The sequence below is a fragment of the Halobacillus litoralis genome (assembly GCF_009856415.1).
GTDB lineage: Bacteria > Bacillota > Bacilli > Bacillales > Halobacillaceae > Halobacillus > Halobacillus litoralis_C.
In genome coordinates this window covers 519,045-575,997 of record NZ_WMEZ01000001.1, presented here as the reverse complement: position 1 = coordinate 575,997, position 56,953 = coordinate 519,045, and the positions used below count along the sequence as shown (strand labels likewise).

The following is a 56,953-nucleotide window of genomic DNA, read 5'->3' as shown; positions in this document are numbered from 1 at the left end:
CCACACCCACAAGATCAGGAGATGTGTACACGCGGAATTGCCGGTTAATGAAGAGGTCTTGCACTTTTTCCGCGACTTCTAGTTCCTCTGAAGAAACGGTTACGGTTGTTGGCTGCCTGAGACTCACTTCTTCCGCATGACTAGGACCGGAGAGAACTACGATATCTTCATACTTTTCTTTAGGGATCTCTTCGGAAATCACTTCCGAAACACGCTTATAAGTACCAGGCTCTATCCCCTTTGAAGCGTGAGTAATGATCACTTTCTCGGTAAGGACTTGCTTTAACTGCCCACAGACTTCTCGCATAGCCTTCGTAGGAACGACTAAGATGACATGTTTGGCATTCTCAACAGTGGCTCCCAGATCATGGCTTGCGGTAATCGAGTGAGGCAGATCAATATCTTTCAAGTATTTTTCATTCCGATGCGTTTGGTTGATTTTTTCAGCAAGGCTCTCCCTATGTGTCCAGAGATGAACCTCATGCCCATTATCAGCAAGAACGAGGGCAAGAGCTGTGCCCCAGCTCCCCGCACCAAGTACAGCTACTTTCTCCATTCTACCTACTCCCTTTCTGAATGAATCAGCTACGTCTTCTCGCAAAAATCTTGATTGGCGTTCCTTCAAAACCGAAGGCTTCACGAATTCTATTTTCTAAAAATCGCTCATAGGTGAAGTGCATCAATTCAGGTTCATTGACGAATACAACAAAACTTGGCGGCTTCACAGAAACTTGAGTGGCATAAAAGATCTTCAGCTTCTGCCCCTTGATGGATGGAGAAGGATTCATAGCAAGGGCGTCCATGATGACTTCATTAAGAAGATTCGTCTGCACACGCTTTGCATGATTCTCACTTGCTTCCAGAACTTTAGGAATCAACGTGTGGATCCTTTTTTTCGTTTTGGCAGATAGAAAGACAATGGGAGCATAATCAAGGAAGCGGAATTGATCCCGGACCTTATCTTCAAACTCTTTCATTGTTTTTTCTTCTGTTTCTATGGTATCCCATTTGTTGACAACGATAATGACAGCTTTTCCAGCTTCATGGGCATAGCCCGCAATCTTTTTATCTTGTTCTTGAATGCCTGCATCTGCATCAATTAGTGTCAGGACTACATCTGAGCGTTCAATTGCCTTCAGTGCTCTCATGATGCTGTACTTTTCAGTCGTCTCATAAACTTTGCCTCGTTTTCTCATTCCAGCTGTATCAATGATCACATAATCCCGATCGTCTTTCGTGAAAGGAGAATCTATGGCATCCCTTGTCGTACCTGCGATATCACTGACAATGACGCGTTCCTGACCAAGGAGACTGTTTACGAGCGATGATTTCCCTACATTCGGTCGGCCGATTAAGCTGAAACGAATGGTATCATCATCAATCTCTTCCTGTATTTTTTCAGGGAAATGCTTCACAACTTCATCAAGCATGTCTCCAAGTCCCAGTCCGTGTGTCCCCGAGATCGGGAAAGGTTCGCCAAAACCGAGAGAGTAAAATTCATAAATGTTTTCTCTCATTTCAGGATTATCTACCTTGTTCACTGCAAGAACGACCGGTTTATTTGATTTAAATAGAAGTTTGGCGACTTCTTCGTCAGCCCCTGTAATTCCATCACGGCCGTTCACCATAAAAACGATGACATCCGCTTCATCAATAGCTACTTGAGCCTGGGCTCTCATTTGCACGAGCAACGGCTCGTCCCCAAGTTCAATTCCACCGGTATCGATGACATTGAATCGTGTGGTCAACCACTCGGCTTCTGCATAAATCCGGTCTCTCGTGACACCGGGCGTATCTTCTACAATAGAGATTCTTTCTCCGACCAGTCGGTTGAATATCGTTGATTTCCCAACATTCGGCCGTCCTACAATAGCAATTACTGATTTTCTCATGAAAGGATCATCCTTTCTTTATTTCTAATTTCATTATTCCATGTTTCCTCAGTAGTGAAAAGCATAAAAATACTGCTCTCCCCCGGGCGATGGTTTAACAGCCCATCTTCCGAAGAACAGCAGGAAGCCATTAACTTTCTTATCTTAGCAAACTTTAGAAAAAGAAACAATTCTTTCTCAATGCTTGACGATAATATAGAGTTGATCACTTAATGCATGAGCAATTCCATCTAAAATGGCTTCTAAGTTTGCTGCCACAGCTTCCATCTCTTCCTTTGTATCACATTTAAACACAGCAGCACTGCCGTGGACTCGATTTTCTTCCGTAGTCACAGATGCCAATATGGCCTTCTCCATTTTCATGAAAGATTCCTCCTACCTTTTTTCGAAGGCATTTGAATTGCGTTTTCAAGGACAGGTACGTGTTCAATAATCTCTTTCGCTCGTTTTGAATCCTTCTCTTGAGGAAGAATGAATACCCCAATTCTCCCATCATTCAAGTCTCTTTTAATCAATGGCACAAGAGCGGGAGTACCTGAATCCCTGAAAACCCCCAGGGTGACAGATACATCGTGCAAGATGGCCTGCCTTTGCCCAAGGTTTGCAATAGTTGAACGGACGCTGAATTCTTTAGGAGTCAACACAAAGCCCATTCCATATTTCATAATCTCTTCCTGACGCTCAGGTAAACCGATGTTCATAATATAAATATTATCGACATACAATCCTGCTCCATCGAAGGAAATGGATTTCTCCTCTACTGTTACAATATCCGAAAGCTTCGAACCACTCATCAACATTCCAGATAGAAGAAAGCATACAACAGCCGCTCCTAATGCCACCCAAATATTGAGCGCTAAATAACAAAGGGTGACGACAAAAGAAGTGAAAATAACGAGGTAATTTCTGCTCTCGAAAGCAACCGCTATTCCTTCAATATACGTATTACCACGCGGGACCAGCTCATAAGAATCCATTTCCGTCAATGTATTTCTCTCCATGTTGCGTACTTCCCGGAATTGAGAAGCAGCTAAGGTCAAGAAAGTGACGGCGGTGAATTCCTTTTCCATAATAGAAGGAATCGCGATCGTACCAAGCGCAGCTGCAATAAACCCTAAGGATAAGTGGATAATCTTCCCATGAAGGTAAGTCGGATACTGCCTGTAATCGGTACGCAGCATAAATACACGAAGAGCTGTACCAACAAGGATTCCTAAAATGATTGGATAGGTGTATTCATTCACACAAAAGCAGCTCCTTTAGATATGGATTTTCTTTTTTTACGTATCAATCTCTTCAATTGATCCACTCCATGAAAAAGGAGCAGTACAAACACCCCTTTAATTGCGAGGGAAAGCATGACATGAGTATCAATCAGCGCTTCGTTTTGGTAAAGGGCGAAGATCAGAAAAGAAAATAGGGAGCCACCGGCATTTGTTAACATCCACAGCCCCATCTGGCCGCCTACATCCTTAATGAACATTCGAAGGAGACCTACGATTACAGGAAGGACCAAAGAAATTCCCGGGAAGTTCACCCAAACAGGATGGACAATGAGAAACATCCAGACAGCCGCATAACCCACGCTGAGAATGAAAGGCCAGAAATAATCAAACATAGACTTTTTCACCGATATAAAAAGATAAGTCCCTAAGATGAGGAGGATAAGTACGTGAAAGTAAAATTGTCCTTCCTGACTCCAAGAAAGCATGTCATATGTACACATGAAAACACCCAAAATGAATAACAAATCGCGTTTCAGTTTCCGACGTTGAATGAAAAAAACGGCGATGACTGTTAATGACCAAGCAAACCAATAAAACGTTGCCTCCAAGACCCCACACCTCCCAAGCTTCACCATTTATTATGTGTGGTTCAGGAAAGCTTTAAACATTTTCTATTAAGAAATGGTCTGTAAGCAGCGGTTGGAATGATTAGTTATTGAAGAATATGGCAGGATTGTGTAAGACTTGATTTCGAGATGTTTGATGAGTGAATGGGGCTGCGGGGAATGACTCGCTTTCCGCGGAAGCGCGGTAAGCCTCCTCAGGCTACGCCTTGCGGGGTCTCACCAAGCACTTTTTTCCCGCAGGAGTCTCGCCATTCCACTTCGCCCCTTTGCCATGTGAGTGTCTCGAAACCACCTCGTGAAACAGTTGATTACCAACTTAATGGAAGTGGGTAGATTAAGCCGCCGGTTCAGGTATTTGGATTAAAAAATTTGATATTGAAAACTTTCCAGATATAACCAAAGCGATAGAGGAAGACAGTCCTTCTGACAGAAGGGGTTCGTTGCTCCATTTATAAAAGGGGTCGTTGGGAAGCTGCGAGAGTCCCGTGGGAGAAAGGAGATAGGTGAGATCCCGCAGGACGCAGTCCGAGGAAGCTCGCCACTCCCCCACAGGAAAGCGATTTGCTTCCCGATCACCCCTAACGCCCAACACGGCAACGAACCAAGAAAACACCTCAAAACTAAGTCTTCCACAATAGGGAGCTTATGTTTAATAAGTATCGTAGAAAAATAAAAAAACCTATGACCAGTTGGTCATAGGTTTAATTTAATCGTTGGTCGTACCATTCTTTCGTATAACCGAACATAACGTGTGGTTTCCCAATTAACTCCTTAGGATGGCTCGCATTCAGAAGCATCATCGCTATTTTGAATTCATGTAAAATATGATGAATTTCCGCGATTAATGCTTCTATTCCTTCATTTACTAGTATCTTTAACAGGGATCCGGCCATTCCGAAGCCCTCTGCTCCAAGTACCATAGCCTTTGCTCCATCAAGTCCGTTACGAACACCTCCTGATGCGAAAACATGCAAATCATCTGAAATAGATGACTCAAGTACAGATACCGGAGTGGGAATGCCCCAATTATTAAAAGAAGCGTATGCCCGCTCCCGCCTCATGTTTTCCACTTTAGAGAAATTGGTGCCACCTCTTCCACCCACATCAAGGTGACGAACCCCCATTTGGTAGAGTGTATCAGCGGTTTCTCTAGACATCCCATAGCCCACTTCCTTCACGATCACTGGAACGTCGAGGTAATCGATGATGTCCTGAATCCGATGCATCCGATGTGAAAAATCACGATCTCCTTCAGGCATAATCATTTCCTGGAGAGTGTTGATGTGAATTTGCAGAGCATCGGCATGGAGCATACGAACTGCTTCCCTTGCCTGCTCTAAAGTAGCCTCACTTCCAACATTGGCAAAGATGATCCCTTCTGGATTCATTTCTCGAACTATTTCATACGTTCTTCGCTCTTCGGTATTTTTCAAGGCTGACATTTGAGAACCGACAGCCATTCCAATGCCCGTCTCTTTTGCAGCTATAGCCAAATTTCGGTTGATTGCCATGGTCTCTTCTCCGCCACCGCCAGTCATCGCATTAACAAAAAGAGGGGAACTTAAATAAAGTTCCCCTACTTGTATATTCATCTGTATATCTTCGAAATTAAGACGGGCAAGACTTTGATGAACAATTTCGATATCATCAAAATGATTATGAATTTCCCGTTCGTGACTGATGGCATGGCGGATATGGTCAATCTTCCTTTCAGATCTGCTCATATCCATCCCTGCTTTTTTAACTCTTTTCCAACAAGCCTGGTTCAAGGAACAGCCTATTGTTCTAGAGCTTATTTTTTGTATTTATCAAGTTTGTCGCCGATCATATCACTCAAAGAGAAACCGGAATTGTCATCTTCTTTTTCATACTGTTGAATTTCAGCACGAGTTTCGTCACGCTCTAGCTCTTTCATGCTTAATGAAAGACGCTTGGCATCCTCGTCAACATCGAGAACTTTCACTTCAACCGTTTGCCCTTCTTCTAACACTTCATCAGGTGTACCGATGTGGCGGTTGGAAATTTGAGAAATGTGGACAAGACCTTCCACTCCCGGGAACACTTCAACGAAAGCCCCGAAACTTACGAGACGGCGGACGGTCCCTTCAAGAGTTTCCCCAGGATTCACTTTTGAAGTAATGTCATGCCATGGTCCTGGCTGCGTAGCCTTCAGTGAAAGAGAGATTCTTTCATTGTCACGATCGACAGAAAGCACTTTGACTTTGACTTCTTGGCCTTCTTCCACAACATCAGATGCTTTTTCCACATGCTGATGAGATAGCTGGGAGATATGTACAAGTCCGTCAATACCTCCAAGATTTACGAAAGCACCAAAGTCTGTCAAACGCTGTACAGTACCCTCGATGACTTGTCCTTCTTCTAGAGATTGTAGCACTTCATGCTTCTTCGCTGATTCTTCTTGCTCAACGACTGCACGGTGGGAAAGGATTACACGGTTTTGCTCACGATCCAATTCCACGACTTTAAGGGAAAGTGTTTTTCCTTTGTAGTCTTCAAAATCTTCAACGTAATACGTTTCAACCAAAGAAGCTGGAATGAATCCACGTAGGCCGATATCAACAACGAGCCCACCTTTTACAACATCTTTAACTTCAGCTTCAAAGATTTCTCCACTTTCGAACTTAGCTTCTAGGTCTTCCCATGCCTGATCAGCATCTACGGCACGCTTAGAAAGTACGATTTCATCATCTTCTACTTTTTTCACCTGCAAAGTGAGCTCGTCTCCTTCACTCACTGCATCTGAAGCTTTTTCTACATGAAGGCTGGATAATTCACTGATAGGTACAATACCTTCGACTTTATATCCAACATCTACGAGGACTTGTTTTTCTTCAATCTTCACGACTTTACCAGTCACGATGTCCCCTGCAGAGAATTCTTTCATTCCAGATACTTCTTGATTCATTTCATCCATACCAAGCTACCTCCTTCAAATTCCGACACAACCTAATAATACAGAAATGCCCTTTTGTCTAACTTCTAATATTTAGAGCATTTTGTCAAGTGATTACGCCTCATCATTGATGAATTTTATGCAATTGTCTGATTTCTTCCATGATCCGATCTGTCACAACCTGGGCAGAAGCCTTCTGTTCTCGATATTCCGTCATATCAATCGGTTCTCCATAAACCACTTTCAATGTCTTGAATTTCTTGTATGGACCGATGATTGCGCAAGGGACAATCGCAGCTTCAGACCTCAATGCAAAGAAGCCAGCTCCGGCAAGACCTTTGCCGATTTCCCCGCTTTTCTGCCTTGTTCCTTCGGGAAATAGTCCAAGTGCATGACCTTCTTTTAATATATCCAGACCTTTTCTCAAGGCGTTCCTATCCCTCATGCCGCGTTTGATCGGAAAAGCATGGACTTTTTTCAATATACCCCCGATGACAGGGTTTTTAAACAACTCTTCTTTCGCAAGGAAGTAAATATTTCGACTGCTTGTTATACCTACAACCGGTGGGTCCACATTGGAGATATGATTGGAACAAATAATGACTGGACCTTTTGCAGGAATGTTCTTTTTTCCGACAACTTTAATTCTGTACATCGGATATAAGATGATGCTGCACAAGGCTTTTCCTAATTTATATAGAGTCATCCCTGCTCCCCCTTCTCCCATTTCTCATTCACGATATTTAGAATCCCCTCGACTACTTCGTCGATATTCATGGATGTTGTATCGATCTCGATCGCATCTTCTGCTTTCACCAATGGTGCAATCTCTCGATTGGAGTCGATTTCATCACGTTTACGAATTTCTTCTTTCAATTGCTTCAGGTCGGACGGAAAACCTTTATCGAGATTTTCTTTATGACGCCTTTCTGCTCTTTCTTCGACAGAAGCGATCATAAAGATCTTCACTTCGGCGTCTGGAAGCACGTGGGTTCCGATGTCACGGCCATCCATGACCACACCCTTGTCTTTGACGAGTTCTTGTTGTCTTTGCACCATTTCTTCGCGAACGTTTTTGTGCTTTGCAACGATCGACACTTGATTAGTGACCTCCGCTGTCCTGATTTCCTCAGAGACATCGCGTTGGTCGAGGATGACCCTTTGTCCTTCTTCACTTTGTACGAGGTTCAAATCAGATTGACTCAAAAGCCGAGCCAGACCAGCTTCATCTTCAAGCGAAACGCCATGTTTCAAAGCCTTCCATGTCAATGCTCGGTACATAGCACCTGTATCCACATAAATAAAAGAGAGCTTTTCTGCGACTTTTTTTGCTACAGTACTTTTTCCGGCTGCCGCTGGGCCGTCAATGGCAATTGTCATTGTGTTCATACGATCCGTATCCTCCATCTGTCTTATCAAAGAAAAAACGCACTGGCACAGCGCGTTTTCTCTGAAATTTTTGCTTAATGATCAAAGTCAAGAATAACACAATTCGACTATGAAAATCCATTTTATTTGAGTGCTCTCACCCGTGATAGCATTTGCTGTTCAAAACAATATTTGATAATTAACTGTCTGTCCTTTTCATGAATATCGATAAATTCAATAGAAACCCTTTCAGGCTGGGAATCTTTCGACGGTATGACTCGGATTACCTGGCCTTTGGCAAACACATAATGGGTCTCTCCTCCATTCATAGGAAGGACAAGAGTCATATCGATCTTCTCCTCTTCCGCTAATTTTTCAGAGCGGGTTTGTACGACCATTACGCCTCCTCCACTAATATCATTCGTGATGGTAGAAAAAGAACGGTCATCCTTTTCAACAGCTACATCCACAGATGCATCGACACGGACATATTGGCGTCTTTGGACCCTATTCAATTCTTCCAAACCCGGGAAAAATAAGCCGATGACGGGAATATTCCTTTTTTCCCTTGATATCACTTCTGTCTTAAACCAATAGACGGACTGGTCTTGACCGACGAAGCTTGCTTGGAATTGGGTGCCATCCAGAAAAAAGCCTGTCCGGCCCGTTTTTGTATGTACAGGATAATCAATGTAAATTTTACTATCTTCAAAGTCCACCAATTTACACTTGTAATGATCGACTTCATCCACTTCTGATTTTTTCAACTCCAGTGTCAGAGGCGTCCCCACCTTCAAATTCTCCATCATGCTCCTCCTCTATAAACATGATGATATTATCTCATGTCTCTCTAAAAAAAGGAAGATTGTAGGTCTAAAGATATAAAAAAAAGAACCCTATTCAAAGGGTTCTTTTTTAGACCTCCTGGTTGAACTTCATCTCCGCCTTCTTCAATGTTTCCACTTTTTCTTCTTGTCCATTGGTGGCATTGATAAAGATACGGTAGGTTGTATTTTCCATGGTCGCCAGGAATTCATAACAAAGCACTTGTTCGTTGATATCATTTTCAATCACAGAGAGATGATTCTCCTGAATTTCAACATTTGGATTCACTTTTTCCCTCGCTTCATCCAATGAGATTTCAGGTTCATTGAGTTCTCGCTCGCTATGGTAGTTGTAATAATCACGTGAACTCATACCCAGCACTTCCCCGTTATCAAGCGCAACTTTTACCACTACGGAATCAGGGAAGAACCTGACATCATTTTGCGTGTAGAGGAAACGGAATACACCCATGTTGTCATATTGATTGCTTTCGACGAGCTCCAAATTCGATATTTCCAGGCCCTTCGCATATTCTTTCGCTTTTTCAGAAGCTTCGTATAGCGAGACTTTAGGCTCTCCCACTTCACGGCTGATCATAATCGTCAAAGGATGTCCGCCTTTTTCCGTCAAATCGATGTAGCCGTTCTTATCACCGTTTTGGAAGGAAGCGGTGTACATAGGTACATCGGCGCCTTTTCCTGATTTCGTAATCGTCAGCTTATCTGTGGATACTTTTTCCAGCCATTGACTGGCAATTTTCTTCGCTTGTTTTTCATCGATTTTTTCACCTTTGAGGTGTCGGAAGCTTTTCTCCGGGCCTGAGGAACCAAGACTGGTATTCGTCACGAATCCTTCGAAGCCATCCACGGATTTTTCTACTGTCTTGAATCCATTGACTATGGTATTATCTCCGACCTCATCGTTTGTAGCTAACGCAAGTTCAACGTCCATCCACCTTAGATTATCCTTCATTACGACATTTTGTACTTTTCTAAGTTCCCCTTCAATTTCACCCGACTTTTTGTGGAGCTCCTCAAGCATCTGAATCTCCTCTTCACTGAGAGGTTTCTTTTCCAGGTCTCGAACAGCTGTCCGATAAGTAAACTCACCGATGTCGTGTAAGAATTCTTCCGTTTTATTAAAAGGAAGAAGTGTCAGTGGCAGTTGGCCTACATCTGAACTTGCATCAGAAGAAATCTTCCATATTTCAGCGAGTTGGGGGGATAACCGGTTTCGAGAATTCATCGCTAAGCTTGAACCGATTTTGTCATGGAGAAGATCGACATTGTAAGTCAGTTCATGAAATGCCCTTTGATAACTGTTTTCAGCTTGGATCAAGATAGCATTTTTGTCCTGATTTTCTTTGTAGCCCCAAATGCCTGCACCGACCGTAGTAATACTTAGTAATATGATGGCGATCCATTTACCCATACGCCCACCTCCTATTTACAGAAAATATGTTTACCGATTTTTTTGATTTGCGGTCTTGTCCAGATCCAGTCCGATGTAGCCGTATTCGGATTGAAATAATACAAAGCTTGACCGGAAGGATCCCATCCATTAATTGCATCCATAACCGCTTCTTTTGCCTGTTCATTCGGCTCCAGCCAAATTTGACCATCCGCTACGGCTGTAAAAGCACGAGGTTCAAAAATGACCCCAGAAGCATTGTTAGGGAAGGAAGCACTTTGGATCCTGTTTAGTATGACAGCCGCAACTGCCACTTGACCTACATAAGGTTCTCCGCGAGATTCTCCATAAACAGCATTCGCCATCAACTGAATGTCATTTTGTGAATAGCCACTTGGAACATTGACGGCTGTCGGTTCCTCAGGCTGTTGCTGCTGTTGGTTTTGTTGTTGTTGCTGATTTTGTTGTTGATTTTGTTGCTGCTGTTGGTTTCCTTGATCTGTTTGTTGAGCTTTCGGAGTACCTCCATAATGCGTGAAATCATTTCCTTTTCGAATCTGTTCTTTCACGTAGCCCTCATCATAGTTACTGGCTTTATTCAGCTTATTTTTTACTTCCTGTCCCACGAGTCCATCAATTTCCAGACCAAATTCATACTGAAAATTACGAACCGCCCAGTAGGTCCCCCAACCGAAAACTCCATCGATTTCCCCGTTGTAAAAACCTAAATATTGCAACCTGGATTGAAGTTCAATGACATCATCACCCGTGGCCCCTTGCTGAATGACCTGATTTGAAAAACCTAGGACAGGCTTGACATAGGTCAACTCTGATAAAGGGAAAAGCAACAAGGCTAAACCCAAAAAAACGACCATCGTCTTCTTCCATACCATCCAATATCCACCCCTGACCCAATAGTTTAGTTATAGGGGTAGTTTTTAACAGAACCAAAAGATTATGCATACTTTCATTACTGCACTCAACTAACAAAAAAAGTACATCATTATTCGTATATTCTACATAAGCTCCCGATTGTGAAAGACTCAGTTTCGAGACTTCTGGTGAGTGAATGGGGGCTACAGGGAATGGCTCGCTTTCCGCGGTAGCGCGCCATTCCCCCCACTAGAAGGCGAGTTGCTTCCCAGCCACCCCACAGGCTCAACTTAGCAACGAACCCCGAAACATCTCGAGATCGAGTCTTCCACAATCCTGCCATATTGTACAAATACATTTTTGTATAAGAATTATTATTTGATAAATAAAAAAGAACAGCTCGATGGCTGTTCTTCATGGTTTTAATAATTTCTCATGATGCTGATTCGCTATCTTGATCTTACGCAGCCCGATCAGCCACAAAATAATCATAAAAGGTGTAATCCAATACATCCATGTCATTTCTTTCACGGTAATAATATAATCATAAATGACGTGAAGCCCTACAGGAATGACCAACCCAAACGCTAAACACAAATTCGAACGATTCGTCCTGAACTTTGCTTTTCCCATATAGTACCCCATAATGATGCCGAACAGAGCGTGGGAGGAAACAGGGAAAACTGCACGTAAGAAGGCTATTTCAATTCCGTTTTGAAAGATATAGATGATGTTCTCGATCGTTGCAAACCCTAAACTGACAGCCACCCCGTATATGATCCCATCATAATGGTGATCAAAATCAGAGTGGCGATACGCCACAAATAACAAAAAGAACCATTTGAAGAATTCTTCAAGTAATCCAGCTAGGAAAAAAGATTTCATGAATGACGAATGAAATACGTTTTCAGTTTCGAAAGCATACTGAATGAACATGATAGGAAAAACCATGATTACGCCTATGATGAACATACGGATAATTAAAGGAAGGGGCTCTAATTCGATCCGTTTACTTAAGTATATAAATGTCATGATGGCCACGGCAGGAGATATAGCGACAGTCAATATGGCCATATTTCTCAACCCTCTCTCTTTCTTTCACCTACGTTTCATCGTATCATGAAGGTATGAGAAAAGGAACATTTAAATGGAAGATGGTGTAAGTATGAAGCGTATACTAGTCATTCACACAGGCGGCACAATATCGATGAAGGAAAACAAAGAAACAGGTGAAGTCAATACGTCGTCCAAACATCCTTTGGATGAGATCTCGACTATGCTTAAAGGGAACACAGTCATTGAAGACGAAATTTTGTTTTACCTCCCTTCCCCGCATATCCGACCGGATCACATGCTCAAACTGGGGCGAGCCATCCATGAGAAAATGTCTAAGAAAAATTATGATGGCATCGTGATCACTCATGGTACAGATACATTAGAAGAAACCGCATATTTTCTAGATCTGTTTTTGCAGACAAGAAAACCTGTGGTCGTTACAGGGGCCATGCGTTCAAGTAATGAAATTGGATCAGATGGCCTGTATAACTTATTAAGTGCAATCAGGGTAGCCAATTGTGACGAGGCGCAGGACAAAGGTGTGCTTGTTGTCATGAACGATGAAATTCACACAGCTAAAAACGTGACCAAAACCAGTACGAGTAATGTAGCGACTTTCCAAAGCCCTCAATATGGTCCGATCGGAATTACTACAAAGACGGAAGTGTTTTTCCACCATAAAATGACTCGCCGGGATTCCTATCCGATTCAAAAGATAGGAAAACAAGTGGCCCTCATTAAAGCTTACGCAGGTATGGATGGGACTCTGATCGACGCTGTACGGGAAAGTAAGGTGGATGGCCTTGTCATTGAGGCTTTAGGGCAAGGAAATTTACCACCAGAAACAGTAGATGCTTTAAAGCGTACATTGGATGATGAGATTCCCATTGTTCTAGTCTCACGATGCTATCAAGGAATTGTCCAGGATACATACGGTTATCCAGGTGGTGGACGTCAACTGAAGGACATGGGTATTATTTTTGCTAACGGTGTTACTGGACCAAAAGCCCGCATTAAACTGATGGTCGCCCTCGAATTGACCACAAATATGACTGAACTTGAACATATGTTCAGTTGAGGCCTGTGCCTATACAAAAGCCTGGAGTCTATGGACCCCAGGCTTTTATAATATTTATTTATTTTTAAGAGCTTTTGCTATTTTCCCACCATGATGACGGCCATTCTCAATGAAAATTTCATTGTTATTATACCCAGCTGCGATGACACCTGCAATATAGATTCCGTCGACATTCGTCTCCATCGTATCCTCATCAAACGTAGGCCTTCCTGTTTCTTCATCCATTTCTACTCCCATTTTTGTGAGGAAGGCATGGTCAGGGCGGTATCCCGTCATAGCAAACACGAAATCATTTTCAATCCGTTTTTCCTCACCATGACATTCATAGACCACTTCATCCTTGGTGATTTCTTTAACATTCGCACAGAACTCCATGTCTATGATGCCTTTGTTGACCAATGCTTCAAATTGAGGGAGAATCCATGGCTTAATACTTTTCGAATAATCTTCACCACGGTAAAGAACAGTAATGTGTGCCCCTGATTTTTCTAATTCCAGCGCAGCATCGGCTGCAGAGTTTTTCCCACCGATGATTGCGACGTTCTTTTTATAATACGGATGTCCCTCTTTAAAATAGTGCATCACTTTTGATAGATCTTCACCTTTAACATTCATGTAGTTCGGTTGATCGTAATATCCAGTAGCGATGACGATTTGATTCGCACGGTAACTTTTCCCTCCACCGTCTTCTTTATCTGAATGGATGACGAATCCGTGGTCATTTCGTTCCACTTGCGTTACTTTTTCGTATGTGTTCACTCGGAGATCTTCTCTTCCTGCGACGGCTCTGTAATACGCCAGTGCTTCATTTCGGACTGGCTTTTGACGCTCGGTTATGAAGGGGATATTCCCAATTTCGAGTTTTTCACTGGAACTGAAAAATGTCTGATGGGTAGGGTAATGATAAATGGAATTGACGATGTTCCCTTTTTCTATAATGAGTGGTTCTATTCCTTCTTTTTGCAATTCGATGGCTGCGCTCATTCCGCATGGCCCACCACCGATGATGATGACTTTTTCTTCTTGCACGACCAACACTCCTCTTTCCCGATACAGGTCAATCCATGGCTATATAGATCTGATCTGGTATGGTTTCCATAATCCGATTTTTAATAGGCTCCGGCTACTTTTCATTCAGAAGTTTCCGATTCCCGGTATGCTTTTACTTTCGTGTACGAACCGTTTATAGTGGATGATTGCTTTCATAAAAAATGAATCTCCTATCATAACCATGATAGGAGATTGCATTCTTAGAATCAAGTTAGATCCATCCACGGAACCTCGACGCTTCCGCCATTTTTCTAACCCCGACCATATAAGCGGCGAGTCGCATATCTACACGACGCGTCTCAGCCGTCCGATAGACATTATCAAAGCCTTTGACAATAACTTTGTGGAGCTTTTCATCCACTTCTTCTTCCGTCCAATAATAACCCTGATTGTTCTGGACCCATTCGAAGTAGGAAACGGTCACACCACCGGAGGAAGCTAAAACATCAGGTACAAGGAGAATTCCACGTTCGGATAGGATTCTTGTAGCATCCAATGTCGTCGGACCATTAGCTGCTTCTACAACGATGGTTGCTTTTATGTTATGGGCATTATCTTCAGTAATTTGATTCTCGATCGCAGCGGGTACGAGAATGTCACAATCAAGCTCCAAGAGCTGCTCATTTGTAATGGTATTCTTAAACAAATTAGTGACTGTACCAAAACTGTCACGGCGATCTAGTAAGTAGTCAATATCAAGTCCATCCGGATCGTGAAGTCCACCGTAGGCGTCTGAGATTCCAATCACTTTCGCCCCGCGATCATGCATGAATTTCGCTAGGAAACTCCCTGCATTACCGAAGCCCTGAACCACGACTCTTGCCCCTTCTACGTTGATTCCTTTTTTCTTGGCCGCTTCTTCAATACAGATCGTTACACCTTTTGCCGTCGCTGTTTCACGGCCGTGGGAACCACCAAGAACAAGAGGTTTCCCGGTAATGAATCCAGGATTATTAAATTCATCAATCCGGCTGTACTCATCCATCATCCAGGCCATGATTTGAGAGTTTGTAAACACGTCTGGTGCAGGAATATCTTTAGTCGGGCCTACAATTTGACTGATGGCACGCACGTACCCACGGCTGACACCTTCAAGTTCACGGAAGGACATTTCGCGAGGATCACATACGATTCCACCTTTACCTCCACCATAGGGAAGGTCAACGATGCCTGCTTTCAAACTCATCCAAATAGAGAGCGCTTTTACTTCTTTTTCAGAAACGTTCGGGTGGAACCGGACGCCCCCTTTTGTTGGACCGACCGCGTCATTATGCTGGGAACGATAGCCTGTGAAAATCTTAATCTGATCGTTATCCATACGAACAGGAATTCTTACTGTCATCATTCTTACAGGTTCTTTCATCAATTCATATACTTCATTCGGATAACCTAATTTATCAAGTGCCTTTTTGACCACCGTCTGAGTGGATTTCAACACATCAAGTTTCTCATTATTTTGGTTTGCAGAATCTGTTGGCTTATCGGCTACCATCCATTTACCTCCTATATCAATCCATTCGATTAGGGCTCGTTCTTCAGTGAATAGTATACACGTTCACTACTAATTAGGAAAGCTGAATACAGTTTTTTTAACCGTTTTCAAAGAAATAATGTAAACGTTTACACTTGTGTGTCCTTATTTATTTAAGACAGCTCCACGAATTGTTGGATAAGGTCGTCATAACTTAACCCGATTGCTTGAGCAGAATCAGGGAAAAGGCTTGTCGGCGTCATTCCCGGCAATGTATTCACTTCTAAGATGACTGGTTCTTCGTTTTCATTAATAATGAAGTCAACACGTGAATAAACATCACACCCAAGTAGCTGGTGAGCCAAGACAGCGTCCTGTTGAAGTTGTGCTGTCATCTTGTCACTCACTTTGGCTGGTACGATATGTTCACTGCCTCCAGGTTTATATTTTGAATCAAAATCATAATAATCATTCTTAGGAATGATCTCGATCACAGGAAGGGCCTGTTCTTTCCCTTTGTATCCCATAACAGGTACAGTCACTTCTCTACCTTTGACATAATCTTCGACTAGAATCATAGAGTCAGAATGTGCAGCCGTTTCAATCGCTTGACGTATATCCTGTTCTTTCTTGACAATAGTTAAACCTAAAGTAGAACCTTCTTGATTCGGTTTTATGACAAATGGGAGAGTGAACGTTTGCTTGATTTTATCCTCGATCATTGAAAATTGTTGTGGATCCGTAACATCAAACACTTCACTTTTCGCTGTGTGTAAACCATTCAAGGAGAATATTTGCTTGGATTTCGCTTTGTCCATGGCCAGAGCTGAAGCTAAAACGCCTGAACCGACATAAGGAATGCCGAGCATATCTAAAAGACCTTGGATCTTTCCGTCTTCACCGAACCGTCCATGCAACCCAATAAAAACAAGGTTCACGTCTAAATTCAGTACTTCCTCCATTTTTTCAGGAGAAAAGTCGATCGGCGTAACCTCGTGTCCCTTGTTCTCCAACGCTTTTATGATTCCCTTTCCAGTTGAGAGAGAAACTTCTCGTTCCCCTGATGTACCACCATATAAAACCGCAATCTTCATTTGTTACACTCCATTTCATTGACCACTAAATAATAATTAACTTACACCAACTCTTATCTTAACATGTTCCCTTTCAAGCTTCTATTTAAAAATAACACACTGAACTATTTTACATTCCTTAGCCTCCAACCCCAACATTCTCTCCAATGTTTGTCGAGACGTGTTCGAGGCTCGTTGTTAAAGTTAACGTCAAAGGTGGTTGGGAAGCTACTTGTTTCACAGAGCCCCTAGATCCACGCAAACATACCGAAACTGAGGCTCAAGAATGCTACAGATAGCGAAAAAACGTACCAGTGACATCGTTATGTCATAAAAAAAGAACGACTCTTATGAAGCGTCGTCCTTGCAGTTTATGAAAAATGTTTATAGATGGTTCGACATGCATCTTTGTCCATGATTTGTTTTCCATATTCAATCAAGCGGTGCGATGTCGCTGCTGTAGCGGATGCAAACTCAGACAATAGCGCAATCACTTGATCTTGATCTAAATGAAAGATATCTTCATCTTCAAGAAGCATATAATAGGAGTCATGATAAAAGAAAACACTGCCTCCGGTTACATCAAGCTGGTAAAGCTGTTGCCCTGCCCGGATAACATGTTCGAAGTCTTCAAAGGAGAACATCATCTCTTTACTTTCATCCAACGTGACTTTCATTTCAATGTAATCTTCATCGTCTTCTATATCGGCGGGCTCTGTTTTCGTTACGACGACTAACATGCCTTGCGCTTGCAGGAGATATACCTGCACCAACAGGACACCTGACAGTTCGACACCTAGTTCGATTCCTGCATCATACATCATATCGCTGAAAATACGATGCACTCTAGGTAAATCACTCCAAAGCTCCTCACGAGACAACCCCCGATCCATGAGATCATCAAACGTAAGGAAAATCTTAAATTTCTCATTTGTCATTCTTTCCACTCGCACATGATCGCCCCCCTGTCACGATGTGTTATCTATATCTTATGATGACTGATGCGATTATGGCACCTTTTTTCAAATTATATCTAACGATTTGGGCGTGGGCAAACATTTTCCAATCCCACTTAAGGGGTTATGTAAATGAACCATCCTCAAAGAAAGGTTCTTATGATCGATCCACGACTCGCCTATACACTTAAACTAATCCTATCTAACGGCCTGCACTGTAACGCAAAGGGACAAACGGTTATCCATGTGAAAAATGGAACGGCCCCTCATTTTAATAAGGTTCCGTTCCATTATTAAGAGTGCATTCCGTTTCCCATGTATGTGCTATGTGTTAAACGTTAGGTTGCCTGCAACCAACGTTCCCATGCTTTTTTCGAGTTTCCTACGATAAATGGTTGGATACGCTTTTTGTCAAGTTCAGATAGTCGGTCATAGGCATATCCACCAAGACCGATTTTCAAGTCAGGGTATTGTTTTTGTAAAGATTCTGCAAGCCTTACTGTGATGGGAATATTTTTTTTGAGCGTACAGGACATGAACATGTACGTTGGTTCAATTTCATCAATGACAATATCAATATCTCCCCCAGCAATACTTTGGCCGAGATAAATGACATCATACCCTTTCCGTTTCAAAAACAGTGCAAAGATGAGCAGCCCTAATTCATGACGTTCATTAGGACCACAAACAAGCAGAGCTTTCGGCAGCATTCCATCTACGGGAATAGACAAAAGCATCATGCCGATCCTTGAACGGATGAACTGGCTGGCGAAATGCTCGTGGGCACTTGTAATCCTGTTTTCCTCCCATAAATCGCCGACCTTCACAAGAATAGGACCGATGATATCAATGGCCACCGTTTCTGGTGTAAATAAACTGAACGCATGATCCAGATGACGTTGCGCATCATTTTCATTAAAGGAGAGAAGGCTGTTCAACAGCTCATCACCTATTTTATCCAACTCGGTTTTATGTTCAGATTGAGTAGAACTCGACAACGCATCTTCGTTACTTTCTAACAAAGAGACGGCTTGAGATATGGTAAATCCTTTGTTCACTTTTTCCATTAACCATTTTAAAATTCGGACATGATCATCGGTGTACAGACGATGGCCAGCCTCATTTCTTGATGGGCGAATCATTTTATATCTTCTTTCCCAGGCACGGAGCGTACCCGGCTGAATTCCCAATAACTGAGACACAGCTTTAATATTGTATTTTGCTTTTGTTGTCGCCATAAGTCTGCCTCCACCCGTCCATTTTCCTCTATTATATAGGATGACAAGAATGCGTGTAAAATTTCAATATTCTCCCTATATGCTTTGGAAATTCATTTACTTTTCCGAGGTCAATTCTATCCAGTGGATTTCTGCTTTCGTCCCTAAACGGAGAGGGAATAAAGATGTTCCATACCCCTCGCTAACAAGAAAGGACTGGTTGCCATCCATCTTCCACCCACCCCGTTCATAGGGTCCGAAGCCAAACAACCGGATTTGCCCACCATGGGTATGACCACATAAAACCATATCAAACCTTCCTTTTGACTCATGGTTCATTCGTTTAAACACATACGGATCATGTACACAAAGAATCTGCAGACACTTTCCATCCTCTATGTAGGAAGCATTTCGGTTTGGTTTCATAAAATAAGGATCTAAAGCACTTAACACCACAGGCGTTCCGTTTGGCAACTCCACGTAGGCATCCTCATTTGAAAGGGGAATGACTTCTTCTTTTATCAAGTCATCCAAAAATGATCCATACTTCCACTCGTGATCATTATTCCCAGGGACGAAATAGATCGGAGCCCCCCATTGCTTTAATATGGATAGGTTGTGCATGAAACGTTCATAAGATGTCCTTTTATCTACAAAATCACCCCCGATGATCACAAGATCGACGGAGCGAATTTTTTGGAACGTCGCTTCCTTCAATTTTCGATTATGTATATCACTAATGAATAATAGGTGAATCCTTTGGTTCGCAACCAAACCCCTACAAGGCAATTGCTTTTCTTGTAAATGATCGTTTTCTGACAAAAAATACATATAACCTAACAGGATTCCTCCACCTAAGAGGACGAATAGCAGCACCCACACCATCTGAACACCTCCTCATCATCGTATTAGAACTCTTATATTATCACAAACGCCCCGATCGAATAAAACTTAATCTCAGGAAACCCTTCCGCTCCATCGTTCAAAAACGGAAGGAAGGATTTATTTAAGGTATGGTCCATTAGCATTGATTTCAAAGCTTCTAGAGAGTTCAAAGACATTTATAGAGCTGGTGATTCTATTCATCGCCTGGCTCGCAAGTATACCCTTTAAGGTTCAATCCTACAAAAAGTAACACAACCAATAGGATGCACTAAATGGAGTATAAGAAAAACCGCTCAGGATATATAATCATGAGCGGTTTGGTTTCAATCATATGGCACAATTTTATGTTTCTAGGAAAGGATTCCCTTACACATTCTTTACGCTTAAAATCCTGAAACCCGTCTTTTCAAGTTTCTTTGTAAATGCTTCAATATTGTCATTGTCTTCAATCTTCAACACTATTCTTCTCGCAAGCTTATCCGTTTCATCAAAAGTAGCAAGTGAAATGACGTTCTCATGATAACTCTTAATAATATCCCCAAGTCTTTCAATCCTCCCTGAGGACTCTTCGGAAGTGAAAGCAATCCTTACTCCCTGTTTTTTGACACCGAACGCACTTTCGAACTGTTCAATGACATCAAATCTTGTGACCAGTCCAAGAAATTTCTTGGATTCGTTGACGACTGCCAGCACGGAAAAACCCTTGAACAATGGCAGTGTATGTTCAAAAACCTCTTCATCATGAATATAAAACCCCTCATACATGGCAACATCACCAGCAGTGGTTTCACGAAGAAACGTTTTCCGATCCATCTCTTCTTCTGAATAAAAATAAGTCCGGAATATGATTTCCTTAGAAATCATCCCCGTAAACTGTCCTGACTTTAAGACAGGCATGGCTTCAATATCTTTCTCATCAAGCACGTTCAAAACTTCTGAAAGCGAAGCAGATGATTCCGCCGTGAAGGATTTGTGGGCGGGCTTCATAATTCCTTTAACAAACATACACTCACCTCTTCTTTTGATTTGCACGGTAACAATTTCGCCATCAGCCTGCGAATATCCTGCATAGATCGAATAGGACAAGAAAGGGGCACATAAAATTCCAAGGAAAAGGATGTGATTTAGGATGTACACACCCATCAAATGCTACCAGCCTTACCACGGCCCTTTTGATCCTTGTCCGCCAAGAGGGACGGTTTGTTACCAAACACCACCTAACCTTTACTTGGGATTTCAGCCTCCAAATCTGCAACAATTCCCTATTCAAAAAGCGTTGTATAAAGGAACCCTTTGGCCGGCATTGTATGATCCATACCCTACACCTTTAGAGAAAGGAGCAAAGCGATGAAGCAAGCGGCCAATCCTGCAAAAGAGCGGTATGCATTAATGGAAAAAATTCAGATGGTGGATTTTGCTTTGGTGGAACTTACGCTTTACCTGGATACCCATCCCCAAGACACCCAGGCGATCCAGCAGTTCAATCAGCTTGCAGTTGAAAGCAGGGATCTGAAATCTGCCTATGAGCAACGGTTCGGGCCTTTAAGGCAGTATGGAGCCAGTTTTTCAGGGTACCCATGGAATTGGGGAGACAGTCCTTGGCCATGGCAATTATAACCCTTCATTCATGAAGGAAATAGGAGGGCGCTTATGTGGTATTATGAAAAGAAGTTACAATATCCTGTAAAAGTTACGGAATGCAATCCGAGGCTTGCGAAATATTTGATCGAACAGTATGGAGGAGCGGACGGCGAATTATCCGCAGCCCTTCGTTATTTGAACCAACGGTATAGTATACCGGATAAAGTGATTGGGCTTTTGACAGATATCGGAACTGAGGAATTCGCCCACTTGGAAATGATTGCAACGATGATCTATAAACTTACGAAAGATGCGACCCCAGAACAAATGAAAGCGGCTGGACTAGGCGCCCACTATGCCAATCACGATCATGCCTTGTATTACAACAACGCAGCCGGGAGCCCATGGACGGCCACTTATATTCAGGCAAAAGGAGATCCGATTGCTGACCTTTATGAGGATATAGCTGCTGAGGAGAAAGCCAGAGCGACCTATCAGTGGATCATCAACATGTCGGATGACCCGTGCTTGAATGACAGTCTGAAATTTTTGCGTGAACGAGAGGTGGTTCATTCCCAAAGATTCAGAGAAGCAGTCGAAATACTTAAGTTTGAAAAGGATCGAAAACAATTTTTCTAAAACTTACCGCTCTACCGTGATTTGTTCATGGTAGGGCGTTTCTTCTAAGAGAGCAGGCTTTTGAAACGTTTGTCCGAACCACTCGTCCCAGTAAGGATAGGAAAGGATCACAACGATTAAGATCAGGAGAACCACGAAAAGGAAACGCATCCATATCGTATTCAACCTCCACCTTGTCTTTTCTTTGCTGCCCTCATGAACATCTTTTCTTGGTGGCAGTTCGAGAACATCTAATTCTTCCTTTTCAAACCCGACATCCTCTGAATATCCCCTCGACTTTTCCGGTTGGTCTTCAGTTGATCGCTGTTCACTCATCGGTTTCCCCCCATTTTCCGAAACGTATCCAAAAGGCTAATACGACATCAATAAGGAAATGTGCAAAGATCGTCACCAATAAATTACCAGTCAGCTCATACATATAACCGATAAAGAAACTGACGAATAATACCGAAACCAATAACACGATTTTCGTTAAATACCGGATATGCATAACGGCAAAGAGGATACTTGCAACAATATATCCAAACTCTGCGTGCAGCACCCCACGGAACAACATTTCCTCACTAACCGCTACCAACAAAGTAATTCCGATAATACTTATACTGGAGCGATTCTTAAAAACTTTGACATTTATACCACCATCATCGTACATCCTTTGAGGTAAACGATACACGAGAAAAAGGTCGATGAGAAGCACCATAAGTCCTGGTATCACCCCATAAACCAGCAGCTCGTTCACATGAAAATCAATTTGACTACGCCAATCGGCCCAAAAGGCATCAAAAAGAAAGACACTGCCAATGAGAGCGAGAATCAGTATACTCAACTGAGTTAGAACCAATTGTAGTGTGATTTCGCGGTCGTTCATTTCCAAAATCAATTCTGATTGACTCTTCCGTTTCATAAGCCGGCTCCTTGTTTAAAAATCATTTTCAACCGATCTTCCCAGCTGAATGTATCATACGTTTGTCTCTCCTCTTGGAAAGATAAATCATCCATGCTGAAGTCACATCCATCACAACACGGGACGGTAGGCTCTCGGATCATGTCCTGAAACGGTTGGTACAACGCTTTTCTCCGGCAGTCGGATACATGAATCCATTTCAACATTTCATTCAGTTTGTTGTGTTTATACATCCATCTCTCCTCTAAAAAGCGATGGATCTCCTGTATGAGTTCAGGCGTCACCCCTACTAATTTCCCTTCTTGTAACGCCCCCTCTTCTTCTAATTGAAACTTGATAAAGTTCCATTGTGATTCGGATAATTCAAAGCGTTCGATCATGCCATCATCTTCCGGAATCTCTTCTCCTTGCTTTTTCTTTAAAAAGGAAAACACCTGCTGAAGGTCATTTTTTTCCGGAAGTTCGCTTTGTATGAGCCTTTGAGGAAGGTAATGGTCCTGACGCGTAAATAGCAGGAGACTGGCAGCTGCTCCCCCGTCCCGTCCTGCTCTGCCAACTTCCTGGATAAAGGATTCTAATTGAGGGGGCAAATGAAAGTGGATAACGATTCGTATGTCTTTTTTGTCTACGCCCATACCGAAGGCACTCGTACAACAAATGACATCCAATTGATTGTTCATGAATTGCTGTTGGACCAGCATTCGATCCGTTTGTTCCATGCCTCCATGGTAAAAGGCGACTCTTTGGTTCAAACGTTCCCTAAGTTCAAAACTGACCTTTTCCGCCCACTGCCGGCTTGAAAAATAGATCATCGTCGGCGCCTGGTTCTTCTCTAGCACTTGTACGATTCGATCCGTTTTTTCTTCTGGACTTGTGCATTCTTCAACAGCGAAACTAATGTTTTGTTTATCCATCGGATAGATTCTTTTTTTCATATGAGGAAGTTTCAGCTTTTCCATGATATCTCGCTGTACCTCAGGTGTCGCTGTCGCACTCAAGGCCATCACGGTCGGATGACCGAGGTTTTCGATGATCTGATGGAGCTTGAGATAATCGGTTCTGAACTCATGCCCCCACTGAGAGATGCAGTGGGCTTCGTCTATAACAAAGAGATGGACACGCATACGTTTTAATCGATGCTGCAACCAGTCGTTCTGCAACATTTCCGGTGAAATGTAGACGAGAGAGTATTGATCAAGGTTCTTTAATACAGCATTTCTTTCAGGCTGATCCATGAAGCTATTCACAGCAGTGACCGCCTTATATCCGGTAGCCTTTAATTGCTTCACCTGATCCACCATCAATGATATGAGTGGAGAAACGACAAGTGTTGTTCCACCAAGGACCTTGGCAGGAAGTTGATAGCATAGCGATTTCCCTGTTCCGGTAGGTAGAATTCCTAATACATCTTCACCTTCGAGGACATCTGTAATCACTTCTTTCTGTCCTTCCCGAAATTCATTAAATCCAAAATTCTCTTTCAAAATCGAATCTAGATCATGCCTCATCCTACGTCATACCTTCCTTGATTGCGTGCTGTCCTTTCGCTAATGCGAGGCGCAATTCGAAATAATCATACTTTCCATTTAAGGCTTCATGGATTTGCTTCAGCTTTTTTGTGTTCATTTGGATTCCCATTTTATTTATCTCTTGTACGTCTTGCTCACTCAAAAAAGAAGCTATCGAAAAATCCGGGATGATCAAAGCTGATTCTACAATGTGGTCTTGGATCGTGCTTTTTTTCAATCGTCGTATATTCATAATTTCTTGCAGGCTCAAGCCTTGTTGAATATATTGGTACGTCTTTCTTGCGGACCTTGTAATCAAGTGTGTCGCATCGAGCCCTTTTGTACAGAGATGCAGGACAGGATACTGATCCTTTTTTTTCTTGGATTCAAGAAATAAATAATAGTGGGTATGTTGCAGCATGAGCTCTACATCTCCCCCATTCAAACCGAACTCTCGCTTGAGCTGATCGATCGTCATGCCGATGATGCCTCCCCCTGTTAAACGATAGGCGAACAGGTCCGCTTGATTCGAGGGGTGTTTTTTAAGTAAATGATGAATTTCTTCATACATCGATTCCACCATCTTCGGTAATTTATCCTGAAATTGATGATAGACCGTTCGCACCCATTGTTGTGTGCCATAATCATCCACGATCGGTACATAATGGTGAATGCCAGCATTGGAGTTCGCCATCATTTGTAATAAAAGGTAGACTCTTTTTACGAATGTGGGGATCACTCCATGCCAGACCATCCCCTCAAAGTGTTTAAGCTCATCAACCGGGAACGAAGACAATTGTTCAGCCCCTCCCGAAGTTATGGTAGGGAAAGATTGTTCATTGATTTGAATAAGCCCGTCCTGAACCAGTGCTTGAGCATGCCTTTCCAATTGTTCACGTTTTAGTGATGGATAGATACCAAAAAGCCTGTCAAGCTCGTACCCCTTGGCATCCTGTAATGTTTGTGATGACCGCTTGCCTGTCAGTAAATGATAAATGCCGGAGACGGTCCGCTCCCCCCTGAATCGATCCACACATGTTAAAACCACATGATCGAACATCTTCATCCCCCCTTTTCCTGCTTGTTCAACATGGTTTAGTTGAAAACCATTCCCTTGCGATTTACAATGAACGGTGTACTTATGTAATCAATGCCTCGACCATATAGAAAGTCTCATGAAGGAGGTCGTTTTATGGCCAAGTATACAATCGTAGATAAAGAGACCTGCATTGCCTGCGGGGCTTGTGGTGCTGCTGCCCCTGATCTATATGATTACGACGATGAAGGAATCGCTTATGTGGTCCTTGATGATAATGAGGGAACAGAAGAGGTTCCTGAGCTGTACGAAGAGGATATGGAGGATGCATTGGAAGGGTGTCCCACAGATTCTATAAAGATCTCTTCCGCTCCATTTCATGGGGACCCTTTGAAATACGAAGAGTGATGCATCTTTTGATTAGAAGCCCCTTACGAAAGGGGCTTTTTTATTTGACGAGTTCTTCAAAACGGATTTCCGCCTCTGTCCGGTCAATCGTAGAGAACATACGATAATCTTCTGAATCAATGATTCTATAGTGATGACTGATCAAATTTTGCTGGAGGATGTAGTTTTCTCCTTCTGCGATGGTCTGCCACCACACCTTTCCACCAAGTGTCTTCTTCCCTTGAGGTTCCACTTGCTCATGGGCAATGGTTTCCACGATTTCTACAGGGGCATCACCTAATATCCCTTTCAAAACATCGCTCTCTTGAAAAAGAGCACATACCGCGACCACTGTCGTCCAGCCTGCCAACGTCCTTTGTTTTTCAATTTGGACAAGTGTCTTCTTAGATAATCCGAGGATTTCTGCCATCCTGTCCTGCGTATATCCATGCTCAACACGGATCAGTTTTATTTTGTCAGACACCTGTTTCCGCACTTCGTGTTTATCCATAACCTATCGTCCCCTTTTCTACGTTCCTTTATTTTAACATGAGCGAGAGGGACAATCCTAGAACAAAGGCTCTGTTGCGAACGGACACAGTTAGAATCAGGACAGGAGAAGGCTACCTCCTTCCACGAAGGTTAATGGCTTTTCCCCTCGAGCAGGCATTCATTCTCTAAATGATAAAAAAGAACCTTCTGCAAATGCTGCAGAAGGTTCCAGGCCATTATTCAACAATCGGATTGATTCTTTCTGGAACTTCAATCGGCTCTTCAAGATCATAGGTGGAAAACTCTCTAACATTCATACCATTGAACTTGACTTTTTCAAAGCCAAAATGTCCGGCTGTCACCAGGATCGCTTCAATCATCGTCAAAAGCTGTTGCTCACTAGCCCATGCTTCATGTTGAAGATTTACATTCACCAATGCATCCTCTTCTGTCGTTGAAGTGAACTGTACATGTTCTGGTATCGCCGGGCTCACATAGAGACCTCTCCCCTTTTCTTTCATCAAAGAGAGAGCGTCCTGGAACGTCGGGGAACCATCGACAGAAATTGGAGCTAGGAAACGTTCTGAAGATCCTTCATATTGATACAATTGAAAGATGTACTCTCCTTCTTGTATGACAGGAACTTCGGACATTTCTCCGTAACTACCTAAACCGACAGGGTTACCGGACTCGGTTTGCAACGATATTTTTTCCAGTTGAAACTTTTCCAAGTCCCAACGAATGCTTTCAATGATCGCGCTTACCCACGCAGAGCCACTAGCGGTGAAACCATCAGGAAACGTAACGACAGCCGAACCTTCTGTTTCGTCCACTTCATATTCCAGTTCTCCAACAGCTCTCTCAGCTAAACCATACCTTTCTGGGGAGAAGGCGTTGGAATCCTGCTGCTTTTGGAGAGTAGGAAGGATGACTTCAGCATTCTTCCCTGGATAAGACACCGTCTCAAAGCCGCCTTCTTCACTCATTAAAACCAGTGAATCAAGCTCTGTTTCAGACTCTTTTTGTGTCTCTTCATGCTTTGCTTCTTTCTCTTGCTCTGAAGATTCTATGTTTTCTTCAGGAGGGAGCTCTTTATCCTCGCTAGAAGGTTCAGCTTTCTTTATTTCAGCGCTTTCTTCTTCACTCTCCGATGTAGATGAATCAAAGGAAGGAGTGGCTTCTTCAGTCGCCGACGAGGATTCTGCACTCTCATTTGAACGATCGGCAGAATCTTCCACGGTAAGCATTCCACTGTTACTGAAAAAGACAGGAATGAATACGGCCAGCACCAGTAAAACGGCAATCGTAGCTAAGCCAGGAAACAGCCATGGAGCCACTTTCCTTTTTGGTGTATTTACTCGTGATGAAACCTTTTGGTAAAGCATTTCTTTCGATTGGCGGTCTTCTACAGAAGGGAGTTTCCCTAAAACTTTTTTGATATCTTCGTCATTACGCTTCTTCACGGTCTCCCCTCCCCTCTTCCATGTCTTCAAGTATCCCCTTAAGAGCTTTCATGGCTCGATGTTGAGTCGTCTTCACTTTACTCTCACTCCAGCTTAAAATTTCTGCTGTTTCTTTTATGGACATGCCTTGAATGAAACGAAAAACCAACACACTCCGTTGATCGACCGTACATTTGTCCAAAGCCTGATAAACGCGTTGGATTTCATCATTCTGTACGGCAATCTCTTCAGGCATTTTATTCTGATCTTTGATTTCTTCGCCTCTCTCTGACCAATCAAAGAACTCCATGAAGCGGTTCCTCTTTCTTTTTTGTTTGCGGAAATAATCAATCGCTACGTGCCTGGCTATGGAAAACAACCAGGTTTTCTCAGAGCTTTTTCCACTGAATGAATCGTATGATTTCATGACCCTCACATACACATCCTGAACCAAGTCCTCAGCAAGACTTCTGTCCTTGACCATATAGATGAGAAACTGAAACAGGTCATGGTGATAGTTTTCGTATAGTTCATCAAAGAACGTTCGCAATGGTGGTACCTCCCGGGTCACTTTAATAGTCGTTTTATGTATGTAAAAAGTTACACTATCTATCTTAATATGCAAAAAAAGAAAAAGGAACCGCGTTTTCAAAAGAAAATCACCTGCCCAATACCTCTATCCCAACTTCAACTAAAGCTCCCTATTCTTGAAGACTCAGTTTCGAGACTTTTGTTGAGTGGATGGGGGTTGCCGGAAATGCAGAAGTCAGTGGGTTCGCCATTGAAATGAGGTTACAGCGCGCTTTTATAACTCCTGTACAATGAGGTTGGAAGACGTCTCTTCTAAGTATCGGGGGTTCGTTTTTCACACTCATCGAATGGGTGGTTGGGAAGCTGCGAGACTCCCGCGGGAGAAAGGAAGGCGAGATCCCGCATGGCGTTAGCCCGAAGAAGCTTGCCACTCCCCCACAGGAAAGTGTTCAAATGCGGAATCGCCCTGGTAGACACGACTGGCATAAACAGAACAGCAACGGAATGTGCCTTTTCATTCCTTTGCTGTTCTGCTTATGACGCAAGTGTTTGGGCGATGGAGCTGGACGAGTTGCTTCCCCACCACCCCTGATTCTCAATACGGCAAACGAACACCGATTATATCGAAACTGAGTCTTACACCATCCTGCCATTAACTTTAATAAACGAAAGGGTTAAGGGAACAAAAAAGCTACCCTTGTTCGGGTAGCTAAGATACTTTCGATATGGCGTTTCTTTTTTCGTAACGTTGGAAAAGTGTTCCGAGTATTGGAGATAGAGCCAATATGAACACGGTATTCGATATGGCATGGTTGATATCCATTGGGAGTCCTGCTAAATAATAGGCCCAAAATGGCTGTCCCGCTGCCCGCATCGTCAAGGAAAGAATGACGCCGAAGAAGAGTCCGCTGATAAAGCCATAGATGGAAAGACCCCAGGATGGCAATTTCGCCCAAAACTTACCTAACAGGCCAGCGCCAATGCCTATGATTGACCAGGCTATGATTTGCCAAATCGTCCATATGCCCATACCCAACAACACGTTGGATACGAAGGTCGTCAGCAACGCAATGAGGATCCCTGCACTAGGTCCGAGCCAGAAACCAGCGATAATGATAATCGCAGTCACCGGCTGGATGTTCGGGAAATGGGCTAAAGCCATTCTTCCAGCAATGGCCAAGGAGGCGAGCATGGCAATCAATGTCAGTTTATAGGTATTCATTACTCATCATTCCCAAGATTGATAGTCAAAGACGATCTCGTCTCCATCCTCTACTTCGTACTCGTTGGCTCCCACCATGGCTTCTTCACCGTTAATGGTGTACATCCAAGCCATTTTTTCTTCTTGGTTGCCAGCGATCCCTTCAATACTGTTGATGAATCCTTCTGTTTGTTCTACTTCATAATTATCTTCCATGACTTCCATGAGGGTGGTTCCTTTTTCTACCGTTATTTCATCTTCTGCCATCATTTCTTCGCCATCGTTTTTAGATACCTGTACTTGAACAGTAACTTCCTGTACTTGTTCTTCCTGAGTAGCGGATGATTCCTTTTCTTCTTGTGCTCCACATCCAGCTAGTACGGCAACAGCTAAGATCATGGCTGTTAAAACAGTCTTCCATTTTTCCATGACAATCTCTCCCTTTTCTTTGTATTTCACGGCTAGGAGGAGAGAAAAGCGAAGACAACCCAGGTGACATGTATGTAGAAATCGTAAAATTCTTTCCTACCACAAAAAAGCTTACCCTTCTACAAGGGTAAGCTTAAGACAAACGAAAGGATAAGATCTACGTTCCACGTCATACCGATCGGTTGTCTCAAATGCTCAATCCCCGAAGCTTTGAAACAATGGATCAGGCAGGTCTACTGACTTGTGCGTCATCCTAATCAGGACCCTTCCCATACCCAGCGGTACAGTGGAATTTCCTTTTCGTCTACACTTACAGTTGCGAGGACAGTTCTGGTTTTCCACCAGATTCCCTATCAAGTCTTTTCAGACACCTGAATCCTCTTCATATGAAGTTTCCATAAACAAGATTACATCAATTTTCCGAATATAGCAACATTATTTTTCCTTTTTAGAAAAAGGGATTTTAAAAGTGAAGGTCGTTCCCTCTTTCAACTTGCTATGCACACTGATGGTCCCTTCGTGGGCTTCGACAATGTTTTTCGCAATCGCCAACCCGAGACCTGTGCCTTTTTTATAATTTTTATTTTCACGCTTTCTCGATTTATCTGCTTTATAGAAACGCTCAAATACAAAAGGAAGGTCTTCCTCGGCGATTCCATACCCAGAGTCCTTGACACTTGCAATCCATTCCTTCTCATCTTTTTCAAGAATCACCTGGACCTCACTGCCTGGATCGGAATGGCGAATCGCGTTATCGATCAAATTCGTAAACACTTGTTCAATACGGTCAGGGTCGAAATCGAGAAACCCGAACTCTCCTTCAACCCTCAGGTTTATGTCAACTTCTTTTTCTTTGGCAATTCCACTGAACTTCCGAATGATTTTGTGCAAATAAGGCTCCATTTCAACGGATTCTTCATTCAATTGAATATGTCCCGCTTCCATTCTTGCTATATCCAACAGCTCGTTGACTAGTCGACCGATCCTGAGCGACTCGTCATGGATGATTTGGGCCAGTTCATTTTTGTCTTCTTTTGATTCCGCAATGTCATCCACGATGGCTTCACTATACCCTTGAAGCATGGAAATCGGGGTTCGTAGTTCGTGGGATACATTAGCGATAAAGTCTTTGCGGAGCTTGTTCAGTCTTCTCTCTTCCGTCATATCCCGAAGGACAGCGACAGCTCCACGTACTTTTTCTTTATCATACAAAGGCGTCATGATGATCACCCAGGACCTGCCTTGTAACGTCATCTCGATCATAGATTCATTCTCATCCGTGATGACATCGTTGAACAAATCCCTCAAGGGTTCTGGAAGGGACGTCTGATCAGCGGAGGCAGATGAACCGTTCTTTTCGAACTCATAGGCTTCTAAATATTGTTGGGCAGGTGGATTGGAAATGAGGACATCGCCCTCACGATTAAACGTAATGACGCCATCGGCCATTGATCTCAAAATTCCTGAAAGTTGTTCTTTTTCCTGGTTCAAAGCGTTGATATGAAACTTCAACTCCCTGCCCATCCGGTTAAATGCCATCGCTAATTCTCCGATTTCATCGTGCGTTCGTATCGGTATTTTCGTGTTGAACTCGCCTTTGGCAAGTTCAAGTGCCCCTTCTCTCATTTTAATTAAAGGAGCCGTGATACGCGTCGATAGGAAGAAAGCGAAGATGGTCGTTAAGACGATGGCAATTCCTGCACCAAGGAAAATGATTTTCGTCGTCTGTTCGGACGTTTCTTCAATCGTATCCAGGGATTGATAGACAAAGACAGCTCCGTCCTGGTTATTAAGCGGGGTTCCGACAACCATGACTCCCGTCTCACCATTTCCTAGATCGGCAACTTTTTTGACATCTGCGCCTTCATTCAAAACGGTGGCTGTATCTTCGTCATTTTTAAACCATGCATAATCCAGCACGGGCAGAGAATCGGAATTACTTTCCGAAACCAGTGGTTCATCCTCTCCATTTACAATGACAGCTCGACTTGCCGGATCTTTGACAAGGGCTGTCGTTGAAAGTAAGAGGTCTTCCTCTTGCTCATAGCGGTCCACCACGTCTGAGATTCGGTCCGCCGTTTGCAGCAAATGTCTTTCTGCTTCTACGACATGATAGTTTTGAAAAAACTCGAGGAGAAGAACCGTCAAAATAAAGAGGACAAAGCAAACCAATAGTAAGATAGTGAACCATAACTTCCCGACTACACTACGCCAGAACATCAGTCACCAGATACCTCGAACTTATAGCCGATTCCCCATACCGTAACAATCATCCCTGCTGCTTCTGCAGAAACTTTGCTCAATTTTTCCCGGAGTCGTTTGACATGGGTATCAACCGTCCGAAGATCTCCGAAAAACTCATATTGCCATACCTCTTTCAGCAATTGTTCTCTGTCAAAGACTTTATCCGGAGACTGTGCCATATAGTGAAGAAGTTCATACTCTTTCGGTGTCAGGGCCACTTCCTTTCCATCCGCAGTCACACGGTGGGCGTCATTATCGATCGTCATGTGGGGGAAAACAAGAACGTTACGGGCGGATGTTTCCGTTTCTAAAAACTTCGTTGAAGAAGAACGTCGCAGGAGCGCCTTCACGCGTAAAACGACTTCTCTAGGACTGAAAGGTTTAACGATATAGTCATCCGTACCCACTTCAAACCCTTGCACGCGATTGGCTTCTTCCCCTTTGGCCGTAAGCATGATCACTGGAGTAGCTTTCTTCTCACGCAGCTCTTTACATACTTCAATCCCATCTTTTCCAGGAAGCATCAAGTCAAGCAGGATCACATCATATTCATTCTGAAGTGCTTTCTGCAAGGCTTCTTCCCCATCTTCCGCTTCATCAACGACATATTCCTCTCTCTCCAGGTACATGCGAATCAGGCGGCGGATACGTTCTTCATCATCCACGACTAACACTTTCGCTTCTTGATCCATTTAAAAACCTCCACATCATAGAAATAATACTCTTATGGGTTCATTACATTTATTCTTTACACAAAGGGCAGGCGGAGTTCAAAGAAATCTCGCCTGCCTTTTGTTTTTTATGCATAAGAATGTAAGCCGGAAATAATTAAGTTGACCGCAATCAAATTGAACATGATGATTCCAAAGCCTCCGACTGCAAGCCACGCGGACTTCATTCCCTGCCAGCCTCTGGATAGACGTAAATGAAGGTAGGCGGCATAGAAGAAGAAAGTAATTAGTGCCCACACTTCTTTCGGATCCCATCCCCAGAACCTATCCCAGGCTTGCTGAGCCCAAATCATGGCAAAAATCAGTGCTCCCAATGTAAACACAGGGAAACCGATGGCCACGGCACGGTAAGATACTTCATCGACAAGCTCAGGATTCACTTTTTTGTTCAGGAATGGCTGAATAGCAGCAGCGATCCGTTTTCTTAAGATCAGCCTTGTACCCCAGTATAGGATGACACCACCAAGAAGTGCCCATAGGAAGGTGTTGAACTTCTTCGCCGCATCCTCCCCGCGCATCCATTCCGGTGCTTGGAACAATGGGGACATGCCATCTTCACTTATCAATTCCCCTTGATAAGGTCCAGCAATGGCTGGCATGTTGTACGTAATCTCCACTTGTTGTCCTTCAATCGGTGCCTCAAAAGTCGCTTCGTAATTCATCGCACTGAAGGACGAAGAAACAATGATGAACGCAAGCGTCACGGCAATGACATAAATGACAAACTCGAGCCAAACCGTATGTTTGGAGCGCTTGCTCTGGTCCACCTGGCTGATCAAGAAAATCAAGCCTGCGACAAAACTAACCGACAATATCCCTTGACCAAGAGATGCTGTGGTTACGTGGATGTATAACCAATGGGACTGCAAAGATGGGACAAGAGGTGAAATTTCCGTCGGGAACATGCTTGCGAAAGCAATCAGTAGTAAGGCAATCGGTAAAGCAAATAACCCTAAGAGATCCACTCTGTAAATAAAGTAGAGAACGATGAATGCGAAAACAAGCATCATTCCAAAAAACGTCGTGTATTCAAACAAGTTACTGATCGGAGCGTGACCGCTTGCAAACCACCTCGTAATAAAATAACCGATTTGAGTTACGAATCCGATAATCGCAAGCGTGATTCCGATATTTCCTGCTACGCGGCTCTTCCCTTTCTTTTTATCACGTATGGTTCCTGCAAAGAAGAAGGTCGCAATTAAATAGATGAAAAAAGCAGCATAGAGCAGATTGCCGCTTATGGCTGTCCAATCTCCCATATTTCATCCTCCTGACTCTATGATTTCATTTCATACTGGTCCTGAGGGGCCTCGATGTGAGTGCCTTCAATTGATTTTTCAATATCCATTCTCAAGGCGTACCAGTTTTTATTCGTATGTCCCGCAATCCAGGCTCCGTCTGATCTCGGCTGTAGCCAGATTCGACGATGGTTCCAATACATTCCCTGAATGACACCAATCATGAAGATCGCGCCTCCGAGAGAAATGATTCCTAATGTATGATCTTTTTTGACAGTCAGACCTGTGACATCCCGAGTATCGAAGCCTGTAAGACCAAGTTTATATTGGTTGTTTTCTCCCGCATCGATATTCGCCCCTATACCTAGGAAACTAGTTTCCGGTGTTTCTTCACCTGGTGGATAAAGGTTGAATACGAAAGCTGGGTTCTTCGGATACTTGGAGACAGAAGCCGGCTGACCGTCCTGCATTTCATACTCAGGGAAATAGTTTACGACTTCCACCCGGAACCCTTCGTCCAACTCGTATGTAGATTGTGGGTTCGTCAAATCGACGGTAAACTCGCCATAGTTGGTATCTTCATCATCCTTGTCGTGGATTTTGAAAGACATTTCACTGAATTCATCCAATTGATAACTCGCCTGATAGAGGGCAAAATCATCAAACTTCAATGGATTGTTCAACGTGGCTGATCCTTCTTTTATTGTTTCCAACTCTGGATCAGCACCCGCGACTCCTTGATTTGTCCGCTCATAAATGACAGCGTCCGTCCGGAACGTTTTCGGGATCGCTCCATCCTGATTTTCAATAGCTTCTTTAAATTTCGCATCTTCCGGGTCGTCTTTATCATAGGTTTCTAGAGTAAAGGCCTGATTTTCAATATAGTATTCGCCTTCTGTGCCAGGGATTAGTGTTGTCTCCCCTTCTCTTACCCAAACATGTTCATCGACATAGAAAGCAGGGATAAACCTAAGTAAAGCGCCTAATAGGAAAATAATAAGACCGATATGATTGACATAAGGCCCCCATCTTGCAAAGCGGTTCTTCTCTGCCAGCAAGTGGCCGTCTTGTTCATAAACTTTGAAGCGTCTTTTTTTCAAATTGGTTTTGAATGCTTCATAATCGATGGAATCTGACTTCGTCTCCCCGAACACACGCTGCTTTTTCATGAAAAGCTCATGACGCTTCGGCTGCTGCCTTTTCAACGTTTTATAAAGCGGGAAGAAACGATCAATCGATGCAATGACGATGGATATGCCGATCATGGCAATGAGAAGCATATACCACCATGAGCTGAAAAGGTCATGAAATCCGAGTTGATAATAAATCTGCCCGGCTATCCCGTACTGATCCTTGTAATGGGTCGCAGGATCTGCGCCACCAATAAACACGGCTTGAGGGAAGATCGTTCCGATCGCAGATGCTACGACAGTGATAAAGATCAGGGTGACCCCGACCTTCACCGAAGAAAAGAAATTCCATACCTTATCCACGATCGTACGATTATAGGTTTGTGAACGGCGGGCACTTCCATCATAGCGCATGTTGAGCAGCTTTTTGTCTTCATTGCCGTCGATATGCTGGTTCTGCTCCACAGGTTTCCCGCAAGCTTCACACAGGACCGTGCCTTCTGGACTCACATGACCACATTCACAGGTAATCTCTTTCATAGTAAAACCTCACAATGTCAAGTAGACTCTATTCCTCCGGTGCAATCTTTTGCAAGTGGCCTTCGAGTTTGTCCAACGTCAACGGGCCGATGACTTGCTCTTCAATTTCACCTTCCGGATTGATGAATAGCGTGGAAGGGATCGGACCGATGTTATAAAGATCCATCACTTCTCCGTTTTTGTCTTGCAGAATAGGGAAGCTCAGATTGTATTCGTTCACAAAATTCTCCACCACAAGTTCGGTCGAATCCAAATTGACGGCTAGAATTTCGACACCTTTTTCTTTATACTCCGGATACAACTCTTCCATATAAGGCATTTCATCTTTACACGGCTTACAATAGGTCGCCCAAAAGTTGACCATCACACCTTTTCCTCGCAGATCACTCAATTGAACGGTCTCATCAGTACCGAATTTTTTCAATTGAAAGTCAGGGGCTTTCTCCCCTTTGGCGATCACCGATTGTTCATCCTTGCCGTTTGCGACGAGAGCGAACACGACAAGTCCGACCATCACGGCTAGCATAGCTGTTCTGAAGATGAGGCGCTTTCTTTTTTTCCGAATGGTTTCTTCCTTCATATGACTCACTCCCAACCCATTATAACATTGATTGAAGGCTGTAAATTTGAACGTTATTCAACAGTTTTATCAGCAAGTGCACGTAGCTGTTTCACTTCAAAGGGTTTCAATGGACGGGAATCTCCTGCATTCATCCCGTGTAGGTCCAGTGTTCCGTACCGTTCACGCTTCAATTTGTCGACAGGGTATCCAAGCGATTCAAACATACGACGTACTTGACGGTTCTTTCCTTCATGAAGAATGATTTGTACAATCGCCGTATTCTTCTTCGAATCCGTAGAGGTGACTTTAGCGTGGACAGCCTTCAAATACTCTCCATCTACGGTCATCCCTTTCTTCAACTGCTTCAGTTGATCTTTCGTAGGAATGCCTTTGGTCTTTGCAATATACACTTTGTCCACTTCATGGCTTGGATGCATGAGTAAGTTAGCGAATTCTCCGTCATTGGTTAACAAAATCAATCCAGATGTATCATAATCCAGCCGGCCGATCGGGAAAATCCGTTCCTTAACTTCCGGTAAAAAGTCTGTGACTACTTTACGTCCTTTATCATCACTGACACTCGAAATGACACCGCGTGGTTTATATAACAAATAGTAGACAGGCTCCTCTTTATCGATCGGTACTCCTTCTACTTCAACATCATCATTTTTACCAACCTTCGTTCCTAATTCTGTTACTACTTTTCCATTGACCGTCACCTTGCCATCAACAATCAATTTTTCTGCTTTTCTTCGTGATGCGACACCTGCGTGGGCGATCACCTTTTGTAGTCGTTCCATATCTGCCATACGACCGTCACCAACTTTCTTTGAAATCACTTTTTTTCATGAAATGGAGCCACGCTCACAAAGCGCGGCTCATCCGTTCCTCTACATTATACACATTCTATAAAGTTTTGAACAAAAAATCACCCTATTAACCAAATAGGATGATCACAATGACAATTGATGCTATTATACCAACCAAATCGGCCATGAGTCCAACTTTCAAAGCATCCCCCATTCTTTTGATCCCAACGGCACCGAAATAGACCGTGATAATATATAGCGTCGTATCGGTACTTCCCTGCACGACAGATGCGAGGTAGCCGATAAAAGAGTCAGGGCCAAACGTGCGGATCAGCTCTGTCGTCATACTGAGTGCGGCCGTGCCTGAAATCGGCCGGATGAACGCCAGAGGGAGAATTTCAGCTGGTGCCCCAACCAAAGACATCAGAGGTTCGAACAATTTCACGATGGCTCCCATCGCGCCAGATGCCTGGAAAACAGCAATCGACACCATCATCCCCAACAAAAAAGGAAGCAAACTGATGGCAATTTGAATCCCCTCTTTACTTCCTTCCACAAATACTTCGTAAGAGGGCACCTTCTTAACGGTTGCCGTCACCAGCACAAGTAAGATGATGGATGGGATGAGCCATATGCTGATCATAAGCGCATCGCCCTCTCCCTTTTATAATGAAAATAACGGTCAATCAATAAAGCGGCAATGGTAGAAATGATGGTAGCCAAAATGGTAGCACCTACGATGGAAGTCGGATCTTGGGATTCATACTTCATCCGAATGGCAATTACAGTTGTCGGAACGAGAGTGAGAGATGAAGTGTTGATGGCAAGGAGTGTGATCATCGATCGACTCGCTTTATCCGATCCTGACAGCTTTTTCAATTCCTTCATCGCTTTGAGCCCCATCGGCGTAGCGGCATTGCCAAGACCGAACATATTCGCTGTCATATTGGACAGGATGTAACCGAGCGCAGGATGGTCTTCTGGAATATCTGGAAAAATGCGTTTGACAAGAGGCCGGAAGATTTTCGCCAGGCCTGCAAGAAGGCCCGCCTCTTCAGCAATTTTCATTAGTCCAAGCCAAAAAATGAGAACTCCTGCAAGACTCAGAGTAATCATGATCGCCTCATCCAATGTTGAAAATATCGCTTTATTCACGTCCTCCATCGTACCGTTGAAAGCGGCATAGATGATTCCCGTAATCGCAAGGAATGCCCAAATCAAGTTGACCATGGCGCAACCCCCATCATCCTGTTCAAGAAGTTCTTCACTTCTGAAAAGAAAGATTGAGAAGGGCGTTCATTCCAAACAGGGGCTTCAACTAACGGTGTTTGTCCGATCATGAAGTATGTCACACCTGCTAAATTCGACTGCCCCTGCTGATCATAACGATAAAAAGTTGCCTGTAGATCTTCTTTTTCAGATAAAGTGAGAGGATAATAGATATCTCTTGGAATATATAAAGATTGACCGTTCACTTCAACGGTACCTTCACTTTGAAGTTTCACTGTTTCGAAGTTATCGAATCCCCACTCGAACATCCTTGTATGGTCATTCCAATCATCAGGAGCATTCAAAGTAACAGCAATAAGCTCCATGCCATCTTTTTGGGCACTTGTCACCAAAGTCCGTCCAGCAGCTTTTGTAAATCCGGTTTTCCCACCGTTCGTCGGTTCATAATATTGGGTCAGCATTTTATTCTTATTCTTCCACGAGTATTCACGATTTTCCGAACGATACATTTCGCTGCCAGTCACTTCTCGGAACGTATCATTTTTCATGGAGTAAGCCATGAGCAGACCTAAATCATAAGCACTTGAATAATGAGTTTCTCCATCCAGGCCATGCGGATTTTCAAAATGGCTGTTATTCATTCCTAGCCATGCCGCTTTTTCATTCATCAGCTGCACAAAACCTTCGACACTTCCGCCCACATGTTCGGCAATCGCTACAGCTGAATCATTCCCAGACCTCAGCATCAATCCATATACTAGATCTTTCAAAGGAATTTTTTCTTTCTCCGTCAAATAAATGGAGGACCCTTCTGTATAAACGGCCCTTTTACTAACTTTCACTTTCTCTTCCATCATTCCTGATTCAATCGCTATGATCGCGGTCATGATCTTTGTGGTGCTTGCAATCAATGTAGGATCATAGGCATTCTTTTCATACAACACACGTCCTGATTCTGCATCCATCAGAACGGCCCGCTCCGCAGATACCGATATATTAGGATTCGCTTTTACCTGATCCACCATAAAGATTGGAAGTAGTAAAGTCATGGCTACAGCTACATAAAAGAACCTTCTCAAGAGGACTTCCTCCTATTCACATCATTTGCTTCAACTTATGCAAAAGCGTACAAGCTTATGAGTAATAGAAAATCCATCCATAGTAAAAAGCGCAACACAATAAGAGTTCTTAAAATATATGGCAGGATTCTGTAAGACTCTATTTCGATACTTTTGTGTGAGTTTAGGGGCTGCGGTAAAAGGTCCGCTTTCCATGGGGCGGGCGCTGAGCCTCCTCAGGCTACGCCTTGCGGGGTCTCAGCTGTCCCGCACACCCCATAGGAGTCTCACCGTTTCCCTCCGCCCCTTAGCCATATGTGTCTCTCCTAACCCCTCTTAAAGTAACTAGCGATGTTAGTGAAGAAGCTTTCATTTGCTACAACATGATAGTAGTTTCAACCAAAGAAACTGCACAAATAAGGCAAGGGAGCAGGGTCTGGGAAACGTCCGCATGAAAAGCGAATGGAGACATGAACGTGTGTGTTTTTCTACTGACTGATCCTAAACACTGCAAATCGTCGTTTCCCTGACCCCGTATCCATGGCTAGGAAGAGTCATTTATTATTTCAACTAGGTAAAGCATACTTTATGGATATTCGGTAGGTCCTCTTTGCACTCCCGCGAAAAGCGCGTCATCCCCCGAGCCCCCACCCACTTAACAAAAGTCCCGAAACCGAGCCTTCAAGAATAGGAAGCTTATATAGAAAAAAGCTGTTCCTGGTGGGGAACAGCTTTTTAGTCGTCGGCGAAGGGGTCTTCGTTGAATTTTTCAAAGAAGAGATCGGCTTCTCCGTCTTCCTCTCCTTCGCCCTGCTTGAGCTCAGAAAGAGGCGGAAGTTCTTCAATGGACGTCAATCCGAAATAGATTAGAAAATCTTTGGTCGTTCCATATAAAATCGGACGTCCGATGGCATCTTTCCGGCCTTTTTCTTCAATCAAACTACGGTTTACAAGCGTCTGGATAGCACGGTCACTTTTGACACCTCTCAAATCATCGACTTCTATTCTTGTAATCGGTTGTTGATAGGCGATGATGGCGAGCGTTTCAAGGGCCGCTTGCGAAAGCCTGGTAGACCCTGGTGAATCCAACAGACGCTTGTAATAGGAAGCATGCTCCGGCTTCGTGGTCAAATGTAACGTTCCTTGCGAATCCATGATGGTCAGACCTCTGTTTTTCGATTGATAGTCTTTCATCATTTCTTCCATCAAAGATTTGAACGTTTTCGTATCCAATTCCAGTAGGTTGGTCAGTTTCTTTTTTGTGATTCCTTCTTCTCCGGCCGCAAAAAGTAAGCCTTCGGTTATCGCTTTGTAGTCTTCTAACTCCATGGTGCATCCTCCGTCTTATATACGATTAGTTCATCAAAATGTTGTTGTTGGATACATACGATGTCATTGCTCTTCATCAACTCAAGTAAAGCGATGAAGGTGACGACGATATGTGGTCGTGTTCGTTTTTCAAATAGCTGATGAAAAGGAGTGCCACCTGCTTGAACATCAATTCTACCGAGAATTTCTTCCATTCTCATTTGGATAGGAATCTCATCTCTGCGGACTTTCGCTTCCTGCGGCTTTTCTGTTTTAGCCCGCTTTAATAGATTGCCCATCGCTTGAATCATATCGTAAACGGAAGCTTCGCCAGGGCGTACTTCCGGCATTTCTTCTTCCCAGCCTTCCATATTCAAAGGGGGACGGGTGTAGATCCGGTTGGCATCGAGTTCTTTTTCCTTCAGTTCCTCTGCCGCTTGTTTATATTTACGGTATTCAATCAAACGGCGCATCAGATCTTCGCGAGGGTCATCTTCGAGCTCTCCATCTTCGAATTCATCTTCCATGTTCTGATTAGGGAGAAGCATCTGACTTTTCATGGCAAGTAAGGTAGCAGCCATGACCAGGTATTCGCTCGCGAGATCCAGCTCAAGCTCCTGCATCGTATGGATGTAGTTCATGTACTGATCGGTAATTTGGGAAACGGGTATATTATAGATATCGACTTCGTATCGATTGATCAGGTGTAAAAGAAGATCAAGAGGTCCTTCAAAACCTTCTACTTTCACTTGGTAGCTTTTTTTCATATCATTCTTCCTTTACGTTCCAATGTTCTTTTTATAATGGTATCAAAAAATACCCTGCTGTGACAGCATGTATTTAAGGACTATAAATGTCTTTCGTTTTATATCTTCTGTTCAGTTATACTATAGGTAGAAGTACAAGATCCTGTTTAATCAACAACCAAGCTTCTCATGGTTGGATCAAAGGAATGGATAAATGATATGTATCCGAAAGCTTATATTGAATTCCTAGCACATTTCCACGGGACGAGAGATTATTTTGAGTGTCATGAAGTCCTTGAAGAATACTGGAAAGAAGTAGATCCTCGCAACCGATCTTCCATCTGGGTTTGGCTGATCCAAATCGCCGTAGCTATGTACCATGATCGCAGAGGCAATCAAAATGGAGCAAGGACTCTGGTCAAACGGTGTTTGAGAAAGAAAAGAGACCACGAGAACGAACTCCCACTCCTCGGCTTGGATGGAGAACGCCTGGAGAAACAGTTGGAAGAATTCGAAGCGCGTTTGGATGATGGGGTCCCTTACCGCAGCTGGAATATGCCCATCATTGATATGGAACTGCTTAAAGAAGTCCATCTTCTATGCCAACAATGGGGTGTTGCCTATGGGTCTCCAAGTGACATGTCCAATGAATCCCTTGTTTTCAAACACAAAAGGAGAAAAGAGTCCTTTTAAATTCAATGATAAAACGAAACAAAGGAGGTGTCGCAAATCGACACCTCCTTATTCTTTATAACTGTGAAGAGGCACTTTCTTCATCACATTTCTCGATGAATGATTCAGTAGCCACATCCGCGCATACGTGACATTCATCTTTAAAGTGATCACGGACACGGTGGATCATCTGTCTTCCAATCCCAGTGTTACGATGGGAAGGATTGACGGATACGTGCTGGATGACGGCTTTGCCATCTTCCAAACGGACGCCGACCGCTCCGAGGATATCTTCCTCTTTCCACAAAAATAGATTCCAATCCGGATTGGAATCGTATTCCTTTATAATTTCCTGAAGTGTCTTGACGTCTGAAACTTCAGGCATGAAAGAAAGCAAACCCATCGCAATCTTTTCAAATGATTTTTTATAACGAATTAACATATTAACCCCTCAATTATGAAAATAACTTTCCTAGAGTTCCAGATGATCGACCGTTGGATCGAAAAGAGAAATTTGTTACTTTCAATCATTGTCTAATTCTACCTTTATGTCAAGTTTACATGACGATGACGAACCAGTAATATAAACCCCAACCGATGCTGAACAACGATAAAAGCGTAAACAGCATCCAATTTTTCATTTTCATTATACGTTGCCCCCGGTTTTTTGTGATTTACCCCGCTACATAGAATATAGCATAGCCCAAAATTATTCAAGCCTGTTCAAAAACCGCCGTTTGACAATCGACCAAAGCCGATAGCCGTCAGAATCTTTTCCTTTGATTGAAAACGGAACAAGGTTCATGAGAGCAAGATACATATTGAAAAGAAAAGAGATGCGGAGGACGTTACCGCCTTGTTCCTTAAACCATAAGAACAAAACGAAAGCCGTTATAGCATTGAACAAAGGGCCGCCAATACTGATCCAAGCTTCTTCGAAATCCTTGAACGGACGTTTCCGTTCATTCACCGAGTAAGCTCCCTGGAAGAAAAAAAGGTGGAAGTACACATGGATCCCGCCTTTTCTCCATTGCCCGATCACTTTTCCCCGGCCAAGGTGAAGGACACTCTGGTCTGCCCTGAAGTACAGGCCTGGGAAAAGGTGACCAAGCTCATGGATGAAGAGACTCAAAGGTGCCACTAAAAAAATCAATACGAGTAGTGTGACAATCATGAAGGGCTCTTTTTAGTGATTATTTGTCCTCAACGCGGACCTTTTGCATCACATCTCCGACACGAACACGATCGACCGTGTCCACGCCTTCTACCACTTTACCGAATACGGTATGACGGCCGTCCAAGTGTGGCTGAGGAGAGTGACAGACGAAGAATTGGCTTCCACCTGTATCTTTTCCAGCATGGGCCATGGAAAGGGATCCTCGCTCATGCTTGTGAGGGTTGCCTTCGGTTTCACATTTGATCGTATAGCCAGGACCACCCGTTCCTGTTCCTTTCGGGCACCCGCCCTGAATTACGAAATCAGGGATGACACGGTGGAATGTCAATCCATCGTAAAATTCATCATTGGCCAGTTTCTCGAAATTCTCTACCGTTTTCGGTGCTGCTTCATCGTAAAGTTCAATCAGCATTTTCTCTCCATTTTCAAATTCAATCGTTGCTTGTTTCATTTCTCATACCCCTCTCATTTTTCATAAGATAAATCAAGTCGTGTCATCTCTTGATAGCTCTCTCTTCTGACGACAAGCTGATGCTTTCCGTCTTCGACAAACACGACGGCCGCTTTTTGAAAGCGGTTGTAATTGTTAGCCATAGCATAACCATACGCTCCTGTGCTGAAAACTGCAAGTCTGTCTCCATGTTCAACGGTCGGTAGCGCCACATCCCATATTAGCATATCTCCCGATTCACAGCACTTTCCAGCTATGGAATACTCTTTTTCCGGTGTTTGATCCATTTTTTCTACCAGTGCCGCTTCGTATTTCGCCTGATAAAGGGCCGGACGGATGTTATCGGTCATCCCGCCGTCCACAGATACATAGGTCCTTACATCAGGAACTTCCTTGATCGAACCGATGGTATAGATCGTTGTACCTGCTTCCCCGACAATTGCACGCCCCGGCTCGATCCAGATTTCCGGCATAGGATAATCGTACTGGGAAGAGAGGTTTTTCACTTCACGGATGAGGGCATGGGCATATTGGTCCAGCTCTAGCGGTTCGTCCTCTTTCGTATATTGAATCCCGAATCCGCCGCCTAAATTCAATACGGTTGCTTCATATCCGTGGCGGTCCCGCCAGTCGTTCAAAGTAGTGAAAAGCTTCCTCGTCGCCATTTCGAACCCTCTCGTCTCGAAAATCTGTGAACCGATGTGGCAATGAAGTCCTGCTAAACGAATGTTGGCATCCTCCTGGACTTTCATGAATGCCTCCTCCGCCTGGCCACTGCTTAAATCGAAACCGAATTTAGAGTCTTCCTGCCCTGTCAAAATATAATCATGGGTATGGGCTTCGATCCCCGGTGTCACCCTCAACAGAACGTCCATTTCTTTGTTCTGCTCTTGGAGGATGGAGTGAAGGAGTTCAATTTCATAAAAATTATCGACGACGATACATCCGATTTCATGTTCAACCGCCATCTCCAATTCACGGATACTTTTATTGTTTCCATGCATGTGGATCTTTTCTACAGGGAAGCCTGCTTCAAGGGCTGTATGTAGTTCTCCTTCAGAAACGACGTCCAAACTGAGTCCTTCCTGGTTAGCCACCTGCAGCATGGCTACAGAAGAAAATGCTTTGCTCGCATAGGCGACTTGAGCTGGTACATCGTTCTTCTTGAACGTTTCTACGAATGCACGAGCCTTTTGTCTGATTTCACCTACATCATATACATAAAGAGGGGTGCCATATTGTTCGGCAAGATCTGCAGCTGGAACTTGTCCAATTAACAATTGGCCTTTTTCATTAACTTCATGATTCATCGTAACCCACCTTTTCTACAAACATAGAAATGATAAAAAGAAAATGCCCCTTGGAAATCAAAGGACATCAAGATTTATTTTAATTTATCACATTGCTAAAGAACGGGCAATACGATTATTTCTGACGGTGATTGTTTTGAGGATGAACTACGCTCGGCCTCACTTTCAGGGATGGCATACTGAGACGGAGAATAATTTGGATTGCCGCTTTTCCGTTGAACGGAAGAAATGGCCACAAATAGGGGGTGTTCAACGACTTCGTATTCGCTAAAAGCAGAACATAAGCTAAAAACCCACCCATAAGCCCTTTGATCCCGAATATCGCGACTAATATCACAAATAGGATCCGTGCCATTTTATTGGCGACAGATAATTCATAACTCGGCGTTGAATAGGAACCGATCGCAGCAACAGCTACATAAAGAATGACTTCGGGTACAAACATTCCTACGTCAATGGCTATTTGCCCTATAAGAACAGCGGCAATAAGTCCCATAGCTGTCGATAAAGGTGTCGGTGTATGGATGGCTGCAATCCTGAGCATCTCCAAACCTAAATCCGCGATTAAAATTTGAAAGATGATGGGAATCGTGCTCTCCTCATTAGGTCCAATGAAAGCCAGCGGTTCAGGAAGCAAATCCGGCTGCATGACGAACAGCATCCATAATGGCAGAAGAAAGACCGAAGCAAAAATCCCAAAAAAACGCACCCATCGCACAAAAGTCCCAACAGGAGGTGACTGCCGGAATTCTTCCGCATGCTGAACATGGTGGAAGTATGTGGTCGGAGTAATGATCGTACTTGGTGACGTGTCCGTCATGATCACCACATGTCCTTCAAATAAATGCGAAGCGACGACATCCGGACGTTCCGTATATCTTACGAGCGGAAACGGATTCCTTCCCTGATTGACGATATACTCTTCCAAACTTTTATCCGCCATCGACAACCCGTCGATATCGATCTTTTGAATTTCATCTTTTAATAACTGCACGAGCCCTGGATCGGCAACATCTTTGATATAAGTAATACAAACATCTGTTTTCGAACGATTCCCGACCTGCATAATTTCATTTCTTAACCGTTCATCTCTTATCCGGCGTCGTGTAAGGGCTGTATTTTCTATGATGTTTTCGGTATAACCGTCCCTCGAACCACGGATGACCTTTTCTGTATCCGGTTCCTCAGGAGTCCTTCCTGGATATGTCCGCACATCAACGATGAAGGCTTCTGTTTCTCCATCGACGAAAATGACCATCAACCCGGAAAGCATCTGAGTGATACACTTATCGATATCAGAAGTCGTCTCTACTTGCTGATGGGGAATTTCATCCTTGATGGCCTTAAAAACAGAATCGACGTGGTCCTCGGTATCATTCATTTCCATCAATTGACGCATCACTTCTACAACGATTGGGGTCTCTACCAACCCGGTGACATAATAGAAGTTCACCTCAACACCGAGCAGGGTCAGCGTACGGAAACCTGCATCGAATGATTGGTCTACGCCAATGCGTTCATTCATCGTCTTCCGGTTTTGATCGAGCTTCATGACGATGGGTGTCTCTTTATTTTTCGTAGGCATAACCCTCCACTCCTTGATCTCGATTTATCCTTTAGGCTTGAAAATAACTGCAACGATAAAGCCAAACAATATGGCGGATGCTATACCGGCCGATGTCAATTCGAAAATTCCGACGGCAACCCCGATAAAGCCATGCTCATCCGCCTGTTCCATGGCTCCATGCAAAAGCGAATGCCCAAAACTCGTGATTGGCACAGTCGCTCCTGCACCAGCAAACTCAATGAGGTTATCATAGAGGTCGAACGCGTCCAAAACCGCACCAGCGACAACAAAGGAAGACATCACATGGGCAGGAGTCAACTTGAATACATCCAATAAGATCTGTCCGATGACGCAAATGCCCCCGCCGACGATGAACGCCCATAAAAATGTCATGATTCCCCCTCCCCTCTCGTGAGCACAACGGCATGAGCAATACCTGGAATCGATTCCTTCTGTTGGAGCATCATTGGACTCATCAGTGCACCAGTCGCAACAATTAACACACGTTTGTATTTACCACTGATCAAATCCTGCACAATTTTTCCATAAGTCACGACCGCTGAGCATGCACATCCGCTACCCCCTGCAAACACAGGCTGATCGCTGTGATAAACGAGCAACCCACAGTCTTTATGCACATCACTGATATCATAGCCATCCTGTTTCATCAGGTCCTTAAGAATGGGGGTGCCGACAGAGGACAAGTCCCCTGTTGCGATGACATCGTAATCTCCAGGAACCCTTCCCATGTCTTCAAGATGTGTTTTGATCGTGTCCCAGGCAGCTGGAGCCATCGCTGATCCCATATCAAACGGGTCTTTGACACTATAATCCATTACCTTGCCGATCGTTGCAGCCTCAACCTTGATTTTTGATGGTGTTTTCGAAAGAAGGGCAGCCCCGCTTCCTGTGACGGTAAACGTAGCGGTCCCAGGTTTTTGTCCTCCATACTCTGTCGGATAACGGAATTGGCGTTCAGCTGTACAGTTGTGAGAACTGACGGCTACCAAGGCTTGTGTTGCATATCCTGATGAAACAAGCGCAGCACCTGTGGCAAGCGTCTCCATACTCGTGGAACAAGCGCCAAACATTCCTAATACAGGTATTCCTAATTGTCTTGCTACATAGTTGCCTGTGACGTTCTGATTCAAAAGGTCTCCCGCTAAAAACAAATCAATATTGGATTGGTCGACCCCTGCTTTCTGCAAACAAGTGTACACCGCATCGGTCATCAATTTACGTTCAGCAAGCTCCCAGTTGGATTCCCCACAGTGAAGCTCTTCATGAATGACGTCATACGTATCTTTGAGTGGACCTTCACCTTCCATCGGACCGACGGCCGTGCCCGTGGATTGTAAATACACCGGATCGGTAAACGTCCATGAATGTGTTCCAGTTTTAGCCATATGCTTTTCCTCCTAAAAAATAAGCGACCACACATATCGGATGATTCCTAATACATAAGCGGCTACGACACCGAATACTATGACAGATCCTGCTAACTTGAATAAGTTGGTGGCAACTCCAAGGACGAGCCCCTCAGATTTATGTTCCAAGGCCGCTGAAGTGATTGAGTTTGCGAATCCAGTGACAGGAACCGCAGAACCAGCTCCGGCAAACTGGCCGAGCTTATCATACACACCAAACCCTGTCGCAAGAGCAGAGAGAAGAATTAACGTCGCTACCGTTGGATTGATTGCATTTTTCTCACTATAGTCGAACCAATGGATATACATTTGCGTCAAAAGTTCACCAAACACGCAGATCAATCCACCTACAATAAATGCTTTCAAACAATTCATGACATAAGGCGGTTTCGGTTGATATGATTTTCTCGCCTTATCAAAATTTTTTTCATTAAGCGGTTGTTTACCCACACTACTTCCTCCTAATCACAATCGTTCACCTGACAAAAATGATCCATTGAAACAAAGAACCTGCGATTTTCCCAAGGACCAGAGCCATTAATAGCGTAAATAAAAAGCCATCCACACCGATTCGTTTGAATAAAAGTGGAAATACATTCAAGACTTCTGTCAGAGCAGCAGCCAGCATTCCTATGAAGATTCCATGAAAAAGTCCCCATATAACAAGACCAATGAGTGTCATCTTCACTGGTCCATCGCCGAATGAAAGATAAATCCCTGCAAAAACGCCTAAGATCACGGCCATCTCATAACTCCGCAGTTTTGATTCCGAATGGCTCAACTGCATGAGCCTAGGGACGATGCCAAGGACGGTCAAAAACGCGACGAAGCCTGTTCCGACAGCAATGCCAGCAGCAAGTCCAATGAGTGCTTCAACGATCCACATCCTGTTTTTCCACCTTATTCTCCTTAATGGCCACGTAATGGTCGAGGTCTTCCTGGTAATTGAATATTTCTACCTCCATCGGACTCGGTTCTTCATTGAATCGTTTCTGGAACCAGTGATTAAAAAATAAAATCATTCCAATCCCAAGACCGATGGAATACGGCACCTGGATCCATAACGGATGTTCCACTTCCTCCCCGGTCAACATGAAGTGCAGCTTCTGCTGAACCGCCTGCATGCTCACATCATAGTGGAAGTTCATAATCGCCATCGCTGCTCCAATAAAAAGGAGGACCCATATGGCACTAATCAATAGAGGGGACGGCTGCTTTTGATGTTTTTCCACATGAACAACGCACTGATTCGGTCCGATCAGTTCAACCTCAAGCTCCGGAAATTTCTCGATGACTTGTTCAATGATCATGAAAGAATCGATGACAACGATATTGTGATCTTCTTCGGTCACTTGATGTAAGACCATCTGTTCCAGGACCGGTTTATGACGCTTTTGTCCCGTAACACGAGCCACATCCTGCAAACGGATTTTTGCCAAAGGTTGAACATAAATCGATTGCTTTGTACGTATATAGACAGGAGTCGCCAATCCTACCGCCTCCCCTGTGTAAAATTTTCTTAGACTTATTATGTGTGAGATCGGAAAAATCATACGAAGTCTCCTTGGTAATTGAATACACTAAAAAATCGTGTATCTGAAGCCACAAGTAGGCTTCCGTCTGATAATAGCTACTGGAACATAAAAAAAAGCTGTACCATTTTAGGTACAGCCCTCAGCTTGTATCGTTCATCGTTTCTTTCATATCAGCAAGAATTTTTTTCTCCAACCGCGATACTTGAACTTGCGATATCCCTAAACGCTCCGCTACTTCAGTTTGCGTTTGATCTTTGTAATAACGCAGGTAAATGATCAGCCGTTCCCGTTTGTCCAGTTTACTCATCACATCCTGGAGGGTCAGGTGATCGAACCAGTTGCTTTCCTCTTCAGCAATTTGGTCGACAAGAGTGATCGGGTCGCCCTCATTTTCATAGACCGTTTCATAAATGGACTGAGGGGTTCGTCCAACTTCCTCCGCCTGGACGATTTCCTCTCTTGTCAGACCTAACGCATCCGCCAGCTCATTAACCGTCGGAGAGCGTCCATATTCCTTTAAAAGTTCTTCTTTTTTGGCACGGACTTTATGATTCAGCTCTTTCAAGCTCCGGCTCACTTTCACACTGCCATCATCCCGGATGAACCGCTGAATTTCACCAATGATCATGGGGACAGCGTAGGTTGAAAAACGCACATCATAACTTAAATCGAATTTGTCGATCGATTTAAGCAGGCCGATACAGCCGATTTGATACAAATCATCCTGATCGTATCCACGTCTGAGATATCGCTGGACGACCGACCATACGAGACGGGTATTCTTTTCTACTAAAAAGTCCCTCGCCTCTTGATCGCCCGCCTGACTCTTTTTGATCAGCTCTTTGACATCTTTGTCGGACAGACGTTCTTTTGTCGTATCGCTCATAGGCGGCGCCTCAATTGCACAAAGCGCGGGTTGACGTCAACTGCTTCGTCATACGGATCGTCGTTCCGACCCCGGGCTCTGAAGTAATGTCTACGCGATCCATGAAATTCTCCATGATGGTAAAACCCATTCCCGAGCGTTCCCATTCCGGTTTCGATGTATAGAGCGGTTCTTTCGCAATATCGATATTCTCAATACCCTGACCACGATCCTGGATGATCAGTTCGATTTCTCCGTCATCAATGGCACAAGTAAGCATGACTTTTTCATCGCTTTTCTCTTCATAGCCATGAATGATGGCATTTGTAACTGCCTCAGATACGACGGTTTTAATATCCGTCAATTCTTCCATCGTTGGATTGATTTGGCTGACAAAAGCAGCAACAGATACACGGGCAAGGGATTCATTTTCACTCACACTCGTAAATTCCAGCGTCATTTCATTTCGCATGATGCCACCCCCAACATCTCAAGCGCGGATGCCTCATCATCCACGAGCTTCATGATTTTGAACATTCCCGACATATCAAACAATCTCCGAACCTCAGGCGAAATCGAGCAAAGCACCATTTCGTTTCCTTTCGCTTGTACCTCTTTATAACGACCGAGCATCACACCAAGGCCTGAACTATCCATGAAGGACAATTTTTGTAAATTGACAATCACATGTTCGACACCGTTGTTCGCGAGCTCCTTCTGCCAAGCTTCCCGAAGCGTCGTGGCTTCATGGTGATCCAGCTCCCCATTCAAACGGACGAGCAAAACATTCTCTCTAACAGCAAAATTAACTTGAAGACTCAAGTGAATTACCTCCTCTGACTTTATAAGAGTCACTATGTCTTTTCGTACTTTTCGCTGTCATTTCCTGCTCAAAAACATAACTAGTGAGAAAATGCTAAAACCTCTGAAAGCTCGTCAAATTCTTCCAAGAACGTTGCCACAGGGCAGGAAAACCTGCTTTTTCCATGGTTTCAACCGTTTCCAGACGTACTTTAGCGACTTCCTGGTCTCCACTCTTCACGATCACCCATCCCATATGGGCTCCTTTTTCCAATGGAAGGTCTGATTTCTCCGCTACTTTCAGCTCTGTTTCATACTTGCTCTTCTTGTCATTTTTCTTCTTCAAAACAACGACATCTTTTTCCGGAGAAAGATTCAACTCCAGAGGCTTCCCTCTCGTGATTTTCATGGTTATCATCGTGTCGTCCTTAGAATAGAGTTTGACACCTTCATACTGACTGAACCCATAATCCAAAAGACTGGTCACATCCGAGTTCCTCATCTTCGGATTTTCGGCTCCCATTACGACAGCGATCATATGCATATCGTCTCGTTTCGCAGAAGCCGTAAGGCAATATTTCGCTTCACTCGTATAACCTGTTTTCAATCCGTCCATTCCTGGATAATTCTTGATCAACTTGTTCGTGTTGACTAACCAGAATTCGTTTTCCTGTCCTTTACGTAAATAATCATCATAGATTTTTGTGTAATTCGTCACCTCATCATGGAGGAGTAATTCTCTGGCCATGACAGCCATATCATGAGCTGTACTGAAATGACCTTCAGCCGGAAGACCTGTCGGGTTCTGAAATTGAGTATTCTTCAAACCGAGGTCTTTCGCTTTTTTATTCATTTGAGCGACAAACTCTTTTTCACTGCCGGCAATCCGTTCTGCCATTGCGACACTCGCGTCATTTCCAGAAGCGACTGCAATTCCTTTGAGCAAATCTTCGACAGTCATCTCTTCGCCGGCTTCAAGGAAAATTTGAGAACCTCCCATAGAAGCGGCGTGTTCACTGATACGGACTTTTTCATCCAGTTTGATGCCGCCTTTATCGAGTTCTTCCATAATCAACAACAGCGTCATGACCTTCGTCATACTCGCAGGGGGCAGCTTTTTATTTGAATCCTTATCATAAAGCGTCATCCCGCTGTTCTTTTCCATCAATATCGCCGACTTCGCCGAATTGACGATCTCTGTTGACTCCCTTTCTTCTGCAAAAGTCATGTTTAACGGAAAAAGTGAGACAACTAAACAAAGAGCGAGACACACACCCATCATTTTTTTCATAACCAAAACCTCCCATTGCTTTAAGTGACCCTAGCATTCCCTTACCATCATCTTCTATACATAATGCAATAAGCCATACAAAGCAAAAAGGTGATAGTGGAAGGCTGGATTTCGAGATGTTTATATCGTTCTAGGGGCTCCGGGAAAAGGTTCGCTTTCCGTGGGCGAGTGATGAGCCCCCTCGAGCTAACGCTCTGCGGGTCTCACCTACCACGCACTTCCCACAGGAGTCTCACTTTCCCTCCGCCCCTTGGCCATGTGAGGTTCTCGAAATCCCTCTTATAGTAACCTACCAAAAACTTTTTTAAATCCTGCTTAAACCACGTCGATATAGGATTAGCGACCATAAAAATTCCTATTGCTGGAAGGTAGTTTCGAGAATTTCTTCCGGCAAGTGGGCGGAGGGGAATGGCGAGACTCCTGCAGGAAAAAAGTGCATGGTGAGACCCCACAGGACGCAGTCCGAGGAGGCTCACCGCGCTCCCGCGGAAAGCGAGCTATTCCCCGCAGCCCCTACCACTCAACAAAAGTCTTGAAACTGAGTCTTCAACTAAAGGGAGCGTTTGTTGAAGACTACTGGTAGGAAAACAACAAAAAACACGACCTTGTTAGGTCGTGTTTTAGATGTAGCGTTTGTTTTCTTCTTGTTTGAGCCAGTGGCGGATGCCTTTTCCTGCGTGGGGTTCGTCCTGGAAACGGGGGATGATGTGCATATGGGCGTGGAAGATATGCTGCCCACCGGTTTTGTAACAGTTGTAGCCGATGTTGTAGCCATCCGGTTGAAGCGTATCATCAAGCCATTCTTTGACCTGTTGAATCATTTCCTGTGTATCCATCCACTCTTCTTTCGAAAGGTCGAAAACGGTTGTTTTGTGAGATTTGGGTACAATCAAACCTGAACCCTTTAAAATACGCTGGTCTTTTTGAATGAAGTAACAGGATTTGTTCTCAAATATGATTTTCTGCTGTTCATCCGCTTCTGGTGAGCATAAGATGCATTGGTCCATTTTTTCCCCTCCCTATGTAATAGGTATAAAACTTTCGAAAGATAAAGGCCATCATGGAAGAAACAACGAGAATGATTGTTCCTCTGATGACGCGATCGTCTCTTAAGTAGTGAATTCCCGTAAAAAAATATAAAAGAGCCAACACGAGAGCAACGAGTTCAAAGCTTACGTTCAATGAAAATATCCAGTTGGACAAAACAAGGACAAGAGCAGCCAGTGCAACGAGCAACTCCAAAAACCGAACCATGCATCCGCCCCCTCTACAAGAATAATATCATGAACGTACCCGCTTATGAATATCTAATCCCCTTTGCATCTTCTGTACAAACTCCATGTTTGGAAAGACAAAAAGAAGCGACCGGCTACATGTAATAATAGTTGGTCGCTTCTTTTCTAAGTTAAAAAAATTATTTAATGATATTATGGATCAAAGTCGGTTTCTCGACTTTTTCACCAGAAATCGTGTAGGCTTCCTTCACTTTTTGGATCGAGTCCGTCGGTTGCTCATCATCACTGGTCAATACGACAAGAGCTTCGCCCGCTTTGACTGGATCGCCGATTTTCTTCTTGAGGCTTATACCTACACCGTGATTGATTTCATCGTCTTTCGTTGCACGGCCGGCTCCGAGATACATGGCAGCTATACCGATGGATTCTGCATCAATGGCAGATACGAAACCATCTTGATCTGCGGTCACTTCAATCTCGTGAGCGGCTTTCGGCAAGCGGTCGAGGTCATCAATCATCGATACGTCTCCACCTTGGGCCTCTATGAGTGTACGTAGCGACTGGAAGGCTTTCCCGTTTTCAATGTTTGCTTCGATTGCTTCGTAAGCTTCTTCGTAAGTAGAGAACTTCTCAGCAAGAACGGCCATGTGGGAAGCGATTTCAAGGGAAAGCAAACGTAAGTCTTCGACGTTCTTCCCTTGTAAAATTTCTGCTGCTTCTTTGATTTCGTTCGCATTTCCGACTTCATAGCCGAGTGGCTGATTCATGTCACTGATGACGGCAACTGTGTTACGTCCCAGGTTGTTTCCGATGTTCACCATCTCACGAGCAAGGGCTTCAGAGTCTTCAAGCGTTTTCATAAACGCGCCAGAACCTGTTTTGACATCAAGCACGATGCTGTCTGCACCGGATGCAATTTTCTTACTCATGATGGAACCCGCGATCAATGGAAGGGAGTTTACGGTACCCGTCACGTCTCTAAGTGCATAAAGCTTTTTATCTGCAGGGGCCAGGTTCCCGGTTTGACCAGCAACCGCTAGTTTGTGTGTGTTGACATTTTCGATGAATTTCTCTTTCGTCATTTCAATTTCAAGGCCTTTGATCGACTCTAATTTATCAAGCGTTCCTCCTGTGTGACCAAGTCCCCTACCGGACATTTTAGCAACAGGGATACCCACAGAAGCAACTAATGGTCCGACGATGAATGTTACTTTATCGCCTACACCACCCGTGGAGTGCTTATCGACTTTCTTCCCTTCAATTGCAGAGAGGTCGATGGTTTCTCCAGAGTCGACCATTGCTTGCGTCAATGTGGCTGTTTCTTCAGCGGTCATGCCCTGGAAGTAAATCGCCATGGTAAAGGCAGATGCCTGATAGTCAGGGATTTCACCTTTAGTGTAACCTTCCACGAAGAATTCGATTTCTTCCTTAGTCAATTCCCCGCCGTCGCGTTTTTTGACAATAATGTCGTACATTCTCATCTCAATCACCCTTTACTTAAAAGTATAAATGCGAAAGCGCCTCTCAGGACGCTTTCGATGTTTTATGCTGGTAATGTTTTTAGAAGCTCTTTCACGAACCCTAGGAAATCCTCACGTACTTGAGCCGTCGTTTCAATGACTTCATCATGAGTAAGCGGCTGATCTAAGATTCCTGCAGCCATATTGGAAATGCAAGAGATACCTAGTACTCGGATTCCAGCATGGTTCGCCACCATCACTTCCGGGACGGTGGACATTCCGACAGCATCTCCGCCAAGCGTACGCAGCATACGTACTTCTGCTCCTGTCTCGTAGGCAGGTCCTGTGTTCCCTACATAAACCCCTTGCTGTACTTGAAGATTCATACGCTCTGCTGATTGCTTCGCGTGATCAATCAAAGCGCGATCATACGCTTCAGACATATCAGGGAAACGAGGTCCAAGATCTTCATCATTCGGTCCGATCAACGGGCTGTCTCCCATATTGTTGATATGGTCGGTAATGATCATCAAGTTGCCCGGCTTGAAGCTTTCATTGATGCCTCCCGCAGCGTTTGTCACGAAAAGGGTTTCCACACCAAGCGCCTTCATGACGCGTACCGGGAAAGTCACCTGTTTCATATCGTAGCCTTCATAATAGTGGAAACGACCCTGCATCGCGATGACTTGTCGTCCTTCTAATTCACCAACGACCAACTGCCCTTTATGGCCGGAAACCGTAGATTCAGGAAAGTGAGGAATTTCCGTATAAGGAATGGTTGTCGGATTTTGAATTTCCTCTGCAAGTACACCTAGACCTGATCCTAGAATCAGTCCGACACTTGGTTCATGGGTCAATTTCCCTTGAATGAATTGAGATGCTTCTTTTACTTGTGTTTGGTTCATAATTGTTTCTCCTCCCTTATTGAATATCTTTCAAAAAGCTCTTGCCGTGTTCAGGCATTTGAATCGAGAAGTTTTCAGAAACGGTCGCACCGATATCCGCAAACGTTTGGCGCTGGTCGAGTTCCTGTCCTTCTTTGATGCCGTTGTGATAAACAATCAATGGAACAAGTTCGCGTGTGTGGTCTGTCCCATGATGTACAGGATCATTACCGTGGTCTGCGGTGATGATCAATAAATCGTCATCGTTCATTTTTTCCAACACTTCAGGCAGACGCGCATCATATTCCTGTAAGGCTTCCCCGTACCCCTGAGGGTCACGACGGTGACCGAATTTCGCGTCAAAATCGACCAGGTTCAAAAAGCTCATTCCGGTGAAATCTTTATCCAGTGTCTTCACCAGCTGATCCATCCCATCCATATTGTCTTTCGTTCGGATCGCTTCTGTTACGCCTTCGCCATCATAAATATCAGAAATTTTACCGATCGCAACCACATCAAGACCTTCATCGGCCATCTCGTTCATCACTGTACGTCCGAATGGCTTCAAGGCATAGTCATGACGATTGGATGTACGTTCAAAAGCTCCAGGTT

66 protein-coding genes and 1 riboswitch (2 of these 67 only partly in view) are annotated in these 56,953 nt (G+C 43.8%); of the genes, 7 read left to right on the top strand and 59 right to left on the bottom strand.

The window, feature by feature from the left end; all coding sequences use genetic code 11:
• From GLV98_RS03125 to prsW, 13 genes are all read right to left on the bottom strand, one after another.
• Positions 1-556 carry the 5' portion of an NAD(P)H-dependent glycerol-3-phosphate dehydrogenase gene (locus GLV98_RS03125; RefSeq protein ID WP_160912004.1) on the bottom strand. The gene continues 485 nt to the left of window position 1, outside the view, so the window shows 556 of its 1,041 coding nt (coding positions 1-556); its start codon is at positions 554-556; its stop codon lies beyond the left edge, outside the window.
• A 25-nt stretch (positions 557-581) separates the two neighbouring features.
• Positions 582-1,892 (bottom strand): ribosome biogenesis GTPase Der, encoded by a 1,311-nt coding sequence (der, locus tag GLV98_RS03120; protein WP_160912002.1) that lies wholly within the window; start codon positions 1,890-1,892, stop codon positions 582-584.
• Between the two features lie 177 nt (positions 1,893-2,069).
• Positions 2,070-2,255, bottom strand: coding sequence for a capping complex subunit for YIEGIA (locus GLV98_RS03115; protein WP_160912000.1), 186 nt, complete (start codon positions 2,253-2,255; stop codon positions 2,070-2,072).
• Positions 2,252-3,136: a YIEGIA domain-containing protein gene (locus GLV98_RS03110; RefSeq protein ID WP_160911998.1), complete on the bottom strand. Its 885-nt coding sequence runs from the start codon at positions 3,134-3,136 to the stop codon at positions 2,252-2,254. The genes GLV98_RS03115 and GLV98_RS03110 overlap by 4 nt, the downstream gene beginning before the upstream one ends.
• The gene (locus GLV98_RS03105) at positions 3,133-3,726 is read right to left on the bottom strand and encodes a YphA family membrane protein (RefSeq protein ID WP_160911996.1); all 594 of its coding nucleotides are present in this window, start codon (positions 3,724-3,726) and stop codon (positions 3,133-3,135) included. The genes GLV98_RS03110 and GLV98_RS03105 overlap by 4 nt, the downstream gene beginning before the upstream one ends.
• Before the next feature lie 719 nt (positions 3,727-4,445).
• Positions 4,446-5,468, bottom strand: a complete 1,023-nt coding sequence (gene fni / locus GLV98_RS03100) for a type 2 isopentenyl-diphosphate Delta-isomerase (protein ID WP_160911994.1) — start codon at positions 5,466-5,468, stop codon at positions 4,446-4,448.
• 68 nt (positions 5,469-5,536) lie between these two features.
• Positions 5,537-6,679, bottom strand: coding sequence for a 30S ribosomal protein S1 (rpsA, locus tag GLV98_RS03095; RefSeq protein ID WP_089652592.1), 1,143 nt, complete (start codon positions 6,677-6,679; stop codon positions 5,537-5,539).
• A 103-nt stretch (positions 6,680-6,782) separates the two neighbouring features.
• A complete protein-coding gene (locus GLV98_RS03090; RefSeq protein WP_160911992.1) occupies positions 6,783-7,364 on the bottom strand; it encodes a lysophospholipid acyltransferase family protein in 582 nt (193 codons plus the stop codon).
• The gene (cmk, locus tag GLV98_RS03085) at positions 7,361-8,047 is read right to left on the bottom strand and encodes a (d)CMP kinase (protein ID WP_160911990.1); all 687 of its coding nucleotides are present in this window, start codon (positions 8,045-8,047) and stop codon (positions 7,361-7,363) included. Before cmk ends, GLV98_RS03090 begins: the two co-directional genes overlap by 4 nt.
• A gap of 122 nt (positions 8,048-8,169) precedes the next feature.
• Positions 8,170-8,832 carry a flagellar brake protein gene (locus GLV98_RS03080; protein WP_160911988.1) on the bottom strand — a complete coding sequence of 221 codons (663 nt, stop codon included), beginning with the start codon at positions 8,830-8,832 and terminating at the stop codon, positions 8,170-8,172.
• A gap of 109 nt (positions 8,833-8,941) precedes the next feature.
• Positions 8,942-10,282, bottom strand: coding sequence for a germination protein YpeB (gene ypeB, locus GLV98_RS03075; protein WP_160911986.1), 1,341 nt, complete (start codon positions 10,280-10,282; stop codon positions 8,942-8,944).
• 11 nt (positions 10,283-10,293) lie between these two features.
• Positions 10,294-11,154, bottom strand: a complete 861-nt coding sequence (sleB, locus tag GLV98_RS03070) for a spore cortex-lytic enzyme (RefSeq protein WP_160911984.1) — start codon at positions 11,152-11,154, stop codon at positions 10,294-10,296.
• A gap of 394 nt (positions 11,155-11,548) precedes the next feature.
• The gene (gene prsW, locus GLV98_RS03065; protein WP_160911982.1) at positions 11,549-12,208 is read right to left on the bottom strand and encodes a glutamic-type intramembrane protease PrsW; all 660 of its coding nucleotides are present in this window, start codon (positions 12,206-12,208) and stop codon (positions 11,549-11,551) included.
• Between the two features lie 91 nt (positions 12,209-12,299).
• Between prsW and GLV98_RS03060 the strand changes: the two genes are divergently transcribed.
• Positions 12,300-13,268 (top strand): asparaginase, encoded by a 969-nt coding sequence (locus GLV98_RS03060; RefSeq protein WP_160911980.1) that lies wholly within the window; start codon positions 12,300-12,302, stop codon positions 13,266-13,268.
• Between the two features lie 54 nt (positions 13,269-13,322).
• Here GLV98_RS03060 and GLV98_RS03055 read toward each other — a convergent pair whose 3' ends face one another.
• The 4 genes from GLV98_RS03055 to GLV98_RS03040 all read right to left on the bottom strand — a co-directional run bounded on the left by GLV98_RS03055 (position 13,323) and on the right by GLV98_RS03040 (position 17,815).
• Positions 13,323-14,297, bottom strand: coding sequence for a YpdA family putative bacillithiol disulfide reductase (locus tag GLV98_RS03055; protein ID WP_160911977.1), 975 nt, complete (start codon positions 14,295-14,297; stop codon positions 13,323-13,325).
• A gap of 232 nt (positions 14,298-14,529) precedes the next feature.
• The gene (locus GLV98_RS03050) at positions 14,530-15,810 is read right to left on the bottom strand and encodes a Glu/Leu/Phe/Val family dehydrogenase (RefSeq protein ID WP_160911975.1); all 1,281 of its coding nucleotides are present in this window, start codon (positions 15,808-15,810) and stop codon (positions 14,530-14,532) included.
• 152 nt (positions 15,811-15,962) lie between these two features.
• Positions 15,963-16,883 (bottom strand): D-alanine--D-alanine ligase family protein, encoded by a 921-nt coding sequence (locus GLV98_RS03045; protein WP_160911973.1) that lies wholly within the window; start codon positions 16,881-16,883, stop codon positions 15,963-15,965.
• A gap of 350 nt (positions 16,884-17,233) precedes the next feature.
• The gene (locus tag GLV98_RS03040) at positions 17,234-17,815 is read right to left on the bottom strand and encodes a genetic competence negative regulator (protein WP_160911971.1); all 582 of its coding nucleotides are present in this window, start codon (positions 17,813-17,815) and stop codon (positions 17,234-17,236) included.
• A gap of 135 nt (positions 17,816-17,950) precedes the next feature.
• Between GLV98_RS03040 and GLV98_RS03035 the strand changes: the two genes are divergently transcribed.
• Entirely contained in the window at positions 17,951-18,115 is a 165-nt protein-coding gene (locus tag GLV98_RS03035; RefSeq protein WP_160911969.1) for a hypothetical protein, read from the top strand.
• Positions 18,116-18,156: 41 nt separating this feature from the next.
• Here the strand turns inward: GLV98_RS03035 and GLV98_RS03030 are convergent, their stop codons facing one another.
• The 3 genes from GLV98_RS03030 to GLV98_RS03020 form a co-directional block, all read right to left on the bottom strand.
• Positions 18,157-19,056, bottom strand: a complete 900-nt coding sequence (locus GLV98_RS03030) for a MerR family transcriptional regulator (protein ID WP_160911967.1) — start codon at positions 19,054-19,056, stop codon at positions 18,157-18,159.
• Positions 19,057-19,152: 96 nt separating this feature from the next.
• A complete protein-coding gene (locus tag GLV98_RS03025; protein ID WP_160911965.1) occupies positions 19,153-19,920 on the bottom strand; it encodes a metallophosphoesterase in 768 nt (255 codons plus the stop codon).
• Positions 19,921-20,286: 366 nt separating this feature from the next.
• A complete protein-coding gene (locus GLV98_RS03020) occupies positions 20,287-20,925 on the bottom strand; it encodes an HPP family protein (RefSeq protein WP_160911963.1) in 639 nt (212 codons plus the stop codon).
• Positions 20,926-21,049: 124 nt separating this feature from the next.
• Here GLV98_RS03020 and GLV98_RS03015 point away from each other — a divergent pair, with 124 nt between their 5' ends.
• The 3 genes from GLV98_RS03015 to GLV98_RS03005 are packed head-to-tail and all read left to right on the top strand — an operon-like array spanning position 21,050 to position 22,140.
• A complete protein-coding gene (locus GLV98_RS03015) occupies positions 21,050-21,271 on the top strand; it encodes a spore coat associated protein CotJA (RefSeq protein WP_160911961.1) in 222 nt (73 codons plus the stop codon).
• Positions 21,268-21,537, top strand: coding sequence for a spore coat protein CotJB (locus GLV98_RS03010; RefSeq protein WP_160911959.1), 270 nt, complete (start codon positions 21,268-21,270; stop codon positions 21,535-21,537). Before GLV98_RS03015 ends, GLV98_RS03010 begins: the two co-directional genes overlap by 4 nt.
• A gap of 33 nt (positions 21,538-21,570) precedes the next feature.
• The gene (locus GLV98_RS03005; RefSeq protein ID WP_115823721.1) at positions 21,571-22,140 is read left to right on the top strand and encodes a manganese catalase family protein; all 570 of its coding nucleotides are present in this window, start codon (positions 21,571-21,573) and stop codon (positions 22,138-22,140) included.
• A 3-nt stretch (positions 22,141-22,143) separates the two neighbouring features.
• Here the strand turns inward: GLV98_RS03005 and GLV98_RS03000 are convergent, their stop codons facing one another.
• From GLV98_RS03000 to GLV98_RS02985, 4 genes are read right to left on the bottom strand one after another with little or no spacing between them, the layout of a single operon-like run.
• Positions 22,144-22,455, bottom strand: coding sequence for a hypothetical protein (locus GLV98_RS03000; protein WP_160911957.1), 312 nt, complete (start codon positions 22,453-22,455; stop codon positions 22,144-22,146).
• Positions 22,448-23,044, bottom strand: a complete 597-nt coding sequence (locus GLV98_RS02995; protein ID WP_160911955.1) for a CPBP family intramembrane glutamic endopeptidase — start codon at positions 23,042-23,044, stop codon at positions 22,448-22,450. Before GLV98_RS02995 ends, GLV98_RS03000 begins: the two co-directional genes overlap by 8 nt.
• Positions 23,041-24,552, bottom strand: a complete 1,512-nt coding sequence (locus GLV98_RS02990) for a RecQ family ATP-dependent DNA helicase (RefSeq protein WP_160911953.1) — start codon at positions 24,550-24,552, stop codon at positions 23,041-23,043. Before GLV98_RS02990 ends, GLV98_RS02995 begins: the two co-directional genes overlap by 4 nt.
• A gap of 1 nt (position 24,553) precedes the next feature.
• A complete protein-coding gene (locus tag GLV98_RS02985) occupies positions 24,554-25,612 on the bottom strand; it encodes a helix-turn-helix domain-containing protein (RefSeq protein ID WP_160911951.1) in 1,059 nt (352 codons plus the stop codon).
• 132 nt (positions 25,613-25,744) lie between these two features.
• Between GLV98_RS02985 and GLV98_RS02980 the strand changes: the two genes are divergently transcribed.
• Complete coding sequence (locus GLV98_RS02980) at positions 25,745-25,996, top strand: ferredoxin (protein ID WP_160911949.1); 252 nt, start codon at positions 25,745-25,747, stop codon at positions 25,994-25,996.
• Positions 25,997-26,036: 40 nt separating this feature from the next.
• On the opposite strand, the gene GLV98_RS02975 is transcribed toward GLV98_RS02980, so the two are convergent.
• The 16 genes from GLV98_RS02975 to GLV98_RS02900 all read right to left on the bottom strand — a co-directional run bounded on the left by GLV98_RS02975 (position 26,037) and on the right by GLV98_RS02900 (position 41,687).
• Positions 26,037-26,486: a helix-turn-helix transcriptional regulator gene (locus tag GLV98_RS02975; protein ID WP_160911946.1), complete on the bottom strand. Its 450-nt coding sequence runs from the start codon at positions 26,484-26,486 to the stop codon at positions 26,037-26,039.
• A 217-nt stretch (positions 26,487-26,703) separates the two neighbouring features.
• Positions 26,704-27,930 carry a hypothetical protein gene (locus tag GLV98_RS02970; protein ID WP_160911944.1) on the bottom strand — a complete coding sequence of 409 codons (1,227 nt, stop codon included), beginning with the start codon at positions 27,928-27,930 and terminating at the stop codon, positions 26,704-26,706.
• Positions 27,917-28,459: an RNA polymerase sigma factor SigX gene (gene sigX / locus GLV98_RS02965; protein WP_160911942.1), complete on the bottom strand. Its 543-nt coding sequence runs from the start codon at positions 28,457-28,459 to the stop codon at positions 27,917-27,919. Before sigX ends, GLV98_RS02970 begins: the two co-directional genes overlap by 14 nt.
• Positions 28,460-29,149: 690 nt before the next feature.
• Positions 29,150-29,662, bottom strand: coding sequence for an ECF transporter S component (locus GLV98_RS02960; RefSeq protein WP_160911939.1), 513 nt, complete (start codon positions 29,660-29,662; stop codon positions 29,150-29,152).
• A 6-nt stretch (positions 29,663-29,668) separates the two neighbouring features.
• Positions 29,669-30,070, bottom strand: coding sequence for a DUF4430 domain-containing protein (locus tag GLV98_RS02955; protein WP_160911937.1), 402 nt, complete (start codon positions 30,068-30,070; stop codon positions 29,669-29,671).
• Positions 30,071-30,279: 209 nt separating this feature from the next.
• A riboswitch (cobalamin riboswitch) is annotated at positions 30,280-30,460 on the bottom strand.
• A 45-nt stretch (positions 30,461-30,505) separates the two neighbouring features.
• Entirely contained in the window at positions 30,506-32,290 is a 1,785-nt protein-coding gene (locus GLV98_RS02950; protein ID WP_202409883.1) for an ATP-binding protein, read from the bottom strand.
• Positions 32,290-33,006 (bottom strand): response regulator transcription factor, encoded by a 717-nt coding sequence (locus GLV98_RS02945; protein WP_160911935.1) that lies wholly within the window; start codon positions 33,004-33,006, stop codon positions 32,290-32,292. The genes GLV98_RS02950 and GLV98_RS02945 overlap by 1 nt, the downstream gene beginning before the upstream one ends.
• A gap of 107 nt (positions 33,007-33,113) precedes the next feature.
• Complete coding sequence (ccsB, locus tag GLV98_RS02940; RefSeq protein WP_160911933.1) at positions 33,114-34,304, bottom strand: c-type cytochrome biogenesis protein CcsB; 1,191 nt, start codon at positions 34,302-34,304, stop codon at positions 33,114-33,116.
• Positions 34,305-34,321: 17 nt separating this feature from the next.
• Positions 34,322-35,953: a cytochrome c biogenesis protein ResB gene (gene resB, locus GLV98_RS02935; RefSeq protein WP_160911931.1), complete on the bottom strand. Its 1,632-nt coding sequence runs from the start codon at positions 35,951-35,953 to the stop codon at positions 34,322-34,324.
• A 28-nt stretch (positions 35,954-35,981) separates the two neighbouring features.
• Positions 35,982-36,533, bottom strand: coding sequence for a thiol-disulfide oxidoreductase ResA (resA, locus tag GLV98_RS02930; RefSeq protein WP_160911929.1), 552 nt, complete (start codon positions 36,531-36,533; stop codon positions 35,982-35,984).
• A gap of 53 nt (positions 36,534-36,586) precedes the next feature.
• Positions 36,587-37,315 carry a pseudouridine synthase gene (locus GLV98_RS02925; protein ID WP_160912934.1) on the bottom strand — a complete coding sequence of 243 codons (729 nt, stop codon included), beginning with the start codon at positions 37,313-37,315 and terminating at the stop codon, positions 36,587-36,589.
• Between the two features lie 136 nt (positions 37,316-37,451).
• Positions 37,452-37,967, bottom strand: coding sequence for a spore maturation protein (locus GLV98_RS02920; protein WP_160911927.1), 516 nt, complete (start codon positions 37,965-37,967; stop codon positions 37,452-37,454).
• Positions 37,964-38,554 (bottom strand): nucleoside recognition domain-containing protein, encoded by a 591-nt coding sequence (locus GLV98_RS02915; RefSeq protein ID WP_160911925.1) that lies wholly within the window; start codon positions 38,552-38,554, stop codon positions 37,964-37,966. The genes GLV98_RS02920 and GLV98_RS02915 overlap by 4 nt, the downstream gene beginning before the upstream one ends.
• Entirely contained in the window at positions 38,542-39,603 is a 1,062-nt protein-coding gene (locus GLV98_RS02910; protein ID WP_160912932.1) for a D-alanyl-D-alanine carboxypeptidase family protein, read from the bottom strand. Before GLV98_RS02910 ends, GLV98_RS02915 begins: the two co-directional genes overlap by 13 nt.
• Before the next feature lie 744 nt (positions 39,604-40,347).
• Positions 40,348-40,941 (bottom strand): SMC-Scp complex subunit ScpB, encoded by a 594-nt coding sequence (scpB, locus tag GLV98_RS02905; RefSeq protein WP_160911923.1) that lies wholly within the window; start codon positions 40,939-40,941, stop codon positions 40,348-40,350.
• The gene (locus GLV98_RS02900; RefSeq protein WP_160911921.1) at positions 40,932-41,687 is read right to left on the bottom strand and encodes a segregation/condensation protein A; all 756 of its coding nucleotides are present in this window, start codon (positions 41,685-41,687) and stop codon (positions 40,932-40,934) included. Before GLV98_RS02900 ends, scpB begins: the two co-directional genes overlap by 10 nt.
• A gap of 198 nt (positions 41,688-41,885) precedes the next feature.
• Here GLV98_RS02900 and GLV98_RS02895 point away from each other — a divergent pair, with 198 nt between their 5' ends.
• The gene (locus GLV98_RS02895; RefSeq protein ID WP_160911919.1) at positions 41,886-42,359 is read left to right on the top strand and encodes a DUF309 domain-containing protein; all 474 of its coding nucleotides are present in this window, start codon (positions 41,886-41,888) and stop codon (positions 42,357-42,359) included.
• Positions 42,360-42,414: 55 nt separating this feature from the next.
• Here GLV98_RS02895 and GLV98_RS02890 read toward each other — a convergent pair whose 3' ends face one another.
• The 19 genes from GLV98_RS02890 to deoB all read right to left on the bottom strand — a co-directional run.
• Entirely contained in the window at positions 42,415-42,780 is a 366-nt protein-coding gene (locus GLV98_RS02890; RefSeq protein ID WP_160911917.1) for a GNAT family N-acetyltransferase, read from the bottom strand.
• A gap of 267 nt (positions 42,781-43,047) precedes the next feature.
• Entirely contained in the window at positions 43,048-43,512 is a 465-nt protein-coding gene (locus GLV98_RS02885) for a site-2 protease family protein (protein WP_160911915.1), read from the bottom strand.
• 19 nt (positions 43,513-43,531) lie between these two features.
• Positions 43,532-43,966, bottom strand: coding sequence for a peptidylprolyl isomerase (locus tag GLV98_RS02880; RefSeq protein WP_160911913.1), 435 nt, complete (start codon positions 43,964-43,966; stop codon positions 43,532-43,534).
• 14 nt (positions 43,967-43,980) lie between these two features.
• Complete coding sequence (lysA, locus tag GLV98_RS02875; RefSeq protein WP_160911911.1) at positions 43,981-45,276, bottom strand: diaminopimelate decarboxylase; 1,296 nt, start codon at positions 45,274-45,276, stop codon at positions 43,981-43,983.
• A gap of 115 nt (positions 45,277-45,391) precedes the next feature.
• Positions 45,392-46,861, bottom strand: coding sequence for a spore germination protein (locus GLV98_RS02870; protein WP_160911910.1), 1,470 nt, complete (start codon positions 46,859-46,861; stop codon positions 45,392-45,394).
• Positions 46,862-46,885: 24 nt separating this feature from the next.
• Entirely contained in the window at positions 46,886-47,236 is a 351-nt protein-coding gene (gene spoVAE, locus GLV98_RS02865) for a stage V sporulation protein AE (RefSeq protein WP_160911909.1), read from the bottom strand.
• A complete protein-coding gene (gene spoVAD, locus GLV98_RS02860) occupies positions 47,233-48,249 on the bottom strand; it encodes a stage V sporulation protein AD (RefSeq protein ID WP_160911908.1) in 1,017 nt (338 codons plus the stop codon). The genes spoVAE and spoVAD overlap by 4 nt, the downstream gene beginning before the upstream one ends.
• 12 nt (positions 48,250-48,261) lie before the next feature.
• Entirely contained in the window at positions 48,262-48,720 is a 459-nt protein-coding gene (gene spoVAC / locus GLV98_RS02855; RefSeq protein ID WP_115823746.1) for a stage V sporulation protein AC, read from the bottom strand.
• Between the two features lie 25 nt (positions 48,721-48,745).
• Positions 48,746-49,156 carry a stage V sporulation protein AB gene (locus GLV98_RS02850; RefSeq protein WP_115894593.1) on the bottom strand — a complete coding sequence of 137 codons (411 nt, stop codon included), beginning with the start codon at positions 49,154-49,156 and terminating at the stop codon, positions 48,746-48,748.
• Entirely contained in the window at positions 49,143-49,823 is a 681-nt protein-coding gene (locus tag GLV98_RS02845) for a stage V sporulation protein AA (RefSeq protein ID WP_160911907.1), read from the bottom strand. Before GLV98_RS02845 ends, GLV98_RS02850 begins: the two co-directional genes overlap by 14 nt.
• A gap of 121 nt (positions 49,824-49,944) precedes the next feature.
• Entirely contained in the window at positions 49,945-50,691 is a 747-nt protein-coding gene (gene sigF / locus GLV98_RS02840) for an RNA polymerase sporulation sigma factor SigF (protein WP_146817825.1), read from the bottom strand.
• A 10-nt stretch (positions 50,692-50,701) separates the two neighbouring features.
• Positions 50,702-51,142 carry an anti-sigma F factor gene (gene spoIIAB, locus GLV98_RS02835; RefSeq protein ID WP_160911906.1) on the bottom strand — a complete coding sequence of 147 codons (441 nt, stop codon included), beginning with the start codon at positions 51,140-51,142 and terminating at the stop codon, positions 50,702-50,704.
• Positions 51,127-51,492, bottom strand: coding sequence for an anti-sigma F factor antagonist (gene spoIIAA, locus GLV98_RS02830; RefSeq protein WP_089654062.1), 366 nt, complete (start codon positions 51,490-51,492; stop codon positions 51,127-51,129). Before spoIIAA ends, spoIIAB begins: the two co-directional genes overlap by 16 nt.
• Before the next feature lie 94 nt (positions 51,493-51,586).
• Entirely contained in the window at positions 51,587-52,762 is a 1,176-nt protein-coding gene (locus tag GLV98_RS02825; RefSeq protein WP_160911905.1) for a D-alanyl-D-alanine carboxypeptidase family protein, read from the bottom strand.
• Positions 52,763-53,382: 620 nt separating this feature from the next.
• Positions 53,383-53,769 (bottom strand): HIT family protein, encoded by a 387-nt coding sequence (locus GLV98_RS02820; protein WP_160911904.1) that lies wholly within the window; start codon positions 53,767-53,769, stop codon positions 53,383-53,385.
• Complete coding sequence (locus GLV98_RS02815) at positions 53,732-54,016, bottom strand: hypothetical protein (protein ID WP_160911903.1); 285 nt, start codon at positions 54,014-54,016, stop codon at positions 53,732-53,734. Before GLV98_RS02815 ends, GLV98_RS02820 begins: the two co-directional genes overlap by 38 nt.
• 160 nt (positions 54,017-54,176) lie before the next feature.
• Entirely contained in the window at positions 54,177-55,478 is a 1,302-nt protein-coding gene (locus tag GLV98_RS02810; RefSeq protein WP_160911902.1) for a pyrimidine-nucleoside phosphorylase, read from the bottom strand.
• Between the two features lie 62 nt (positions 55,479-55,540).
• Complete coding sequence (locus GLV98_RS02805; RefSeq protein ID WP_160911901.1) at positions 55,541-56,362, bottom strand: purine-nucleoside phosphorylase; 822 nt, start codon at positions 56,360-56,362, stop codon at positions 55,541-55,543.
• Between the two features lie 16 nt (positions 56,363-56,378).
• On the bottom strand, positions 56,379-56,953 hold the end of the coding sequence (gene deoB, locus GLV98_RS02800; RefSeq protein WP_160911900.1) for a phosphopentomutase. It continues 604 nt past the right edge of the window; only the last 575 of its 1,179 coding nucleotides appear in the window; its start codon lies off the right edge, out of view; the stop codon is at positions 56,379-56,381.

Coding starts and splice junctions, on each gene's coding strand:
- der (WP_160912002.1), bottom strand. CDS start 1,892: ATGAGAAAATCAGTAATTGCTATTGTAGGACGGCCGAATGTTGGGAAA.
- GLV98_RS03115 (WP_160912000.1), bottom strand. CDS start 2,255: ATGAAAATGGAGAAGGCCATATTGGCATCTGTGACTACGGAAGAAAAT.
- fni (WP_160911994.1), bottom strand. CDS start 5,468: ATGAGCAGATCTGAAAGGAAGATTGACCATATCCGCCATGCCATCAGT.
- rpsA (WP_089652592.1), bottom strand. CDS start 6,679: ATGGATGAAATGAATCAAGAAGTATCTGGAATGAAAGAATTCTCTGCA.
- GLV98_RS03090 (WP_160911992.1), bottom strand. CDS start 7,364: ATGACTCTATATAAATTAGGAAAAGCCTTGTGCAGCATCATCTTATAT.
- cmk (WP_160911990.1), bottom strand. CDS start 8,047: ATGAACACAATGACAATTGCCATTGACGGCCCAGCGGCAGCCGGAAAA.
- GLV98_RS03080 (WP_160911988.1), bottom strand. CDS start 8,832: ATGGAGAATTTGAAGGTGGGGACGCCTCTGACACTGGAGTTGAAAAAA.
- ypeB (WP_160911986.1), bottom strand. CDS start 10,282: ATGGGTAAATGGATCGCCATCATATTACTAAGTATTACTACGGTCGGT.
- sleB (WP_160911984.1), bottom strand. CDS start 11,154: ATGGTATGGAAGAAGACGATGGTCGTTTTTTTGGGTTTAGCCTTGTTG.
- prsW (WP_160911982.1), bottom strand. CDS start 12,208: ATGGCCATATTGACTGTCGCTATATCTCCTGCCGTGGCCATCATGACA.
- GLV98_RS03060 (WP_160911980.1), top strand. CDS start 12,300: ATGAAGCGTATACTAGTCATTCACACAGGCGGCACAATATCGATGAAG.
- GLV98_RS03050 (WP_160911975.1), bottom strand. CDS start 15,810: ATGGTAGCCGATAAGCCAACAGATTCTGCAAACCAAAATAATGAGAAA.
- GLV98_RS03045 (WP_160911973.1), bottom strand. CDS start 16,883: ATGAAGATTGCGGTTTTATATGGTGGTACATCAGGGGAACGAGAAGTT.
- GLV98_RS03035 (WP_160911969.1), top strand. CDS start 17,951: ATGAACCATCCTCAAAGAAAGGTTCTTATGATCGATCCACGACTCGCC.
- GLV98_RS03030 (WP_160911967.1), bottom strand. CDS start 19,056: ATGGCGACAACAAAAGCAAAATACAATATTAAAGCTGTGTCTCAGTTA.
- GLV98_RS03025 (WP_160911965.1), bottom strand. CDS start 19,920: ATGGTGTGGGTGCTGCTATTCGTCCTCTTAGGTGGAGGAATCCTGTTA.
- GLV98_RS03020 (WP_160911963.1), bottom strand. CDS start 20,925: ATGTTTGTTAAAGGAATTATGAAGCCCGCCCACAAATCCTTCACGGCG.
- GLV98_RS03015 (WP_160911961.1), top strand. CDS start 21,050: ATGTACACACCCATCAAATGCTACCAGCCTTACCACGGCCCTTTTGAT.
- GLV98_RS03010 (WP_160911959.1), top strand. CDS start 21,268: ATGAAGCAAGCGGCCAATCCTGCAAAAGAGCGGTATGCATTAATGGAA.
- GLV98_RS03005 (WP_115823721.1), top strand. CDS start 21,571: ATGTGGTATTATGAAAAGAAGTTACAATATCCTGTAAAAGTTACGGAA.
- GLV98_RS03000 (WP_160911957.1), bottom strand. CDS start 22,455: ATGAGTGAACAGCGATCAACTGAAGACCAACCGGAAAAGTCGAGGGGA.
- GLV98_RS02995 (WP_160911955.1), bottom strand. CDS start 23,044: ATGAAACGGAAGAGTCAATCAGAATTGATTTTGGAAATGAACGACCGC.
- GLV98_RS02990 (WP_160911953.1), bottom strand. CDS start 24,552: ATGAGGCATGATCTAGATTCGATTTTGAAAGAGAATTTTGGATTTAAT.
- GLV98_RS02985 (WP_160911951.1), bottom strand. CDS start 25,612: ATGTTCGATCATGTGGTTTTAACATGTGTGGATCGATTCAGGGGGGAG.
- GLV98_RS02980 (WP_160911949.1), top strand. CDS start 25,745: ATGGCCAAGTATACAATCGTAGATAAAGAGACCTGCATTGCCTGCGGG.
- GLV98_RS02975 (WP_160911946.1), bottom strand. CDS start 26,486: ATGGATAAACACGAAGTGCGGAAACAGGTGTCTGACAAAATAAAACTG.
- GLV98_RS02960 (WP_160911939.1), bottom strand. CDS start 29,662: ATGAATACCTATAAACTGACATTGATTGCCATGCTCGCCTCCTTGGCC.
- GLV98_RS02955 (WP_160911937.1), bottom strand. CDS start 30,070: ATGGAAAAATGGAAGACTGTTTTAACAGCCATGATCTTAGCTGTTGCC.
- GLV98_RS02950 (WP_202409883.1), bottom strand. CDS start 32,290: ATGTTCTGGCGTAGTGTAGTCGGGAAGTTATGGTTCACTATCTTACTA.
- GLV98_RS02945 (WP_160911935.1), bottom strand. CDS start 33,006: ATGGATCAAGAAGCGAAAGTGTTAGTCGTGGATGATGAAGAACGTATC.
- ccsB (WP_160911933.1), bottom strand. CDS start 34,304: ATGGGAGATTGGACAGCCATAAGCGGCAATCTGCTCTATGCTGCTTTT.
- resB (WP_160911931.1), bottom strand. CDS start 35,953: ATGAAAGAGATTACCTGTGAATGTGGTCATGTGAGTCCAGAAGGCACG.
- resA (WP_160911929.1), bottom strand. CDS start 36,533: ATGAAGGAAGAAACCATTCGGAAAAAAAGAAAGCGCCTCATCTTCAGA.
- GLV98_RS02925 (WP_160912934.1), bottom strand. CDS start 37,315: ATGGAACGACTACAAAAGGTGATCGCCCACGCAGGTGTCGCATCACGA.
- GLV98_RS02920 (WP_160911927.1), bottom strand. CDS start 37,967: ATGATCAGCATATGGCTCATCCCATCCATCATCTTACTTGTGCTGGTG.
- GLV98_RS02915 (WP_160911925.1), bottom strand. CDS start 38,554: ATGGTCAACTTGATTTGGGCATTCCTTGCGATTACGGGAATCATCTAT.
- GLV98_RS02910 (WP_160912932.1), bottom strand. CDS start 39,603: ATGACTTTACTACTTCCAATCTTTATGGTGGATCAGGTAAAAGCGAAT.
- scpB (WP_160911923.1), bottom strand. CDS start 40,941: ATGGAGTTAGAAGACTACAAAGCGATAACCGAAGGCTTACTTTTTGCG.
- GLV98_RS02900 (WP_160911921.1), bottom strand. CDS start 41,687: ATGAAAAAAAGCTACCAAGTGAAAGTAGAAGGTTTTGAAGGACCTCTT.
- GLV98_RS02895 (WP_160911919.1), top strand. CDS start 41,886: ATGTATCCGAAAGCTTATATTGAATTCCTAGCACATTTCCACGGGACG.
- GLV98_RS02890 (WP_160911917.1), bottom strand. CDS start 42,780: ATGTTAATTCGTTATAAAAAATCATTTGAAAAGATTGCGATGGGTTTG.
- GLV98_RS02885 (WP_160911915.1), bottom strand. CDS start 43,512: ATGATTGTCACACTACTCGTATTGATTTTTTTAGTGGCACCTTTGAGT.
- GLV98_RS02880 (WP_160911913.1), bottom strand. CDS start 43,966: ATGAAACAAGCAACGATTGAATTTGAAAATGGAGAGAAAATGCTGATT.
- lysA (WP_160911911.1), bottom strand. CDS start 45,276: ATGAATCATGAAGTTAATGAAAAAGGCCAATTGTTAATTGGACAAGTT.
- GLV98_RS02870 (WP_160911910.1), bottom strand. CDS start 46,861: ATGCCTACGAAAAATAAAGAGACACCCATCGTCATGAAGCTCGATCAA.
- spoVAE (WP_160911909.1), bottom strand. CDS start 47,236: ATGACATTTTTATGGGCGTTCATCGTCGGCGGGGGCATTTGCGTCATC.
- spoVAD (WP_160911908.1), bottom strand. CDS start 48,249: ATGGCTAAAACTGGAACACATTCATGGACGTTTACCGATCCGGTGTAT.
- GLV98_RS02850 (WP_115894593.1), bottom strand. CDS start 49,156: ATGTGGATCGTTGAAGCACTCATTGGACTTGCTGCTGGCATTGCTGTC.
- GLV98_RS02845 (WP_160911907.1), bottom strand. CDS start 49,823: ATGATTTTTCCGATCTCACACATAATAAGTCTAAGAAAATTTTACACA.
- sigF (WP_146817825.1), bottom strand. CDS start 50,691: ATGAGCGATACGACAAAAGAACGTCTGTCCGACAAAGATGTCAAAGAG.
- spoIIAB (WP_160911906.1), bottom strand. CDS start 51,142: ATGCGAAATGAAATGACGCTGGAATTTACGAGTGTGAGTGAAAATGAA.
- GLV98_RS02825 (WP_160911905.1), bottom strand. CDS start 52,762: ATGAAAAAAATGATGGGTGTGTGTCTCGCTCTTTGTTTAGTTGTCTCA.
- GLV98_RS02820 (WP_160911904.1), bottom strand. CDS start 53,769: ATGGACCAATGCATCTTATGCTCACCAGAAGCGGATGAACAGCAGAAA.
- GLV98_RS02815 (WP_160911903.1), bottom strand. CDS start 54,016: ATGGTTCGGTTTTTGGAGTTGCTCGTTGCACTGGCTGCTCTTGTCCTT.
- GLV98_RS02810 (WP_160911902.1), bottom strand. CDS start 55,478: ATGAGAATGTACGACATTATTGTCAAAAAACGCGACGGCGGGGAATTG.
- GLV98_RS02805 (WP_160911901.1), bottom strand. CDS start 56,362: ATGAACCAAACACAAGTAAAAGAAGCATCTCAATTCATTCAAGGGAAA.